The organism is Rhizobium sp. RU36D, assembly GCF_900176345.1.
Classification (GTDB): Bacteria; Pseudomonadota; Alphaproteobacteria; order Rhizobiales; family Rhizobiaceae; genus Allorhizobium.
Genome location: NZ_FWXU01000001.1, coordinates 341,238 through 398,081 on the forward strand (window position 1 = coordinate 341,238; position 56,844 = coordinate 398,081).

Below are 56,844 nucleotides of genomic sequence, written 5' to 3' on the forward strand. Positions count from 1 at the left end.
GCTGCGCTTGGACGGCGGGAAGATAGTGAAGGCTGCGGCAAAGACCGACGGGATCATGCCACCGCCGATAAAGCCCTGGATGGCCCGGTAGATGATCATCTGGTCGATATTGGTGGCGGTCGCCGCCAGCGCGCTGGCAAGCGTAAAGCCGCCGGCACAGACCGAAAACAACACGCGCGTGGAGAGGATGCGCGCGAGAACGCCCGACAGCGGGATCATGATCACTTCGGCGATCAGGTAGGAGGTCTGGACCCAGGCCACCTCTTCGGAGCCTGCTCCAAGCCCGGCCTGAATTTCAGCCAGCGACGCCGACACGATTTGGATGTCGAGGATCGACATGAACATGCCGAAGACCATGGCGAAAAACGCCACGAGACGCCGGGGATCCATGCGCTCATCGGGTGCAGCGGCGGCCATTCCGCCGGCTGCAACGCTTGCGTTTGCCGCCATGACGTGTGCCTCCGGCCTACTTGGACATCGCCAGGGCGGAACCCGAAGGCGCCGTACGGGTATCAACGTCCACGACCACGCTCAGGCCCGCCCGCAGGTGACCCTCGGCCAGCGCCTCGTGCGGCAGAGCGATGCGCACAGGCACGCGCTGCACGACCTTGGTGAAGTTGCCGGTGGCATTTTCAGCCGGCAGCATCGAGAACACCGATCCGGACGCCGGAGCGATCGAGGTCACGGTCCCCTCAAGCGGCTGTTCGCCATAGGCATCGACATGGATCGACACCTTGGACCCCGGCACCAGATGGGCGATCTGGGTCTCCTTGAAGTTCGCCTCGATATAGAGCTGATCGGTCGGCACCAGCGCGGCAAGCCGCTTGCCGCTGGAGACGAGATCGCCCGTCTGGACCGAGAGATTGCCGACCACACCATCATAAGGCGCACGAAGAACTGTGAATTCCAGATCGCGCGCGGCCTTGGCGATGGCCAGATCCTGCACCCGAACCGTGTTCAGGGCTTCCTCGCGCTGTGCCCTCAGGAGGCCTAGATTGGCTTCTGCAGAAGAAACGGCTGCTTGACCGGCCACGAGATTGGCGCGGGCCTGGTCCAGCGCAACGGTTGCGCTATCGAGGTCGGCCGCGGTGCCAACAGATTTGGCAGCCAGGTCGCTCGCGCGCTTTTCCGTGATCTGGGCGCCACGAAGAGCCGCTTCCAGCGCGCCGAGCTGCGCCTTGGCCTGGGAAAGGGCCGCCTCGCCGCCGACGAGTTGCGCATTGATGCGATCGACCGCAAGTTCGGCGCTGCGCTTGCCGGCTGCAGCCTGATCGGCGGCAATCCGATAATCGCCATTGTCGAGCGTGACCAGGGGATCGCCAGCCTTGACCACCTGGTTTTCTTTGACATCAACCGAGGCGACATAACCGGAGACCTTGGGCGAGATGATCGCGATCGATCCCTCGATATAGGCGTCTTCGGTCGAGACCATGAAGCGGCCATCGGTCCACCAGTGATAGCCATACCAGCCACCGATGCCCAGCAGCGCCAGCAGGATCACCGGCAGGACCGGGCTGCGGCGCTTGGCCTTTGTCTTCGCTTGTACAGGCGGTGCCGCAGTTTCCGCAACGGCTTCGGCAACCGCGTCACCGTCACGGGCTGACGTATTTTCAAGGTCGACGGCGCGCACCGCGCCTGTTCTGGGATTGGCTGACATCTCTATACCACGTTCGCTGTAAATTTATCGAACTGAACCGTTCGGTTCGATTTGACATAGAGCGTTTGATACCACATATCAAGTGCCAAGGAGACACCGGCAACATTAGCGTTAAGATTGGGTGAGGTATGAGCGAAGGAGCAGACAAGGACATGGTGATCGAGGTCGCGGAGACCGCACCTCCCTATATGTGCGCCCCGGCAACAGGGCGATTTGCGGCCGGCGCCGACCCGGCCAAACGGGAGCAGATCATCGACGGCGCCAAGCGCGTCTTCATGCGCATGGGCTTTGATGCCGCCAGCATGAATGACGTTACGCGGGAGGCTGGCGTATCGAAGGGTACGATCTACGTCTACTTCCAGAGCAAGGAAGATCTTTTCGCAGCCCTGATAGAGCGCGAAAAGGGACGCTTTGCGGAGGAACTGCGCGACATTCTCGGCCATGCCGAAAATGTTGAGGATGGTCTGTCGCAATTCGCAACCGCCTTTGTCCGGCAAATCCTGTTCACCGACATGATCCCGGCGATGCGAACCGTCATCGGCGTTCTGAACCGCATGCCGAGGCTTTGTCAGCGCTTCCTTGCGACGCCTGGAAATGCCCGTACGGTTCTGCAGGAATACCTGGTCCGACAAGTTGAGGCTGGCACGCTTGCCATCGACGATACGGACCTCGCCGCCCGGCAATTCGTCGATCTCTCGACCGGCTCCTATTTCAAGCAGCGATTGTTTGGCGAACAAGTCGACTCCACCGACGACGTCGAGATCAAACGCACGGTAGCAAGCGCCGTGCGCGTGTTCCTCGCCGCCTATCGCGCGCCCGTGTAAGCTGGCCAAGCGTTCGAACCAATAGCGTTTTTTAATGGGGCTTCCGGCATCGGGCCTTGCCGTTTGACGCGTGTTGCGCCACATGCTGGTGTTACCGACCAACCGCCAAACGGAAGAGCCGTATGCAGGACATCCTCCCCCTCCTACAGGACCCCGCCGCCTGGATCGCACTCGTTACGCTGATCGTCATGGAAGTCGTCCTGGGCATCGACAACCTGATCTTCATTTCGATCCTGACCAACAAGCTTCCGGAGCATCAGCGGCATCGGGCCCGGCGCATCGGCATCGGCCTTGCGCTCGTGATGCGTCTTGCCCTGTTGGGTACGGTGGCATGGATCGTCCAGCTCACCACGCCACTGTTCGAGCTCTTCGGCCACGGCTTTTCCTGGAAGGATCTCATCCTCATCGCCGGCGGTCTCTTCCTGGTGTGGAAGGCCACCAAGGAAATTCACCATACGGTCGACCCTGAAGACAAGCCCGAGGACATGATCTCCTCCGCCGCCAATACCACGATGTCAGCTGCCATCGGCCAGATCCTGCTGCTGGACCTCGTCTTCTCTGTCGACAGCATTATCACCGCCGTCGGCATGACGGAGCATCTACCGATCATGGTTATTGCCGTGCTGGTGGCCGTAACGGTCATGCTGCTGGCAGCCAATCCGCTTGCCAATTTCATCGAGAAGAACCCCACCATCGTCATGTTGGCGCTCGGCTTCCTGCTGATGATCGGCATGACCCTGATCGCCGACGGCATGGGCTTCCACGTTCCCAAGGGTTACATCTACGCTGCAATGGCCTTCTCCGGCCTGGTGGAAGGGCTCAACATGCTGGCACGCCGGCGCAAGAAGGCAGGCGCTGCCAAGACACCGCACTGAAGACACCTTCAGACAAGAATATTTCAGGCTCGCAGCGCGCTGCGGGCCTGAATTTTTTGGGTAGAACACTCAGTGGAACAAAGCCGCTTCGCGCGGCATTGTTGCGCCGGTCCACCCGCCGTGCAACAAACACCTCCCTGACACCCGAACTCCCCGGAGCCCCATGACCACAGAGCAGATCCTTGCGTTTTCGGTCATCGGCGCCATGATGGTCGCCTTCCTGTGGGATCGCGTACGTTATGACGTCGTCGCCTGCGTAACCTTGGTCGCAGCAGTGGTGCTGGGTATCGTGGCCCCGGACCAAGCCTTTTCCGGCTTTTCAAACGATATCGTCATCATCGTCGGATCGGCGTTGGTGGTGAGCGCCGGCGTCGCGCGCTCCGGCATCGTCGATGCGGCCATCAAGCGCTTCTTCCCACGCCTGAGCTCGCTTCGTGGGCAGATGTTTCTGCTGATCCTCACGGTTACAATCCTCTCCGCCTTCATCAAGAATATCGGTGCCTTGGCGATCATGATGCCAGTGGCCTTCCAGTTCGCCCGTCGATCGGGGGTTCCGGTATCCGTGTTTCTGATGCCGATGGCCTTCGGCGCCTTGCTGGGCGGCCTCATGACGCAGATCGGCACGTCGCCCAACGTCGTGGTGTCCGGCCTGCGCCAGGAGATTACCGGCGAGGCCTTCACAATGTTCGACTTCACGCCGGTGGGGGCCACGCTGGCGCTCACAGGCGTCATCTTCCTGATGTTCTTCCACTGGCTAGTGCCCCGGCGGGAAAACCAGAACCCGTCGATCCAGGAGGCGCTGGGAAAATCGACCTACGCGACAGAAGCGACGATGGCCAAGCAGTCGCCGTTCAACGGCAAGGCGCTGAGCGATCTTCTGGCGGTCGCCGCGGGAGAAGTGATTGCGACAGCCATTTTGCGCGGCCATGCCCGTATTTCACCATTTCCGGATGTCGTACTGAGACAGGGTGATACGCTTCTATTGGAAGGCCCGTCGGAATCTCTTGACCAGTTGGTCAGCCAGGCGGCGCTTTCGCTCTCGGGTAAACCCATTGCTGAAGGTGGCGCGAAAAAGGGTGAAATCGGATCGATCGAAGCCATCGTCGGTCCAGATTCCATGCTGATCGACCTCACCGCTCGCGATCTCTCCCTGTTCAACACCTATGGGATCAATCTGCTCGCCGTCAGCCGTCAGGGCAAGCGCATCAGCGAGAGGCTGGGCGAGGTCAGATTGCGCGCCGGCGACCTGATCGTGCTGCAAGGGCCTCGCCAGCAGTTTCCGCGCGTACTTCAGGAACTCGGTTGCCTGCCGCTGGCGGAACGGGAGATTCTGCTGGGAACCAGCCGCAGCGCGCTTGTGCCACTGATTATCCTGACGGCCGCCATGGGCGCAACAGCCCTGGGCATTGCCCCCGTTGCCATCGCCTTCTTCGCCGCCGCCCTTGGCATGGTCGTCTTCCGCGTCATTCCGATCACGGAGGTCTACCGCGCTGTCGATGGGCCGATCCTGGTCATGCTGGCCTGCCTCATCCCCGTTAGCGATACCTTGCGCACGACGGGAGCGAGCGAGAAGATGGCCGAATGGCTTGGGGCAGTTGCCAGCGGTCTGCCCCCCTATGGCGCACTGGCGCTCATCCTCATCACCGCCATGGCTGTGACACCCTTTCTCAACAATGCCGCGACCGTGCTCGTCATGGCGCCCATCGCCGCCAGTTTTGCGGCCAATCTTGGATACAAGCCGGATGCTTTCCTGATGGCGGTGGCGATCGGCGCGGGAAGCGATTTCCTGACGCCCATCGGCCATCAGTGCAACACGCTGGTGATGGGACCGGGTGGCTATCGATTCAGCGACTATCCGCGCCTAGGTCTGCCACTGTCGATTCTCATCATCGTCGTGGCGATCCCGATGCTTCTCATCGTCTGGCCGCTCCAATAGCGCGCGGCACAAAATGAAAGGCCTGCATCGGCGGGATGCAGGCCTTTCACTCGGGGACGTTTTTGGCTGAACCCGGGTCCAGGGGTCGGGGGCGGAGTATCCCGGGTTCGTGCATATAACTGGCGGACAGATCCTTTGTTCCACACATATTCGAAAAAAATCATATTGCCGGTCCGCCGCTGGCGCACACCGGCCATGCGGCAGTTTTCCTTGACGTGCTGCCATGAATATGGCCTAAGGCAGCCCATGCGGAAACTAGCCGTTTTGTCGCCTGCGACGGCGTCTGCCGGCCTTTTCCCGACGATTTCAACCGCATCCTCCTGATCCTGGGTTTCAGCCCGGATCATCCGCACGTAAGCCACGGGCATGAATTCATGAGCACATCAGGCGTCCGCGTACGCATCGCACCCTCCCCGACCGGCGAGCCCCATGTCGGCACCGTCTATATCGCGCTGTTCAACTACCTCTTCGCGAAAAAGATGGGCGGCGAGTTCATCCTGCGCATCGAGGACACCGATGCCACCCGCTCTACACCGGAATTCGAGCAGAAAGTGCTCGACGCGCTGAAATGGACAGGCCTCACCTGGTCGGAAGGCCCTGACGTCGGCGGCCCCTATGGCCCCTATCGCCAGTCCGATCGCAAGGACATGTACCAGCCTTTCGCCCAGGACCTCCTGGACAAGGGCCATGCCTTCCGCTGTTTCTGCACACCCGCGCGCCTTGAGGAAATGCGCGAGGCGCAGCGCGCCGCCGGCAAGCCGCCGAAATATGACGGCCTGTGCCTCCACCTTAAGGCCGAGGAAGTCACCGCACGTGTGGCCGCCGGTGAAGCCTCCGTCGTTCGCATGAAGATCCCAACCGAGGGCTCATGCGATTTCAACGATGGCGTCTATGGCGACGTATCGATCCCGTGGGACTCCGTCGACATGCAGGTTCTGATGAAGGCCGACGGCATGCCGACCTATCACATGGCCAATGTGATCGACGACCACCTGATGAAGATCACCCATGTGGCGCGTGGCGAGGAATGGCTGGCCTCCGTGCCCAAGCACATCCTGCTCTATCGCTATTTCGGTTGGGACCAGCCGAAGTTCATGCATCTGAGCCTGATGCGCAATGCCGACAAGTCCAAGCTATCGAAGCGCAAGAACCCGACATCGATCTCCTACTATTCCGCGCTCGGCTACCTGCCGGAAGCGCTGATGAACTTCCTCGGCCTGTTCTTCATCCAGATCGCCGAAGGCGAGGAGATGCTGGACATGGACCAGCTTGCCGAAAAGTTCGATCCGGACAATCTCTCCAAGGCCGGCGCGATCTTCGACATCCAGAAGCTTGATTGGCTGAACGGCCGCTGGCTGCGCGAAAAGCTGACGCCGGATCAGTTCCTGGCGCGCGTCTTCGACTGGTCGCGCGAAAACGATCGCCTGACCGAAGGCCTGAAGCTCGCCCAGAGCCGCATTTCTAAGCTCGGCGAACTGCCGCAACTCGCCGGCTTCCTATTGGCCAACGATGTCGGCCTGACGCCGGCCTCCTTTGCCGGCCTGAAGACGAGCCCGGCCGAGACGCTAGAAATCCTGACCACCGTCCAGACGGATCTGGAAAAGATCCTGGAATGGAACGTCACGACGATCGACGAGGAACTCCGGGCAATCTCCGAACGCCTGGGCAAGAAGCTGCGCGTGGTCACCCCGCCGCTCTTCGTTGCCATGTCTGGCTCGTCCCGCTCGCTGCCGCTGTTTGACTCGATGGCTCTGCTTGGCCGCTCGGTCGTTCGCCAGCGCCTGAAGGTCGCAGCAACGGTGGTGGCCTCGATGGTGGGTGCCGCAAGCTAAGAGACAAATGCCTTCTATTGAAGGTCGATATTCAGCATACCCCCCTCTGCCTTCTTTCGATTACATCGAAACGGGGCATCTCCCCCTCAAGGGGGAGATAAACCCGAGGCAGCGCTTCCGCCCAAACAAACATCACGCACCTGGCATGCGATGATAGGGAGAGGCGATGAAGCGGCTCCATCCGATCTCCCCCCTTGAGGGGGAGATGTCCGCGTTTCGATGTAATCGAAAGAGGACAGAGGGGGGTACCAGCAACGAACGCAGCCCCAAAAGGCCAAACAAATGACCGAACAGAAGACCGAAACCGCCCTCTCCTCCGATGTGACCGAGGTTCGCGCCCAGAAGCTGAAACTGCTGCGTGAGCAGGTCGGCGACGTCTATCCGGCGCATTTTCACCGCACGATGACCAATGCAGAGCTGGCCGAAAAATATGCCGGCCTGGAACTCGACACCGAGTCTGGCGATATCGTCACCGTGGCGGGCCGCGTCTATTCTTCGCGCAATTCCGGCATGTTCATGGATATTCATGACGCCTCCGGCAAGATCCAGATCTTCAGCCACAAGGACACGACGCCGGAAGGAGCCCGCGCGCTTCTGCCGCTGATCGACCTCGGCGATATCATCGGCGTCACCGGCATGGTTCGCCGCACCAAGCGTGGCGAACTGACGATCAACGCCCACGAAATCACCATGCTCACCAAGGCGCTCTTGCCCATGCCGGAAAAGTGGCATGGCGTGACCGATGTCGAGACCCGCTACCGCAAGCGCCATCTCGACATCATGACCAACGAGGACTCCAAGCTCCGCTTCAAGCAGCGGTCGAAGATCATTTCAGGCATCCGCCGCTTCATGGAAGACGACGGCTTCATGGAAGTCGAAACGCCGATGCTGCAGTCCATCTATGGCGGCGCGACGGCAGAGCCCTTCAAGACCCATCACAACACGCTGAAGCTCGACATGTACCTGCGCATCGCGCCGGAACTGTTCCTGAAGCGCACCCTCGTCTCCGGGCTTACCGACAAGGTGTTCGAGGTCAACCGCAACTTCCGCAACGAAGGCGTGTCCACCCGGCACAATCCCGAATTCACCATGATGGAGTGCTACTGGGCCTATGCCGACTATGAGGACATGATGGACCTCGTGGAACGGCTGTTCGCCTCGCTCGCGGTTTCGATCCATGGTTCGACGGAATTCGCCTTTGGCGAGCAGCAGATCTCGTTCAAGGGTCCGTTCCGCCGCGTGCCCATGCCGGACGCCGTCAAGGAAGCGACGGGCATCGACTTCCTGGCAATCAAGACCGACGAGGAAGCCCGCGCCGCCGCCAAGGCTGCCGGCTTTGCCGTAGAAAAGGACTGGACCTGGGGCGAGTGCCTGGCCTTCATCTTCGAGGAAAAGGTCGAGGGCACGCTGATCCAGCCGGCCCACGTCACCCACTTCCCCAAGGACATCTCCCCCTTCGCCAAGGAAGTGCCGGGCGAGCCGCGCCTCGTCGAACGTTTCGAGACCTATTGCAACGCCTGGGAAATCGGCAACGCCTTCTCCGAGCTGAACGACCCGGAAGAGCAGCGCAAGCGCATGGTCGAGCAGCTGGAGCAGGCCCATGCCCGCGGCGAGAAGGACAAGCAGTTGGACGAGGAATTCCTTGACGCTATCGACCAGGGCATGCCCCCGGCCGGCGGCCTCGGCATCGGCGTCGATCGCCTGATCATGCTACTCACCAACTCGCCCTCAATCCGCGACATCATCCTGTTCCCGGCGCGCCGCAACAAGAACGACTGAGCGGGCAAAGCTTAAGAACCACAGACAAAACCCGGCCTCTTGAGAGCGCCGGGTTTTTTATGTCATGATGTCCGATGATGAGTAAGCACCCGGTGAGCGCCGCGGCTGCATCCGTTGATACAAAACAGCAGCAGGCGCATCACCGATTGCTTATAAACTCATCCCAACTAAATTTTTCGATCGTTTTCAATCCAAACATGGGGAAGCTACGATGTAAAATCTCGACAACCATCGACGCTCGGGTAGTCACTGGAACTTTTGTGCCTACTTCGCGGGTTACATCTTTGGCGCAGATATCATACTGCTTTCGCATTTTTTCAAAGAGCTCGTACGCTTCGGTGATCTCAGTATCCGTGGCCGCCGGATTTGCAATCTTAATCCAGCTTATCAACAAACTCTCCTGTAGGTGGTACGGAGTAGGTTCATGAATGCCCGCATCTCGCGCGTGGCCATTCAAAGTGTATATGTCGCGGTATATTTCGTAGACTGAATCATGCAGTGAAGAAGCAGAGGCACGGTTTAGAATTTTCTCAACTCTAGGAATGGTCCGCAATGCGGACAATGCCTCTAACGACGTCATAGTCTGCCTCCATGTTCACGGACAATCGCAATAGACCTCCGTGTCTATGCCGGCATCTACGCGGACACGGCGACCGCAGTGCCCAGGGCGTGAACACTTCAATCAGATGCCTGGTCATAGAACTACTCTTAGTGTTGCACTAAGACTTCCGACTTTTGCATCAACCCCGCAAGGCGGACCTCACTGGGGGCGTACGTTCATAAATTCAAACACGCAGTTTGAGCCAACGCGGTCAGGCCCCCAGCCTAGTGCTTGGCGCTCGCGTGTTCGTCGCCGGTCTTGGGCTTGGCCTTATCGCTCGCCTTGGGCGGCAGAACGTCGGAATCCTCGGCGGGCACGTCCGAAGCCTGGACGGCTGAACCACCCTGTTTCGCACCATCTGCGTTCAGCGGCTTGGCACGAAGCTTTGCCAGCCAGTCGGCGCCAGCGGCACTTGCCTCCGTCTTGCCGTCGGCAGCCTTTTCCTCGGGCTTTGCAGCGGCCTGTTCTTCCGGCTGTTCCTTCGCGTCGGCCTGGGTCTCTTCCTTCGTCGCCGCAGAGCCATGGGCATCCGCCTCGGAAACAACAGGATTGTCCGCGTGATCGGCGCCCTTGGCCGGGGCCTGAGCATCGTCATGCGCGGCAGGCTCGGGCGTCGCGTGCGCATCGGCAGCAGGCGCCTCGTCACTACCAAGGCCGACCATGCTCTTAACCGAGGCGAACCAGCCCTTGCTTTCCGCTTCTGCCGCGGCCGGCTGCGCTTCAGCAGTCGAAGCGTGATCGGCGGAGGCCGCAGCCTTCTCCTCGCCATGCCCTGCGGCCGATGCGGCGTCATGCGCGGCCGGCTTTGTCGCCTCGCCGTGACCGTCGGCAGCGGCAGTCGCGGCATCGTGTTCGGCGGCGGCAGGAGCCTCGTCGGACCCAAGCCCGACCATGCCCATGATGGATGCCATCCAGCCTTTGCTCTCGCCGCCTTCGCCATGCTCGGCAACGGGCGTCTCTTCGCCATGACCTTCTTTGGGAGCCTCGCCATGGCCATCGGCTGGTGCTGCGCCATGACCATCGGCGGGGGCGGCATCATGGCCCTTGGCCTCGCCATGTCCCTTTTCAGCGCCCTTCGCCTTTTCGGCGCCGTGCCCCTTGTCGGCTCCATGCCCTTCGGGAGCCTCGACAACCGGCTTTATGCAGTCGGTCTTGTCGTCGAGCCGAGCAACGAGTTGCTCGATATCCTCAAGCGGCAGATTGATCTTTTCGCCGTAGAACTGACCGCTCGCATTGGCCAACTTGTCGACGTAACGCGCGGCATAGGGACCATTCTGCGCCTCCTCCGGCACGCGGGCCGGATTGGCGACAAAAACGACATCCGCACCGATGGCCCGACCGCGCAATTCCGTGCGTCCGGTTGGCGCGTTCTTGTCGAGGACGACGACCTGCACGAGGTCGGCATGCTCCGCCTCGTGAACCGCCTTGGCGACACGCAGTGCGGTCTTCACGCGCGTCAGCCCGTCGGTCGGCTCCGTGGTGATATATTTCCTGACCCAGAAACGATCCTTCTTCTTGATCGTGACGGTGTTGACCTCGGTGCATTCGAGGCCATTCAATTGTTCGTAGGAGGGTCCGAGCAGCGTATCGGCGCCAATATAGACAGCCGCAGCTCCAGTCGTGCCGCTCAGCACCACCGCCCCGCCAAGAACGAAGGCAAGCTTCTTGGATAGCCGGATCTTGGGAAGGCCTTTCACGCTACCGACTCCGACATCACACACCACTCCAGACATTCGAGAAATACTCTCTAAAGCTGTGACATAGTCTCGTTGATGAAGGTTTAATCCGGTCTCAACAATGTGAACGACTTTTGCGGAGCATTCAGGCCGCCACGGGGTAATCTTTTTGCGAATGCTTCGCAAAAGCATTGACATCAGCCTAAAACAGCCTAGGTTTTTTAATGCGAATGATTTGCAAAAGCCGTTGGGAGCCAATGATGTTGAAACGTCTCGCCACCATGCTTCTGATCGCGGCCACGCTGATGCCACTTTCGGCAGCTGCGGCCGACAAGCCGAAGGTGATCACCACCTTCACCGTGATCGCCGATATTGCCCGCAATGTCGCGGGCGACGCCGCTGATGTGGATAGCATCACCAAGGCAGGCGCAGAGATTCACAACTACCAGCCTACGCCCCGGGACATCCTGAAGGCGCGCGATGCCGATCTGGTCTTGTGGAACGGCCTCAATCTGGAGCGCTGGTTTGAGAAGTTCCTGACGAACCTCAATGATGTGCCGAGTGCCGTGGTCAGCGACGGTGTGACGCCGATCAGTATTACCGGCGGCGCCTATGACGGCAAGCCCAACCCCCATGCCTGGATGTCGCCGGAAAACGCGCTGATCTATGTCGAGAATATCAGAAAGGCGCTCACCAAGGTCGATGCGGCCAATGCCGAGACCTATGCCGCGAATGCAAAGGCCTATTCGGACAAGATCCGCGCGGAGATCGAACCGATGAAGGCGCAGATCGCCGCGCTGCCGGAGTCGGAACGGTGGCTGGCAACCAGCGAGGGGGCCTTCTCCTATCTGGCGCGCGACCTCGGTCTGAAGGAGCTGTTCCTGTGGCCGATCAATGCTGACAGCCAGGGCTCGCCGCAGCAGGTTCGGGCCATGATCGACGCCATCAGGGCAAACAAGATCGCCGTCGTTTTCAGCGAGAGCACGGTTTCCGACAAGCCGGCGCGGCAGGTGGCCGCCGAAACCGGAGCCCGCTACGGCGGCGTGCTCTATGTCGACTCGCTAAGCGAGAGCGACGGGCCGGTTCCGACCTATCTCGATCTCCTGAAAGTCACGGTGTCGACCATTGTGAAGGGGCTGGAAGGCTGATGAATATGCGCGGCAAGATACGTGCCATGGAGGAAGGCCTCAGCGCCAGCCACGTCACGGTGACCTACAGAAACGGCACCACGGCGCTGCGGGACGCAAGTTTTTCCATCCCCCGAGGCACGATCACCGCGCTGGTCGGCGTCAACGGCGCCGGCAAATCGACGATATTCAAGGCCATCATGGGATTTGTGCCCGTCGCGCAGGGGTCCATCTCCATCCTCGGCATGGATGTGCGCGCCGCGCTGTCGAAGAACCTGGTCGCCTATGTGCCGCAATCGGAAGAAGTTGACTGGAACTTTCCTGTCCTAGTCGAGGATGTGGTCATGATGGGCCGCTATGGCCACATGAACTTCCTGCGCATCCCCAATCGCCGCGACAAGGCGATGGTGGACGAAGCTCTGGCCCGGGTCGGCATGGAAAGCTTCCGCAAGCGGCAGATCGGCGAACTCTCCGGCGGCCAGCGCAAGCGCGTCTTTCTCGCCCGCGCCCTGGCGCAGGAAGGACAGGTCATCCTTCTCGATGAACCCTTCACCGGCGTCGATGTCACAACCGAAGAACAGATCATCGGCCTCATGAAGGATCTTCGGGCCGAGGGCCGGGTCATGCTGGTTTCTACCCACAATCTCGGCAGCGTCCCGGATTTCTGTGATCGGACAGTTTTCGTGAAAGGCACCGTTCTCGCGTCGGGTCCGACGGCGGAAACCTTCACCGAGGAGAACCTGCACAGTGCCTTTGGCGGGGCGCTCCGGCATTTCGTGCTTTCCGGCACGGACCTGCATGACGATGCCGACAGCCGGCAGGTCAAGGTGATTTCGGACGACGAGCGACCCTTCGTCATCTACCGGGAACCGAAGACGGAGAAGGCAGACGATGGCGCTTCTGCTTGAGCCCTTCACCTATGACTATATGCTGAACGCCATCTGGGTCAGCGGCCTCGTCGGTGGCGTGTGCGGGTTCCTGTCTGCCTACCTGATGCTGAAAGGCTGGTCGCTGATCGGCGATGCGCTCTCCCACGCCATCGTGCCGGGCGTTGCCGGCGCCTATATGCTGGGCCTGCCCTTTGCCTTCGGCGCCTTCATTTCCGGCGGGCTTGCGGCGGGCGCCATGCTCTTCCTCAACCAGCGCACTCGGCTGAAGGAAGACGCCATCATCGGCCTCATCTTCACCTCCTTCTTCGGCCTCGGCCTCTTCATGGTGTCGCTGTCGCCAGTTTCGGTGAACATCCAGACCATCATCCAGGGCAATATCCTGGCGATCACGCCGGAGGACACGCTGCAACTGGTGCTCATCGGTGGCGTCAGCCTTCTGGTCCTGGCGCTCAAATGGAAGGACCTTATGGTCACCTTCTTTGATGAAAACCATGCGCGCTCCATCGGCTTGAAGCCGGACCTGCTGAAGGTGATCTTCTTCACCCTGCTTGCCGCCTCGACGGTCGCGGCGCTTCAAACGGTCGGCGCCTTCCTGGTGGTCGCCATGGTCGTGACGCCGGGCGCCACCGCCTATCTGCTGACCGATCGTTTCCAGCGTGTAATCGGGCTCGCCTTCGTCATCGGCGCTGCCACCAGTTCCATCGGCGCCTATCTTAGCTATTTTCTGGACGGTGCAACCGGCGGCATCATCGTGGTCCTGCAGACCCTGATCTTCCTCACCGCCTTCTTCCTCGCCCCCAAGCATGGGATGCTGGCGGCACGACGGAAGGCAAAGCGTGCGCTGGAGGCCCAGCCATGAGCGAATGGATGGAACTTGCAGTGCTGCCATTCCAACTGCCCTTCATGCAGTCGGCCTTCATCGTCACGACCATGATCGCCATACCCATGGCCATGCTGTCCTGCCTGCTGGTCCTGAAAGGCTGGTCGCTGATGGGTGATGCGGTCTCTCATGCGGTGCTGCCTGGTGTGGTCATCGCCTATGTCATCGGCATTCCCTTGGCCATCGGCGCCTTCGTCGCCGGCATGATCTGCGCCCTGCTGACGGGCTTCCTGCAGGAAAATAGCCGGGTGAAGGAAGACACGGTGCTGGGCATCGTTTTTTCCGGCATGTTCGGCCTGGGGCTGGTGCTCTATGTGAAGGTGGAAAGCGACGTGCATCTCGACCATATCCTGTTTGGCGACATGCTGGGCATTGCAGTCTCCGATCTCGTGGAGACCGGCTTGATTGCGCTCTGCGCCACGGCCTTCCTTGCAATCCTGCGCAAAGATCTGCTGGCGCATGCCTTCGATCCGCAGCATGCGCGCGCCATCGGCCTGCCGGTCAGGTTGTTGCATTACGGGCTGCTGGCCGTGCTGTCCCTGACTGTCGTCGGCGCCTTGAAGGCGGTCGGGATCATCCTGTCGGTGGCGATGCTGGTGGCCCCGGGCGCAATCGCTTTCCTGCTGACGCGCCGCTACCAGGCCATGATGACAACGGCGGTCGTCATCGCGGTCACCGCGACGCTGGCGGGCATCTATACCAGCTTCTTCATCGATAGCGCCCCTGCACCAACCATCGTGCTGTTCATGACCGCCATGTTCATCGCTGCCTTCGTGCGGGTCACGATCCAGTCGCGCCGGACGGCAGCCAGCGGCGCCCCGCCTGTCTGATCGAGCCCCAGGCATTCCGCGCAGTCACTGGTCCGCAGCAGCCTTCTCTCGCGCCTGCCGCAAAAGCACATGCTCGCGCCAGACCGTGAACAGGCCGGCGCCGACCACGATCAGAGATCCCAGCACCATATTGAAATGCAGCGTCTCGTTAAAGACGACCACAGCGATGATGGAAACCAGCACCAGCTGGATATAGGTGATCGGCTGCAAGGCCACTGCTGCCAGGTTGTCATAGGCCTTGATCAGCATGAAATGCCCCACAATGCCGGTGCAGCACAATAGCAAAAGCCATTTCCAATCGCTCGGCAGTACCTCGACCCAGAAGAACGGGCCGATCAGCGTCAGTTCCACCGCGCCGACAATGCCGATGTAGAAGAAGCTGGTCACAGGTCCGTCGACACGGCTGACCAGCCGCGTGATGATGCCATAGAAGGCGCCTGTCACCGCCACGATCAACGGCAGGACGACCGCAATATCCATCTCGCCGGTGGCATTCGGCCCCAGGATCAACAGCACGCCGCACAGGCCGACACCGATCGCGGTCCAGCGACGCCAGCCGACCTTCTCTCCGAGAATGGGAACCGAAAGCAGCGCGACGAAGAGCGGGCCGGAGGCAAAGACCGCCTGTGACTGCGCCAGTCCCACAACGGTGAAGGACGTTATGGCAATCGGGATCTGCGATGCCAGCAAGACGCCGCGCAGGATCTGCAGCCAGGGCCGCTCGGTGCGAAACGCGGCGATGAGGCCGTCCCGCGAGCGCATGGCGAAGAAGATCGCAAAGGCGGCAAAGGCCCAATACCGGATCATGCCGACAAAGACGGGCGGATAGGACATGCCGAGATGCTTCGACACCGCATCCTGCACGGAAAAGATGGTGAAGGCCAACAGGGCGAAAACATAGCCAAGCGGATTGGATTTCATGGGTCCGACAGCAAATACGCGGATGGAAGATCTGGACGAACTGGGTGGATCGACGCGCCCAGGGCCAATGACTGCACGTGTATATGAACCTGTTGGTTCAATGCTGCAAGCACATGTTTCACCACACCTGCCTTGCAACATCAGGGATGCTTTGCTGCGAAACCACTCATTGACCATCGCGTGATCCGGTTGTCGCCGGGCGGGTGTTCTTATGGCCTGATTTAGAAATCTCCTCTATCCTTCAATCTGTTCGAACGAGGATCACCTTGATGCGCCACTGCGGCTCTGTGCCATCTCTGCTCGCCGGCCTGTTGCTGATGCTGTCTTCCGTCTCGGCCTTATCTCAGGTGAGCGACCGGGGAATCTATGTCGGTCCTGGGGACGACCTCGTGATCCGTGCGCCAGATGTCGGGCGCAATGCGCCTGATCCGAACTATCGCAGCTATCCGGACGACGATTATGTCTGGCATGTGCAGGGCCTGCGGCCAGGTGATGTTCTGCCCTTGCGCTCCGGTGCCGGTCCCCGCTTTCGTGTCATCGGCCATCTGGAAGAAGGCATGCCGCTCGAAAATCTCGGCTGCATGGACCAGAACGGCGGCTTTTGGTGCCGTGTCGCGACCGTTGGCCGTCCACGCGTCAGTGGCTGGGTGAACGGACGCTATATTTCAGACGAGGCCGGTGGCGAGACGCGCGACCGCATGATGCAGCAGGGCGAGGTCTTTGTTCCCGGCACGCGCTATAACGATATTGGCCCGCTCAGCTGCCGTTTCCGCGGCGATGACCGTGTTGCGGCCTGCAATTATGGCATCGCCAGGAATGGGACATCCGCCCAGATCGATATCACCACGCCCTATGGCGACACCCGCAGCCTGCAATATCGCGCCGGCCGGTTTACCAGCACCGACGGTTCAGAGGTCCGCAGCCGCAAGCAGGGCGGCAATGCCGAGGTGACGATCAACGGCGAGGAAACCTATTACATCCCCGACGATGTGATGCTCGATTTCTGAGCGGTTATTCCGCTCTTTCCCGTAAGGCGGGATACGAAAAGGGGCGCCCGCACGCAGACACCCCAATCCAAAATCACCGATAACAGGTGTCAGGCCGCCAGAGCCTTGGCGATCTGGCCACGCAGCGTGCCGAGATCCTTGGCAAAGCCGCGGATGCCCTCGGCCAGCTTCTCGGTTGCCATGGCGTCTTCGTTCATCGCCCAGCGGAACGCCTTCTCATCAAGCGAAACCAGCGGCTCCGGCTTGATGCTGTCGGGCGACAGGACACGCGGCAGGTTGCCTTCGGCGCTGTTCAACTCATCGAGCAATTGCGGGCTGATCGTCAGGCGGTCGCAACCGGCCAGTGCTTCAATCTCGCCGGCATTGCGGAACGAGGCGCCCATGACGATGGTCTCGATCCCATTGGCCTTGTAGTAATTGTAGATCGACCGAACCGACACCACGCCCGGATCCGTCTCAGACGTGTAGTTTTCACCCGTCGACTTCTTGTACCAGTCGAGGATGCGGCCAACGAAGGGCGAGATCAGGAACACCTTGGCTTCCGCGCAGGCAATAGCCTGGGCCTTGGAAAACAGCAGCGTCAGGTTGCAGTCGATGCCTTCCTTCTGCAGGATTTCGGCCGCGCGAATGCCTTCCCAGGTGGAGGCGAGCTTGATCAGGATCCGGTCCTTCTCGATGCCGCGCTCCTTGTAGCCGGCAATGATGCCATGCGCCTTTTCGACCGACGCCTTGGTATCGAAGGACAGGTCAGCATCGACCTCGGTCGAGACACGGCCCGGCACCAGCGCGGCGAGCGCCGCACCGACCGAGATGGCCAGGCGATCGGCAATGGCGCCGACAACGGCCTCGTCCGCCCCACCCTTGGCCTTCCCCCAGGCGACAGCTTCCTTGAAGGCGTCGGCAAATGCCTCGGTGCCCAGCGCCTTCAGCACGATGGAGGGGTTGGTGGTGCAATCGACCGGCTTCAGCCGGGCAACAGCATCGATATCACCCGTATCGGCGACGACGGTCGTCATGGAGCGAAGCTGTTCAAGTTTGGAGGTCATCCGGATAATCCTTGAGATGCTGAATTGAGCCATGGCAAAGGCTCGCGGGCGTCCGTAACCATCGGGACGTCAGCGCGAGACTGTCACGCTGACTATCGACACTCCCCACTGCGGAAGTCAAGACATTTGTGGATCGTGTTTGACATATGTTTCACATCGACCGATAGTGCGCCGCTAAGACAGCAGGATCATCCCGCCCTTGGCCAAGCTCAGACGCGAAACCCATAGCAGCTATTCCGAAGCAGCCTCGCTGCGGCTCAAGGCTGCCTGGCTCTACTACAACCAGGGCCTGACGCAGAAAGACGTGGCGGATCGGCTCGGCATCAGCCGCTCTACCGTCATCCGCATGCTGGATGAGGCCCTGAAACGGGCTGAGGTGCAGATATGGATCAGTGACGGCATCGGCGATTGCGTGGAACTGGCAACGCGCCTGGAAAAGACCTTGGGCCTCGATGAAGCCGTCGTGGTGCCCTCTCCCAGCGAACATGATGCCACCGCGATCGCCAAGGCCGTCGGCCTGGCACTCGGCCAGTTCCTGACAGAAGTCGTCAGCGACAACATGACGATCGGCGTCGGCTGGGGCCGAACCATGACCGCCTCATTGTCGGGCTTTCGGCCACCGCGGCGGGAAAACTGCAAGGTCGTCTCCTTGCTGGGCGGCATCGTCGCCGTGCACCAGACCAATCCAATCGATTATACTTGGCGCCTTGCGAGCCAGTTAGGCGCGGAATGCTACATGTTCCTCGCTCCGCTTCTGGTCGATTCCGTCGCCACCAAACGGGCCTTGATTGAGAAATGCGGTCTGAAGACCCTCTATGACCTCGCCGAAAATCTCGATCTCGCGATCGTTTCCTGCGGTGACATCGGCCCCCATTCGACCTCGCTTTCGGAGGGCTTCATCAGCCACGCCACGCTGGAGGAACTGATCGCCGCAGGCTGCGTCTGCGATACGATGTTCAACTTTCTCGACGCCGAGGGCCGTCCGGTCCCCCATCCGATCAACGATCGCGTCATGTCGATCGATCTGGACACGCTGAAGAAGGCCAAGCACATCGTCATCTGTTCCGGCGGCGAGCACCGGGCACTCGCCATCCGCGCCACGATGAAGCGCATCGGCTGCAACACGCTGATCACGGACGAAGCGGCGGCGCGGGAGTTGTTGCGGCTGGCAGACGGTCAGCTTTGACCGTAATCCGAGGGAGCATGCTGCTCCAGTTCCATGGCGTCATAAAGCACCCGGCCAATCCCGACGACATTCGTGTCCAAAGCCCGATAGATCATGAAATGCCTGGGGCGCTTCACGATCCCGGTGGAATGTCGGGCACGATCGCGGCTATGGCGGAGATGGTAGCTCCTGACAGTTGCCCCGATTTCGGGCCTTTCCACGCTTCCCACTCGGTAGGGATCAAGAGCGATATCCTGAAGCGCGACGGTCAACAGCAACTCGTATCGCAAGCGCGCAACCGCGCCGAAGTTCTGGTGGGATGAGCGGAGAATATGTTCGATATCAACCAGCGCCGCATCAGAAAATCGAATGACGGCCATTCTCAGCCGCCATCTTCAGGCATGCCAGCGGCTGCTTTCCGCCCAAGACTGGCGACGAGGTCTCCAATTCGCTCGTCAGACGTATCGACAAACCGGCCTTCATCAATATCCGCAAAACCAACATGCGCCGCTTCCCGCAAAGCCGCCAGCTTCGCTGCCTCGCGATTTTCGCGTTGTTCGACGAGCCTCAGTCCATCCCGCAAGACTTCGCTGGCATTCTGGTAGCGGCCGGAGGTCACTAACCGGTCGATGACCTCATCAAGATGTTCGGTCAGCACAACATTACGGGTTGGCATGAATGCCTCCAGCCTCGTTCCCACGACGCCTGGAGACTATCATGGCAGATTATGCCAATCAATCACACCTGCCCCGCCTCCCAGCCCAGCATCGCCCGTTTGCGGGTCAGGCCCCAGTGGTAGCCGGTCAGCGCGCCGCTCTTGCCGAGTGCCCGATGGCACGGCACCACAAAGGAAATGGGGTTGCGGCCAACGGCGGCGCCCACTGCACGGCTGGCGGTGGGCTGGCCGATGTCATTGGCAATGTCGGAATAGGTGACGGCCCGACCCATCGGGATCTTCATCAGGCTCTGCCATACCCTGATCTGGAAGTCCGAGCCGATCATGACCACCCGCAGGGGCTGTTCGCACGACCACTGCGACGGATTGAAGATGCGATCGGCATAGGGCTCCGTAGACGAGCGATCTTCGACGAAATTGGCGGCCGGCCACCGCCTTGCCATATCCTCAAAACAGGCCTTTTCCTCGCCCGCATCGGCAAAAGCGAGGCCAGCGAGCCCACGATCGGTGATCATGACCAGGGCTTGGCCGAAGGGAGAGGCATGATAGCCATAGCGGATCGTCAGGCCCGCGCCCTTCGCCTTCCACTCGCCCGGACTCATGGCCTCGTGGGTTACGAACAGGTCATGAAGGCGACCTGGGCCCGAAAGGCCGAGCTCCAGCGAGGTTTCCAGCAGCGGCAGTTCTTCGCGGCCCAGCAGCCGCTTGGCATGGTCAAGCGTCACGGCCTGGAGAAAGGCCTTTGGCGACAGCCCCGCCCAGCGCGTAAATGTCTTTTGCAACTGCGTGGGAGAAAGGTCGAGCCGGGCCGCCAGTTGCTCCAGGGAGGGCTGATCCTGGTATTCAAGCGTCAGCGTCTCGATGACGCTACGCACAGTCTCATAATCGCCGTCGGAGGGAGTTACATCGGCGGCGTTGGAAAAATCTATCTGTCTGGCGAGCGTCATGGCAAAATCCTCATCGTCATCAGGATTTCACCACGAGAGGCCGTCATAAGCCACCCGATTCTTGCCGCCATCAGATCCGCATTTTCGCGGTGGCGAGCGCTCCGCGAAACGCCTTGGCAAAGCTCTCGCGGTCATCGGGATTGAGAAACGAGCCTATGTCGGTGCGGCGCCCTTCCCCCGAGACATGCATGGAAACGATTCCGATTTCCTGATGCCGGCGGACAAAAAACCGCGCCCAGAAGGTGTTGAAGCGATGCTCCGTCATACGGCCTGATGGCGTGAACTTGCGGATCTGCAGATCGGTGCGCGACACGACGACTTCCTCGCGGGCTCGTGCGGCGCGGTAATTGAACCAAAAGGCACCGTAGAGCAGCAGGAAATCGACGCCGAAAAACAGGCCAATCGGCCAGGCGCCGGTTGCCGTGAAAAAAATGCCATGGATGGCACACACCGCGCCGGTCAGAAGCAGCAGGATCTTGAAGCCTTGGCGCCCCAAAGATCGGTAAGGGATAAGTTCCGCCGCGAAGATCGGCTTGTCCGTAGCGCTGTTCAGATTGATTTCGCTCATGCTGCCCGACTATAGATTGCTCATGACGCCAAAGACGAAATCCAGCACCCAAAACTTGAAAAAGTCAATTCCGACAGGCGCGACCAAACCGCGCTGGCGATGTCCCTATAGCCAGGCCGAGCTTAGCGAGATCTTCCGCCGCTTCTCGGTTCAGCGGCCCGAGCCGAAGGGCGAACTGGAGCATGTGAACCCCTTTACGCTTCTGGTGGCCGTGGCGCTCTCGGCGCAGGCCACCGATGCAGGCGTCAACAAGGCGACGCGGGCGCTGTTCAAGGTCGCCGACACCCCGCAGAAAATGCTCGATCTCGGTGAGGAGCAGTTGCGCGACTACATCAAGACGATCGGCCTCTATCGAAACAAGGCGAAGAACGTCATCGCTATGTCGCAGCAACTGGTGGATCGGTTCGGCGGCGAAGTGCCGCCTGTGCATGCCGACCTTGTGACCCTGCCGGGCGTTGGCCGCAAGACCGCGAATGTGGTCATGTCGATGGCCTTCGGCGTGCCGACCATGGCGGTGGACACCCATGTGTTCCGCATCGGCAATCGCATCCGGCTCGCGCCGGGCAAGACCCCTGACGAGGTCGAGGACAAGCTGATGCGCGTGATCCCGAAGCCCTATCTCTTCCACGCCCATCACTGGCTGATCCTGCACGGACGCTATTGCTGCAAGGCGCGAAAGCCGGAATGCGAGCGCTGCGTCATTGCGGACCTGTGCAAGTCACCGGAAAAGACATGCGACGTACCGGCGCCGCTGGTCGAACTGCCGCCGCAGCTTATCGGCGCAGCGGACTAGCCGCAGCAAGGCCTGCAGCAAACTGAGCATCGCGCTTTGAGATCAGCTTATGCAGATGCACCATCATGCCGGCTGCAAAGAGCGGGGTGAGCAGGTTGAGGAGTGGGACAGCCAGAAACGCGGCGATCAACAGGCCCGCCATGAACACGGTTCCTGCATGTTTAGAGCGAAACAGCCTCGCCTCCTCGGCGGTGCGGAACCGCATAGCGGCAAACTCGAAGAATTCCCGTCCCAAGAGATAACCGTTCACCAGAAAGAAGGCGATGATATTGACGCCGGGGATGAAGAGCAGGAACAGGGCGAAGATATTGCCGATGAGCACCACGCCAAAGAACTTCAAGGAGTTGATGATCGCTTCGCCCAAAGGCATGGCCCGGCCCGGCGCATCTGTCGGGTAATCGCGCTTCTCGACGACCTCGGCGACGTCGTCGAGAAACAGGCCGGCGATCATGGCGGTCACCGTGGAAAGCAGCAGCGCCAGCATGAGTGCCAGGCCAATGCTGGCAAGGATACCGAAGACGAAAGCCAGCCAGCCGGCCCAGTCAGGCAGATCGGGCATGAAACCCTGGATCCAGGGCATGGCATAGGCGACAAATGTTTCGCGAATGGTGAACCAGAGGGCTATCAGCACCAGGACCGTCAGGCCTATGACCTTCCAGAACACGGACCGGGTTTCGGCGGCAAACAGGTTGACGAGCGACAGCCGGGCGGCTTCAAAAATCATGCGGATCTCCTCTGTCGGCCGCTGGAACACTCGCTCCATGTAGGTTCGCTTGGCCCAGGCGGCAAGGCTGTCAGGTCCGCAGACAGGGAATCTAAAGACTCACGGCCATGCGGCGGCGAGCAGCAGCATGGCAGCCTTGACCATGGCAAACACCACGCCGCTGACGACGACCATGGCAACCACGGAGATCACGCCGCCGATCAGGATGCAGACCCCATCCCGCTCCAGAATGCCGAAGGAAAAGAAGCAGATCGCCAAAGCCGGCAGGATGTTTCCAAGCGGTACGGGAAGGGTCAGCACGATGGCCAGGATCAGGCAGATCAAGCCCGTGAGATATTCGACCGGCGGATAGACCAGGAACTTGAGGCGTGGCCTAAGCATGCGCTCGCCCCGCGCCAGCCAGGGCGAAATGCGGGTGACGATGGAGGCGAAATCCTCGCGTGTCATCGATCTGTTGGCGATGATCTTCGGCAGCCAGGGAGACTGGCCCAGCATCAGTTGCGCCGCGAGGAAAACCAGCGGAGCCCCTGTCACGGCCGACGTGCCGGGCGGTGTCGGAAAGACATTCGGGATGGCGAAAATCAGGATGAGCGCACCAAAGGCCCGATCGCCCATGGCGCTGAAGATGTCGGCCACCGAAACCCGCTCCCGCGCCGTGTCGAGCGCGATGGAATCCAGGATCTCGGACAGGCGTCCGCCATGCTTGACCGGCGCCTCCTCCGGCTCCGCCTCTTGCCGCTTCGTCTCAGGTTCCGTCATCCGGGCTTCCTGGCCTTGTTCGCGCCGCGAAGAACCGCGCTCCGTCATTCCGACATTCTTGCTGGCTACTCCGACATTCTTGCTGGCTGCCATGTGGCTTTCCTCCCGAGTGCGGCAGGATACCGCCACTTGGTGAGTAAACTACGAAAACATCAAATAGATTACGGTGCACTTGGCAGGCTTGCAGCTTTTTTTCGGGATAATCGCTGGCGTCGGCGCGGGGCCGACGCAGCATCAGACCTGAACCAGATGCCCCTCCGAAATCTGGCGATAGCTGCGCGCTGGCGGCTTGTAACCGACCGGTCGCACCGGGCTCTTGATCTCGTCGGTGGAAATGTTCCGCTTGATCGACCTGCGCGCGGGATCAGGCACCGGCACCGCTGCCATCAGCTTGCGCGTATATGGATGCTGCGGATTCTCGAACACCGCCTGGCGCGGGCCGATTTCCACGATCTCACCCAGATACATCACTGCGACACGGTGGCTGACACGCTCCACCACGGCCATGTCATGCGAGATGAACAGATAGGCGAGGTTAAAGCTCTTCTGCAGGTCCAACAGCAGATTGCAGACCTGTGCCTTGATCGACACGTCGAGCGCAGACACGGCCTCGTCGGCAACGATCACCTTGGGGTCGAGCATCAGAGAACGGGCGATCGCCACACGCTGGCGCTGGCCACCTGAAAATTCATGCGGATAGCGGCTCATCATGTCGGCGCTGAGCCCGACGCGCTCTAGCAGGTCCGCCGCCTTTTCCCGAGCTTGCGCCTTGGTGCCCAGGCCGTGCTCGATAAACGGCTCCATCACGGCGGTGCCGACACTCTGGCGCGGATCGAGGCTGGCGAAGGGATCCTGGAACACCATCTGGATGCTGCGGCGCATCTTGCGGATGCCGCTGCGATCAAGCCGCATGACGTCGAATCCATCAAGCGCGATCTGACCACCGGTCGGCTCCACCAGTCGCGTGATCGAGCGGCCGGTCGTGGACTTGCCACAGCCCGATTCGCCCACCAGCGAAAGCGTTTCACCGGCATGCAGGTTAAAGGACACATCCTCGACGGCGTGCACCGCACCGGATTTGCGTCCGAGCAGGCCGGACTGGATGTCGAAGCGGGTGGTGAGGTTGCGAACCTCCAGGAGCGGACGCCCTTGGTGGCTTGCACCCTGCATCTCGATTTCAGGCGATGTGGTCTGCCCGGTCGCGATATCGATGACCGGGAAACGCATCGGCTGCGCGCGGCCGCTCATGGAACCGAGCTTGGGCACGGCCGATAGCAGAGCGCGGGTATAGGGATGCTTGCCGCGATTGAATATGTCGTCGGTGGTGCCTGTCTCCACCGCCTCGCCACGGAACATGACGATGGTCCGGTCGGAAATCTCCGCCACCACGCCCATGTCGTGGGTGATGAAGAGCACCGCCATGCCCTCCTCGTCCTGCAACACCTTGATCAGGTCGAGGATTTGGCCCTGGATCGTCACGTCGAGCGCCGTGGTCGGCTCATCCGCGATCAGCAGCTTGGGCTTGGAGGCCAGCGCCATGGCGATCATCACGCGCTGGCGCATGCCGCCCGAAAACTGGTGTGGATAGTCGGAAAAGCGCCCCTTGGCATTGGGGATGCGCACCTTCTCCAAAAGCCGGATGGTCTCCGCCTTGGCTTCGGCCTGAGAGATGTCCTTGTGGCAGGTCAGGGCTTCGCTAATCTGCTTGCCGATCGGAAAGATCGGGTTGAGCGACGTCATCGGCTCCTGGAAGATCATCGAGATATCGTTGCCGCGGACACGGCGCATCTGCTCATCGTCGAGCGTCAGCAGTTCACGACCCAGCAGCTTGATGCTGCCCTCGATCCGAGAAGTGTTCTTCTGCAACAGCCGCATGATGGAGAGCGACGTGACGCTCTTTCCGGACCCTGATTCGCCGACAATGGCCACCGTTTCGCGCGGTGCGATGTCAAAGCTGACATTGCGCACGACGGAGCGCCAGTCGTTGCCGATCCGGAACGAGGTCGTGAGGTTATCCACAGTCAAGACCGGCTGCCGCAATGCGGCGCCGTTTTGCGGATTGGTGTTGGTTTGCGACATAGCCTGCCCTCGACTCGTAAATCCCGCGGCTCAGGCCGCCAATGCCGTTTCTGCCAGCGTCACCCAGTAGCTAATGCCATAGGGGATCGCCTCGTCATTGAAGTCGTATGCGGAGTTATGCAGGTTGGCGGTGTCGCCATTGCCGACGAAAACGAAAGCGCCGGGGCGGGCTTCCAGCATGTACGAGAAATCTTCGGCGCCCATGGCTGGCGGGAATTCGTCGCTCACCGCCTTCTCGCCGGCCACCTTGCGCATGATGTCGAGCGCAAACTCGGTTTCGTCGGCGTGATTGAAGGTCACCGGATAGCCGCGATGGTAGTTGACCTCCGCCCGCGCGCCCATGGCCATGGAGATGCCCGAGGCGATCTCGCGAATACGGGTCTCCGTGGTGTCGCGCAGTTCCGGCAGCAGCGTGCGCACGGTGCCGGAGAGCTTCACGCCGTCGGGAATGACGTTATAGGCGTCACCCCCGTGAATCTTGGTGACGGTCACCACGACGGATTTCAACGGGTCGGTTTCGCGAGCCGCGATCGACTGCAGGGCAACGACCACCTGCGCCGCAGCCAGCACGGGATCGATGCTCTTGTGCGGCTGCGCGGCATGACCGCTGCGGCCATAAATCTGGATGTCGAACTGATCGGCGGCCGCCATGACGGATCCCTTGCGGGTCGCAAACTGGCCGACCGCCATGCCCGGATGGTTGTGCATGCCATAGACCTGGGAGATGCCGAACTTCTCCATCAAGCCGTCCTTGATCATGGCCAGCGCCCCGCCACCGCCTTCTTCGGCGGGCTGGAAGATCACGGCGATCGATCCGCGGAAATTGCGGGTTTCGGCCAGATGCTTGGCCGCCCCAAGGAGCATCGATGTATGGCCGTCATGGCCGCAGGCATGCATCTTGCCGTGCGTCTTGGAGGCCCAGGCAACACCGCTCGCCTCTTCGATCGGAAGTGCATCCATGTCGGCACGGAAACCGACGACCGGCCCTTCGCCCTTGTTGCCCTTGATGATGCCGACCACGCCGGTACGCCCAATGCCGGTTTCCACGACGTCGCAGCCAAACGATTTCAGTTTCTCGGCCACGAATGCCGAAGTCTGGAAAACATCGTAGAGCAGCTCGGGATTCTGGTGGAGATGACGGCGCCAGCCGGCGACTTCTTCTTGCATTTCGCTGGCGCGGTTAAGAACTGGCATTGACGAAACCTCTTTTGTTTTTTCCGTTCCCACTCGGTTGTCGGGCATACTGCGCTGCCTCAAAGCGCTTTTGCAAGCTGCAAATTTCGCGCTTGAACGGAAAAAAGCCCTATGCTTAGATAGCCTAAATTTTGATCAACCCTTTCGGCGAACACGATTGTCGCCTCATAAGCGACTGACTTCAATGAATGCGGAAAATTCAAAATAACCTAATAAAATCAAGGAGAAACCTGAACACTTGATTTTATATTCCGGCTCGGTCCCAACGAATGGCCGACCCGTTGGAAAGCAAACTCCAAAACAACATATGGGGAACAACAATATGAGAAACCTGAAGATCGTGCTGGCGAGCACTGCGGCCATCTTGGCATTCACCGCATCTGCCGCCAACGCCGAGCGCGGCACGGACGGCGACCTAAAGATCCTTTTCTGGCAGGCAGTGTCGACGCTCAACCCGTATTTGTCGGGCGGCACGAAGGAGGTTTATGGCGCCTCGATGGTGATCGAGCCGCTGGCGCGTTATGACGAGACAGGTGCGCTGGTACCCATGCTGGCAGTCGATATCCCGACTGTGGAAAACGGCGGTGTTGCTGCCGACCTGAAGAGCATCACCTGGAAGCTCAAGCCCGACCTGAAGTGGTCTGACGGTACGCCGGTCACGGCCGATGACGCCATCTTCACCTGGAAATACTGCACGGCGCCTGATGGCGGTTGCGCCCAGGCGGCCTATTATGAAGGCGTGACCAATGTTGAGGCCGTCGATGCCTCGACCATCAAGGTTTCCTTCTCTGAAGCCAAGCCCTATCCCTACAGCGCCTTTGTCGGTGCCCAGTCGCCGATCATCCAGGCCGCGCAGTTCAAGGATTGCATGGGCGCCAAGGCTCCGGAATGCACCTCGGCAAACTTCGGCCCGATCGGCACCGGTCCGTTCGTCGTCAAGGAATTCAAGCCGAACGACGTCATCACCTTCACCGCAAACCCGAATTACCGCGACCCGGCCAAGCCGGCCTTCGCATCGGCGACCCTGAAGGGCGGCGGTGATGCGGCTTCTGCTGCCCGCGCCGTTCTTGAAACCGGCGAATATGACTACGGCTGGAACATGCAGGTCGAGCCGGAAATCCTGGCCCAGATGGTCGCCGCTGGCAAAGGCAAGCTCGTAACCGCCTTCGGCACGCAGGTCGAGCGTATCGACCTGAACCCCTATGGCGTCGCTTCTTCGCTCGGCGACAAGCGCTCGACCAAGGAAGCCGGCCCGCATCCGGCCTTGTCCGACCCGGCCGTTCGCAAGGCCCTGTCGATCGCCATCGACCGCGAGATCATCGATGAAGCCGGCTACGGCGAAGCCGGTCAGCCGACCTGCAACATTCTGCCGGCGCCGGATATCTATGTCTCCACCAATGTCGACTGGTGCCTGAAATACGATCCCGATGCCGCCAACAAGATGCTGGAAGATGCCGGCTGGAAGATGGGCAGCGACGGCATTCGCGAAAAGAACGGCGTGAAGCTCTCCTTCCTCTACCAGACCTCCACCAACTCGGTCCGTCAGGGCACCCAGGCTCTGGTGAAGGACATGTGGAAGCAGATTGGCGTTGATGCCGAATTGCGCAACGTCTCGGCATCCGTCTTCTTCGGCGGCGACCCGGCTTCTCCGGACACCTTCCAGAAGTTCTATGCCGACGTGCAGATGTACACCAACAACTTCGACGGCACCGATCCCGAGAAGTACATGGCCGGCTGGATGTGCGACAAGATCCCGAGCCCGGCCACCGGCTGGCAGGGTGAAAACATCGTCCGCTACTGCAACCCGGAATATGATGCCCTCGTCAAGAAACTCGGCAGCACATCCAAGCTCGAAGAGCGTGCCGAGATTTCCAAGCAGCTGAACGACATGCTCTCCAACGACGGCGCGCAGATCCCGCTGATCCATCGTGGCCAGGTATCCTCCCATTCGGTGACGCTCGAAGGCGTCAAGATGAACGCCTGGGATAGCGAGCTGTGGAACGTCGCTGACTGGTCGCGCAAGAAGTAATGCCATGTCGCCGGGCGAGCCCCAGGGCTTGCCCGGCGAACCGCATATCCTTCGCGACAGTCTGGAGACTATCCGATGTTTACCTACACTATTCGGCGATTGCTTTTCGCAATCCCGACGCTGCTCGTTATTAGCTTCATCATCTTCGCGCTGCTCGACCTTGCGCCGAGCGATCCGCTGGCCGACCTGCCGCTGACCATTCCTCCCGAGGTCCGTGAGCAAATCCGTGCGGCCATGGGCATGGACCAGCCGTTCTTCATTCGCTACCTGCTGTGGCTGCAGCAGTTTTTCATCAACGAACCGCTCAACATCTTCGAACAGATCACCGGCATCACCGTCGGTTCGGGCGAGCGGCTGCGCGTTCTCTCCTGGGCAACCAGAAGCCCCGTCGTCGATCTGATCGTGCAGCGCATGCCGCAGACGCTGTGGGTGGTGGGCCTTTCCTATCTCTTCGGGGTGTTGCTCGCGATCCCGATCGGCGTCATCTCGGCCTACAAGCAGTATTCGATCTTCGACCAGATCGGCACGTTTGTGTCGATGGTCGGCTACTCCGTACCAACCTTCTTCACCGGCATCCTGCTGATCGTTATCTTCAGCTCGCACCTGCAGTGGTTTCCGTCGGTTTACGACACCAACCTCCAGGTCACGGATTGGGACAGCTTCATCCAGCAGGTCAAGCAGATGGCGCTTCCGGTCACGGTTCTGGCGCTTTACAACACCTCACAGATCAGCCGTTTCGTCCGCGCCTCCATGCTCGACAACCTGCACCAGGACTATGTCCGAACCGCCCGGGCCAAGGGCGTGAAGGAAAAGGTGGTGCTGCTGGTGCATGTGCTGCGCAACAGCCTGATCCCGGTGGTCACGGTTATTGCGCTCGGCGTTCCCACCATCTTTTCCGGTGCCATCATCACCGAGCAGATCTTCCGGGTGAACGGTCTTGGGCAGCTGCTGATCACCGCCATCCAGGGCGCCGACATCCCGCTGGTGCAAACGCTGACGTTCATCTTCGCGTTCCTCATCGTCTTCTTCAACCTGATTGCCGACGTCCTCTACGGCATTCTCGACCCGAGGATCCGCTATGACTGATGCAGTCGCAAACTCGGCGGCGGTCACGCCGCGCACATCCTATATCGGGAAAATCTGGCAGCAGTTCCGGGCGCATACCGGCGGCGTGATCGGCCTGGTGGTCTTCGTCTTCATCCTGCTGGTGGTTTATGTCGGCCCCTTCATCCACACCATCGATCCCAACAAGATCGATATCAGGGCGAAGAACCAGGGCCCGTCCTGGGCGCATCCGTTCGGCACGGACAATCTGGGCCATGACATGCTGGCCCAGGTCATGGCCGGCGGACAGATTTCGCTCGCGGTCGGCATTACGGCGATGCTGCTGTCTTTGTTCGTCGGGACACTGGTCGGCGTGGTTGCCGGCTATGTCCGGTCGCTCGATGGCATCCTGATGCGGATCACCGACCTTTTCCTGGCGCTTCCGCTCCTGCCGCTGCTGCTCGTGATCATCATGCTGTTTCGCGACACGCTTCGTTCGGCATTTGGCCCGGAGACAGGGATCTTCATCCTGATCGTCTTCGTGATCGGGGCGACCAGCTGGATGCACACGGCCCGCATCGTCCGCGGCGACGTGCTGGCGATCAAGGGACAGGAATTCGTGCTGGCCGCCAAGTCGAGCGGCATGTGGGAATACCGCATCATCTTGAAGCACATCCTGCCGAACGTGATGAGTTCGATCATGGTGTCGGCAACGCTCGGCATTGCCTCGGCCATCATCACGGAATCGGCCCTGTCCTTCCTCGGACTGGGTTTCCCCTCGGATTTCCCAACCTGGGGCCGCCTCCTCTATGACGGCGCCAACTTCCTGCAGATCACGCCGTCGCGCGTGCTGTGGCCGGGCCTGGCAATCTCGCTGACGGTTCTCTCTGTGAACTATATCGGCGATGCCATCCGCGATGCACTCGATCCACGCATGCTGAAGCGATAATCGGCAGCACGGAACGCTTTAAAAGGCATCCCGAAACGGATGCCTTTTTCTTTGCTTTCAAGTCGGGTCAGGGCACTGCTCGATCACGGCAGGCGCACTGCTTTGAGCGCCGATTTGAACGCAATCGTCTCCATAGCAAAGCGTCCAGGGGGACACCGTCGCACCTGAGGCGGCGAGTGTCAGGCGCGGCTGCGGCGCAAGTCCTGGCGTCCAAATCCACCAGCCATCCATCAGGCGGGCGCCCTCACCCGGCTCCATTCCCGCCCCTGAACCCTTTACCGATGCACGCTCCAGCAAGAGGCCTTCGGGCGTTGCTCGCCACGTCTCTTTCCACTCGACCTTCTCCACCGAATGGGTCCAGGAAAGCGTAAACGACATGGTCGCCAGCGCGAGTGTCTTTCCGCCAGCGAAAAGGCAAATGCCCATCAAGCGGCACTGGGGTTGGCGGATCGGCTGCGCCACCAATGGAAGCCCAGCACCGCGGCACCCAGGGCGAAGCCGATCTGATCGGTCCATGGCAGGGCCAGCACCACGCTGAAGCCCGCGATCAGGGCCAAGGCCCGCTCAACCATGGACAATGGCGCAAACAGGAAGCCGACAACGGCGATACCCCACAGCCCGATGCCAAAGCAGGCCTTGGCAAACACATAGGCCACCTCGATCGGATAACCCCACACGGCCGCGATCGGCCCGGCGTCCTGGAGCATCAAAGCTGGAGTATAGACCGCCATGAACGGCACGACGAAGCCAGCGGTCGCAAGCTTGGTCGCCTGCAACGAGATCTTCAGGCCCGATGTCTTTGCCATCGGCGCGGCGGCAAAACAGGCCAGCGCCACCGGCGGGGTCAGGTCCGCCATGATGCCGAAATAGAAGACAAACATATGGCTCACCAGCAGCGGCACGCCGAGTTCCAAGAGCGCCGAACCGGCAAGCGAGGAGGTGATGATGTAGTTCGGGATCGTCGGGATACCCATGCCGAGGATCAGGCAGGTAATCATGGTCAGCACCAGCGACAAGAACAGGTTGTCCTTGCCGATATCGATGATCGCACCGATGAAGGTGGAGGCAATGCCAGTGAGCGTCAACGTGCCGATGACGATGCCGACGATGGCGCAGGCGATGCCGACCGGCAGCGCATTCTTGGCCCCTTCCGCCAGGCTATCCCGGCAGATCGCCAGCGTCTGCCGCCCACCGTTGAACAGCGCGCACGCGACGACAAGCGCGCCGATGACAAGCAGCAGGATATTGACCCCGAACCGCAGGAAGGCCGCGGCGGCAAGGCCTAATGCGAGCCAGAACACCACGCGGAAGGCAAAGGGTCCGATCAGGGCGGCCAGCGGTGTGCCAAGGATCAGCACCACGACAAGCGCCAGGCCCATGGTGCCGGCAAAGATCGGGGTGAACCCGGCAAACAGCAGATAGACGAGGGCCGCCAGCGGCAGGACCAGCGGCCAATGCTGCTTCACCGCCGCCCAGGGGTTTGGCAGTTCGGCCTTGTCCATGCCTTGTAACCCGGCCTTTCCGGCCTCCAGGTAGACCATCCAAAAGCATACACCGAAATACAGGATGGCCGGGATCAGCGCCGCCTTGACGATATCGGCATAGGGAACATTGAGCGTCTCGGCCATGATGAAGGCCACCGCCCCCATGACGGGCGGCATGATCTGCCCGCCCATGGATGACGTCGCTTCCACGCCGCCGGCAAAGGCCGAGCGAAACCCGAACCGCTTCATCAGGGGAATGGTGAACTGGCCGGAAGCCACGACATTGGCCACACCCGACCCGGAGATCGTGCCCATGAGGGCAGACGACAAAACGCAGACCTGCGCCGGCCCGCCCTTCCAGGTGCCGACAAGGCCCAAGGCGAAATCGTTGAACAGGTTGAGCATGCCGGCCTTTTCGAGAAAGGCCGCAAAGACGACGAAGATGAAGATATAGGCAGCCGAAACGTAAACAGGCGTGCCATAGATGCCCTCGGTGCCGAAGGCAAAATGCTCTGCGATCAGCTCGAAATCATAGCCCCGATGGATGAAGGGCGACGGCAGGTATTGCCCGAGGAAACAGTAAGCCAGGAAAATGCCGGCGATGATCGTCAACGGCAGGCCCATCAGACGGCGCGCGCATTCGAACACCAGGAGAACCATGAGCGTGCCCATGGCAAGATCGACCTCGTTGAGGAAGCCCGACCGCTCGATCAGCGGCTGATAGAACACCCACTGATAAAGCCCTGTTGCAAAGCCGAGAATGCCGAGCGCCCAGAACCACACGCGGCCCGCCACCGTCTTGGCGACGAGATTGCCGAACAGCGAAAAGCCTAGAAGCAGCAGGAAGCCGACATGCATGGCCCGCACAACCTGGCTCGGCAGGGTGCCATAGGCTGCCGTCCAAAGCTGGAACAGCGAAAACGCAACGGCAATCCAGAATGCGGCCCGACCGGCCATGCCAGTCCCGAAGCCTGACGGCAGGCCTTCGATCGCCTCTTCGGCGGATGGAGCGGCGGTTTGGCTGGATGTCGCGGTATTCGTCATCATTCCTCCTGACATGCTTTGCCGCAATTGGCGGAGAGCCCCATCTCCTCGAGGGCCGAGCTGTCGCATATGCTGACCAAACCCTCTCTGGCCTGCCGGCCATCTCCCCCACAAGGGGGGAGAAGACTCGCGGAAACCACTCGCTTTTTGCCGCGTCGCTGTCCGAACATCTTAACCGTTATAGAGGCGAGCGGTCCGCCCCAGGTTTTCTCCCCCCTTGTGGGGGAGATGGCCGGCAGGCCAGAGAGGGCCTTTCTTTAAACGCGGCAAACAGCGGTCTGGGCCTCAACACCGCTTACTTCAGCACGCCCACTTCCTTGTAATACCGCTCTGCACCGGGATGCAGCGGCACCGGCATCGCATCGATCGCCTTCTTCACATCGATCGCCTTGGCAGCGGCATGGGCGGCCGTCAGGGCGGGCAGGTTCTCGAACAGGAGCTTCGTCATCTGATAGGCCGTCTCCTCGGAGACACCTTCATGGGTGATGAGGAAGTTGCCGACAGCGGCCGTCTCGACATCGGCGGTCTGACCTTCATAAGTACCGGCCGGAATGACGGCGGGCACATAGGGAGCGCCGATCTTTTCGACTTCGGCTTTCGGCACGGCCACGACATTGATCTTCACGGAGGTCGCGAGATCCCTGATCGAGGCGACGCCCATGCCGGCCGACTGCAGCGTTGCGTCCAACTGCCTGTTCTTGATCAGTTCGACGGATTCGGCAAAGGGCAGATATTCCGTCTTGCCCATGTCGTCATAGCTCATGCCGGCGGCCTTGAGGATCGCACGCGCATTGAGTTCGGTACCGGACTTCGGCGCACCGACGGAGAGGCTCTTGCCCTTGAGATCCGCGAGCGTCTTCACGCCGGATTCCTGGCTTGCAACGATCTGGATATAGTTCGGATAGATGGCGGCGATGCCGCGCAGCTTGTCCAGCTTGCCGGGAAAGCCTGCTTCCTTGTTGCCTTCCCAACCCATCTGGACGGAATCGCCAAGCGAGAAACCGATCTCGCCGCGTCCCGCCTGCAAGAGATTGAGGTTCTCAACCGATGCCTTGGTGGCCTGCACCTGGGTGCGAGCGCCGGCGATGTTGTCGCCGTAGATCTTGCCGAGCGCAACGCCGAGCGGATAATACACGCCTGATGTGCCGCCCGTCAGGACATTGATGAACTCCTCCGCCTTGGCGACAGCCGGAGCAAATGCGATGCCGATAGCGCTAACAGCTGCAAAGGCCGTGCGGCCAAAAAATCGGGTCATGGTGTTACCTCCTCCTCGATGGTGCTCGCGGCCCGCTCCTCAACAGCCCGCGTCTCCTCAGACCTTGTCAGTAGACCTCATATGGAAAGGCATTGAAAGGAGGTTTTGCTTAGCCGAAAGTATTAGGCCATTCCCAATCCGGTCCAGAAACCATCATGCACAACGGCGGATTCCTCATCCAGCAATGGCCCGACCACCTCGACGCAGCGCTGCCCGGCGGCAAAGATCGTCCGGCAAGGCAGATCCATAGTGAGGTTTTCCGGGTCCGGGCCGATCAGGTTTTTTAGCGCCAGTTCGCTCATGCCATGAACGACGCGGCCGACGCCGGTCCAATAGACCGATCCCGCGCACATCGCGCAGGGCTCGGCGCTGGTATACATCGTGCAGGTCCGCAGGAAATCGACATCATATTTCAGGGACGCCGCCGTCATGAGGTTGCGTTCGGCATGTCCGGTGCGGTCGCCCAGCGTGCCACAAGTGTTCATGGCCTCCAGCAGGATCTCACCATCAGGCCCAACCAGGATAGCACCGAAAGGATGATCGCCCCGCTCGCGCGATCGCCGCGCAACATCGATCGCCACCCGCAGAAGCGCGATATCATCAGGTTTTTCGGTCGTCATATCGCGCTCCTCATAATGCGGCTGCTGGCAATACCGCAAACTTACGTCGATTTTCGCCAGGCCCGCAAGCCGAAACAGCCCATATCATAGGCAATTTCTTCTTTGCTTTATTTTTAAGCACGTCGACGACTTGTTGTAAGAAAAATAACCATAGCTTTGCTGCGCCCCGCCGGGATCGAACGCGAACCCATTGGATTATCGCGCTTTCCTGAAGTGGCACGGATTGTGCAGCGTGATGCTCGAGTAGAAGCGGTCAGGGTCATTCGCCCGGGACATTGCTCGTTAAACCCGCAACCGTGTCCGCCATGAATGCTGCTCGATCCATCCACGCCAACACTGAAATCGATGTCGAAGCGGCGACTTGCGCGGGCCACGGGGTGAAAACAATCGCAGTCTAACAGGAGAAACAGAGATCATGCCCTTCGCCCGCATTACCAAGCGTTTCTGTGCCGCAACCGCGCTTCTCGCAGCTCTCGCCGGCAGCGCCTCCGCCGCTGACAAGGTTGTCTTCCAGTTGGACTGGCTGCCGGGCGGTGACAAGGCGCCGATCTATGTCTGCATCGACAAGGGTTTTTGCGCGGAAGAAGGTCTGGAGATTGCAATCGAGCCGGGCCGCGGCTCCACCGAGGCGATCACGCGCCTTGCTGCCGGCACCTCTGACGTCGGCTCCGCCGATATCGGCGCCCTGATGGCCGCCAAGGTGCAGGAAAATGTCGGCATCACCGCCATCATGTCGATCTTCAACAAGGGCCCGCATGCCTTCTTCGCCATCAAGGGCTCTGGCATTGCCAAGATCGAGGACGTGAAAGGCAAGAAGGTCGCCACCTCGCCCTTCACCTCCTCCAACGTCTTCCTGCCGCTGGTTCTTACCGACAAGGGTATGAACGAAGCCGACATCACGCTGACCAAGGCGGATCCCGGCGCGCTGTCTCCGATGCTGATGACCGGCGCGACAGACGTCATCATCGCCTGGATGACCAATGTCAGCGTCTTTACCAAGCAGGCGACCGCCGCCGGCAAGGAACTGGAAATCATGCCGTGGTACGCCGCCGGTCTTGACCTCTATTCCGCGTCGCTGCTTGCCTCCGACAAGTTCATCACCGAACGTCCCGATGTCGCCAAGCGCTTCGTCAAAGCGTTCAAGAAGTCCCTGGAATATGTGAAGTCGAATCCGGACGACGCGGCGCAGTCGGTCCACAAGATCGTTCCGGAACTCACGGTCGACGACGTCAAGGGCGCCATTCTCGACACCGCCGTTCTGGAATTCAACGAGGTGACGGAGAAGGACGGCCTCGGCGTCTTCGAGAAGGAGCGTCTGGCGGAAACCTGGAAGCGCGTGGCAGCAGCCCAGAAACTCGACGTCACCAAGATGGACGCGGAAGCCTTCGTCAACCGCAGCTTCCTGGCTGAATAAGCGATGACGGCAAGCCTCTCGCCTCCCGCAATCTCGTTCCGCGACATGGGGCAGGTCTACAAGACCTCTTCCGGCCCCCTGGAGGCCCTGCGCGGCGTCACCTTCGACGTGGCGCGCCACCAGTTCGTCGCGGTTCTCGGGCCTTCCGGCTGCGGCAAGTCGACCCTGTTGCGCTCGATCGCTGGCCTGCAGACGCAGACCTCGGGCCATGTCGAGGTATTCGGGCATCCGGTGACGGAACCCCGGGATGACATCGGCATCGTGTTCCAGAAGCCGACCTTGCTGCCATGGGCGGATATCGAGGCCAATGTCGTCTTCCCGGTGCGTCACAAGACCGACCGGGTCAGCGCCGAGGATCGCGAGCGGGCGCGAGAACTGCTTGCCAAGGTCGGCTTGTCCGGCTTCGAAAAACGCCTGCCGTCGGAGCTTTCCGGCGGCATGCAACAGCGTGTCGGCATCGCCCGTGCACTGCATCTCAACCCGGATATCCTGCTGATGGACGAACCGTTCTCGGCTCTTGATGCCCTTACCCGCGAGGAAATGGGCTTCGAACTGCTGCGGATATGGGAAGCCCAGCCGAAAACGGTACTGTTCATTACTCATTCGATCAGCGAGGCGGTTCTTCTGGCAGACCGCGTGCTGGTGATGAGCGGCCGGCCCGGCCACGTGATCGAAGATCTCGAAATCACCATACCCCGCCCGCGCGGTGTGGAAACATCCAGCTCCAAGGTGATGCATGACTTCACAGGACATCTCCGCGACCTCCTCCTCAAGCGCGCCGCCTGAGATGGGGAAATCCCTAGCGCAGATGTGGCGCCAGGCCATCGAGGCACCCGGCCTTCTGCCGGTCGGCACCTTCGTGTCCGTCATCCTGCTTTGGGAACTCGCCACCATCGCCTTTCAGATTCCAACCTACATGCTGCCGGCGCCGAGCCGCATCATCCTCTCCGGCTTCAATGAAATCGATGCCTGGCGATGGCTGGAACACGTCTGGGCAACACTGAGGGTGGCACTGATCGGCTATTTTCTGTCGATCGCCATCTCGCTGCCCATCGCCATCATCCTGACCAAGTCGAAGACCCTGTCGCGCGCCTTCTATCCGATCCTGGTGGTGATCCAGTCCACGCCGATTGTGGCTGTGGCTCCGATCATCATCGTCGTGCTTGGGTCCGGCGATGCGCCGCGCATCGTCATCACCTGCCTCATCACCTTCTTTCCGCTGGTGGTCTCCACCGCGACCGGACTGATGGCCACGCCGCCGGAACTGATCGAGCTGTCGAGAAGCCTGCGGGCGCCGGTGTGGCGGGAAATCACACAGATCCGCCTGCCCTATGCCGTGCCCTACATCTTCTCGGCGCTGAAGATTTCGATCACGCTGGCGGTCATCGGAGCAGTGGTCGCCGAATTCGTCGCCGCCGAAAAGGGCATCGGCTATTTCATCCAGTTCGCCACCTCCTTCTTCAAGCTGCCGCAGGCCTGGGCCGGGCTGGCGCTTCTGGTGCTGATGTCGCTGATCCTGTTCCAGTTGGTGGCATTGGTGCAGCGGGTCTTCTTTCGCTGGAGCCTGCCAGAGAGCAGATAGCAAGTTCTTGCCACGGGGAACGTCGTGGCCATGCATGCGGGCCAAGCCCGCCAAACCATCGATGCCCGGACAAGCGGCATCGGTTCAGGAGTAGAAGCAGTCACGCGTCACCGCCAGGTGCCGCCGGGTCATTGCTCCCAAGGGAAGGTGCCGGAGGGTCCGGCATCCCACACTGACAGGAGACTGAAATGAGTGCTCAAAGCTATGCATTGAACGAGTTGAACAAGGAGACCACGATCGGCGGTCTTGGCGAGGAATCCGACCGCAAGATCCTGCAGATCGATCTTGCGGATTTCGAAAACCGCAAGGCCGAGATCGCAGAGGCCCTATGGGAGGCCTCGACCACGGTCGGCTTTTTCCAGCTCGTCAACCACGGCATACCCCAGGCGCAGATCGATGAGGCCTTCGAGCTTGAAGAGAAATTCTTCGCCCTGAGCGCGGAGGAGAAATCCGCGTTTCCGCTGCGTCCCGGCACCAATGCCGGCTGGGAATACAAGGCGCAGGTGCGCCCCTCGACCGGCACCGCCGACCAGAAGGAAAGCTACCAGATCACGCTGCCGCGCATGAGCGACCTGTGGCCGAGCGAAGACCAGGTGCCCGGCTTCAAGGCGAAGATGATGGCCTTCGAACGGGCCAACTGGGAACTGGGCATGAAGGTCCTTTCCTGCTTTGCCCTGAAACTGGGCTTCGAGGAAGGCTTCTTCACCACCCTTCACGACCCCGCATCGGCGGAATACCAGAGCACGCTGCGGCTTCTGCACTATCTGGCCCTGGTGAACCCGAAGCCGGAGGACTACACCTATTGGCGCGCCGGCGCCCATACGGACTACGATTGCCTGACGCTGCTGCATCAGCGCCCCGGCCAGGGCGGCCTTCAGGTCTGCCCCGGCCAGGAATATGAAAGCCAGGCCTGGACCTCGATCCCGCCGCTTCCCGGCGTCGTCACCTGCAATATCGGCGACATGCTGATGCGCTGGAGCGACGACAAGCTGAAGTCCACCCTTCATCGTGTGCGGATGCCGAAGCCAGACGAGTCTCACGGCCCACGCTACTCCATGGCCTTCTTCTGCCAGGCCAACAAGGACGCTATGATACAGGGCCCTGAGAAGAAATACGAGCCGATGACGGCGCACGACTACCTGCAGATGCGCATCGCCGCCAATTTCGGCGGCACCAAGGCTGTGCGCTAAAGGCAAGATCGTCCGGGGCGGTTATGGCGACCGTCCCGGGCAATTCCTTCGGCTTGACGGAAGGCCCGGCTTGCGACGCAACCACAGTGGATGCATGGTGAGCGGGCGCGCAGTCTGACCGGAATCCTCTCGATGCCCCCTCTACTAAACCTTCTCACAGATATAAACGGTGTCTCTGTCGGCCACGCCACCGATATGTCGTTGGGGTCGGGCGTCACCGCGATCGTTTTTGCGGAGCCTGCGACCGCTTCCGGCAGCGTGCTGGGCGGCGCGCCGGGCGGGCGGGATACGACGCTTCTCGATCCCGCAATGACGGTCGAGACGGTCGATGCCTTCGTGCTGTCGGGCGGCTCGGCCTTCGGGCTTGATGCTGCCGGCGGTGTGCAGGCGGGGTTGCGTGCCATCGGCCGCGGATTCCAGGTGGGCAATGTCCGCGTTCCGATTGTGCCGCAGGCGATCTTGATGGACCTGTTGAACGGGGGCAACAAGAACTGGGGTCTGCAGTCACCCTATCGCGACATGGGCTATGCCGCCTTCGAGGCAGCAGCGACCGGTCCCTTTTCCCTGGGCACGGTAGGAGCCGGCACCGGGGCCACCACGGCGACCCTGAAAGGTGGGTTGGGATCAGCCAGTGCAGTGTCATCAGGCGGCTTCAAGATTGCGGCCATCGCTGCCGTCAATGCCATGGGCTCTGCCACGGTCGGATCATCAGGACGTTTTTGGGCCGCCCCCTTCGAGCAACAGGGGGAATTTGGCGGCCGGGGCTATCCCCCTCAATTCTCGCCTGCCGATACGGGCTTGCGGATCAAGGGCATCGACCTGACGGCAACGACGATCGGCGCTGTCGTGACCGATGCCGTGCTGACCAAGGCGCAGGCGCACCGGTTGTCAATCATGGCCCATGACGGCCTGGCCCGGGCCGTATTGCCGGCGCACTTACCCTCCGATGGCGATACGATCTTTGCCGCCGCCACCAATGCCAAGGCGCTCAATGGCCCTGCCGACTTCATGGAACTCTGCCATCTCGCAACCGTGGTCATGGCGCGCGCCATCGCACGCGGCGTCTATGAGGCAAGCGCCTTGCCGTGCCCCGGCGCACAACCCGCCTGGCGCGACCGCTTTGGCTGACCTTTCGAAACGTGCCCCGCAGACACACATTTGTCACAGGCTGCCGCTATGCAGCCGCAACGGCAAGCCTTCGCAAGAATCGCCGATCTGTGATTTCAATTCCTTCATCTGCCCGCGACTACCCTGACAGCCGCGACATTTCGCGAGAGGCTCCCGCTCCATGGATCACATCGACATGACCGCCACATTGCCCCGCGCGGATCGCCTCATCATCGAGAATGCCAAAATCGTCTTGTCCGATGAGGTGGTAACGGGATCGGTCACCATCGAGAGAGGCTTGATCACGGCTGTCGACGCATCGGGAGCAAGCGGCCAGCGCATCGATTTCGGCGGCGACTATCTGCTGCCGGGGCTTGTCGACATCCACACGGATCATTTCGAAAAACACGTCTATCCCCGCGCCCATGTGCGCTGGGATTACATGCGTGCAGCGCTCGCCCATGATGCCCAGATCATCGGCGGCGGTGTGACGACGGTGTTCGACAGCCTCTGTGTGGGCGCCACCACGGACAATCCGGAACGCGCGCAGATCCTGACCCCGATGATTGATGCGCTGGAAAAGGCACAGGCCGCTGGGATGTTGCGCGCCGAGCACCTCGTGCACTTGCGTTGCGAGGTGACGGACGAACAGACGCCTGCCCTGACCGAGGCCAATATCGACCGCGAGATCGTGCGGGTGATTTCCGTCATGGAGCACCTGCCCGGCATCCGCCAGAGTCGTGACCTTGAGGCCTATGTCTCGCGCGCCTCCAAATCGACGGGCGAAAGCGCCCATATCGTCCAGGAAAAGATCCGCCAGCTTGTGGCCGAGAAAAGCCATATCGGCGCTGATGTACGCCCCCTGGTGGTCGCCCTGGCAAAATCGCGTGGCCTGCCGCTGCTCAGCCACGACGACACAGATATCGAACACGTAGACCTTGCCGCCGATGAGGGCGTGGCGATCTCCGAATTCCCCTGCACGCTGGAGGCAGCCCGCGAGGCCCGCCTTCGCGGCATGCTGACAGTCGCCGGTGCGCCCAACATCCTGCGCGGCGGTTCGCAATCTGGCAATGTCGCCGTGCGTGAGTTGTTGCAGGAAGACTTGGTCGACATCCTGGCTTCCGACTATGTTCCGCGCTCCCTGCTCGATGCCGCCTTCATGATCGCGGCCGATCCGGAGCTGAGTTTCACCTTGCCCCAGGCCGTTGCCATGGTGGCATCGAAACCTGCCCAAGCCGCCGGTCTCACCGACCGCGGAACCATTGCTATCGGGATGCGCGCCGACCTTCTGCGCGTCGGGCTGCATGACGGCCATCCCTTCCTGAAGAAGGTGTGGCGTCAGGGAGTGCGGGTATCTTGACCGCGTCGTCGGACGCGAACCCCAGGATCGTTCTGCGCGCCGCGACATCGAGCGACATATCCGCCATCAGCCGGATCTTTACGGCCGCTCGATCGACGCTCGATTTCTTGCCGCCACTGCATACGCCTGAGGAAGACCGGGCCTTCATCGCAGGCGTGATGCTGGGCTCAAAAACCATCTTGCTGGCGTCACTTGCCGGGGAACCCGCGGGCTTCGTTGTCACGGGCGATAACTGGATTGAACATCTCTACGTCGCCCCGGACCATGCGCGCCGAGGCATCGGCGCGGAACTGCTGAAGGCGGCCATGGCCGAGACAACCGAACTGCGGCTGTGGAGCTTCCAGAAGAACCAGCCCGCCCGGAATTTTTACGAGCGCCACGGCTTCCGGTCGCTGCTGTTCACGGATGGCCATGACAACGAGGAGCGTGAACCGGACATCCTCTATGTCTGGAACAGGCCGGTCGCCGCGATCTGATCACACCGGCGCCGGGGCTCTCCGGAACCCCTTGCTCGCCACCATCAACTGCTTCGTATAATCGGTCGCAAACCGCCCGGCCCTGAGATCGGCCGTCTCCAGCGTCTCCACAACCCCACCGGATTTCATCACCGCCATGCGATCGCACATATGGCTGATGACGGCGAGGTCATGGCTGACCATGACGAAGGTCAGGCCCCTCTCCTTGCGCGCCTGTTCGAGAAGATTGAGGATTTCGGCCTGAATGGAGGCGTCCAGCGCCGAGGTCGGCTCGTCCAGCAGCAGGATCTTGGGCTCCAGGATGAGCGCCCGGGCAATGGCGATGCGCTGCCGTTGACCGCCCGACAATTGATGGGAAAAACGGAAGCGGAAGCCCGATCCCAATCCCACTTCGTCCAGGGCGCGGGCGATGCGCGTCTCGGTGTCCGCAAACCCATGGATAACAAGCGGCTCCAGCAGCAGGCGGTCCACCGTCTGCCGCGGATGGAGCGAGCCATAGGGATCCTGGAACACCATCTGCACGGTGCGATAAAACGCCTTGTCCCGGCGGTGATCGCTGTAGCGCGTTCCGCCGACGTCGAGCGTCCCGCTTTCGAAACGGTTGAGCCCGGCCACGGCCCGCAAAAGCGTCGATTTGCCCGATCCGCTCTCGCCGACGATGCCGAAGGAGGAACCCTCTTCTATCTGAAGGCTGACATGGTCGAGCGCACGATACTCATCGAAGCTGACGACCATGTCGCGGATGAAAAGCGCTGCCGTCATGCCGACCACTCCGGCTTGCGCTCCAGCACCGGCAGCGGATGCCGGTCCGCCTCGATCTGCGGCAGGCAGTTCAGCAGCCCGCGCGTATAAGGATGCGTCGCCTCAGACAGGCGTGATGCTTCAATTTCCTCGACCACCCGACCGGCATACATGACGAGCACCCGATCGCAGAAGGACGAGACGAGCCGGAGATCATGGGAAATGAAGATCAGCCCCATGCCGCGCTCTTCCACGAGATGGTCGAGAATGTCGAGCACTTCGAGCTGCACGGTGACATCGAGCGCCGATGTAGGCTCGTCTGCAATCATGAGTTCCGGCCCGCAGACCAGCATCATCGCGATCATCGCCCGCTGTCCCATGCCACCGGATACTTCGTGCGGATAGAGATCGAAAACGCGAAGCGGATCCCGAATTTGCACAGCTTCAAGCATGTCCAGCGTCCGCTGGCGCGCATCGGAGCCTGAGATGTGCTCATGCGTTCTGAGCGTCTCCATGATTTGACGACCGATGGTCATGACCGGATTGAGGGAATATTTCGGGTCCTGCAGCACCATGGCCATTCGCTTGCCACGCAACGCCCGGCGCTTGGCTGGCGAAAGGGTCAGCAGATCGTTTCCGTCAAAGGCCAGCCGCTTTGCGCTGATCTTTGCCGCCGTAGGCGTCAGGCCCATGATGGCACGCCCGGTCTGGGACTTGCCCGAGCCGCTTTCGCCCACGATGCCAAGCCGTTCCCGCCCGAGTGTGAAACTGACGCCGCGCACCGCCTCTACCAGGCCATTGCGGGTCGGAAAAGACACCCTGAGATCCTCAACCTCCAGAAGCCGCGTCATTGCCCGGCCTCCTTCGGGTCAAGCGCATCGCGCAACCCATCACCCAGCAGATTGAAGCCCAGGCTGACGATCAGGATCGCAAAGCCCGGCATGGCCGCCACCCACCACTGGTCAAGGATGAAGCGGCGCCCGGATGCGATCATCGCACCCCATTCCGGCAGCGGCGGCTGGGCACCCAACCCCAGGAAGCCGAGACCGGCGGCCGTCAGGATGATGCCGGCCATATCGAGGGTGACGCGGACGATCAGCGAGGACATGCAAAGCGGCATTATGTGAAAGACCACGATGCGCAAGGGCGAAGCGCCCATCAACCGAACCGCTGCGATATAGTCCGAGTTGCGGAAGGTCATGGTCTCGGCGCGCGCGATGCGGGCATAGGGCGGCCAGGACGTCACGGCGATCGCCAGCACGGCATTTTCGATGCCCGGCCCCAGCGCCGCCACCAGCGCCAAAGCCAACACGAGCTTGGGAAAGGCCAAGAAAATATCCGTGATGCGCATCAGAACCGCATCGACGATGCCGCCCGCATAGCCTGCAACAGTGCCGACGATCAGGCCGATCGGCGCTGCGATCACCGCCACCAGCACGATGACAAACAGGGTCAGTCGGGAGCCGTATAGCAGCCGCGACAGGATATCCCTGCCCTGGTCGTCGGTGCCGAGCAGGAAGCCCTCCGAGCCCGGAGGCAAGAGCCGCGCATTGCGCAGGTCGCCCTGGACGGGGGAATGGGGCGCCAACACATCGGCAAAGGCGGCCACGAACAGCAGCGCCAGCAAGATCGCCAGTCCGGCCAGCGCAAGACGGTTCTCGGAAAACCGCTGCCAGATGACATAAAGTCGGCCGAGCCTCGCCTGCCGGCGCGAGGTCGGACGGTCAGACAACAGCCATTGGCGCAGGGTCAGGGTCGGCTCGCTCATCGGCTGCGCGTCCTTGGATCAAGCGTCCGGTAGAGCAGGTCGGACAGGATATTGATGCCGATGAACACCGATCCGATGACGATCGTGCCGCCCAGCACTGCGTTCAGGTCGGCATTCTGCAGCGAATTGGTGATGTAGAGGCCAAGGCCCGGCCAGGCAAAGATCGTTTCCGTCAGCACCGAGCCTTCCAGAAGCCCGGCATAGGAAAGCGCAATCACCGTCACCAGGGGCACGGCGGCATTGCGCAGGGCGTGAAACCAGATGATCCGCGCCTCAGACAACCCCTTGGCCCGTGCCGCCACGATGTACTCCTGGCTGAGTTCGTTCAGCATGAAAGAACGTGTCATGCGGCTGATATAGGCCAGCGAAAAATAGCCGAGCAGCGAACCGGGCAGGATGATGTGCCGGAACAGATCCCACAGCACATCCCATTGCCGCTGCATCGCCGCATCCAGCAGGAAGAAGCCGGTGACGGGCGTGAAGCTGTATTCGAAGACGATATCGACGCGGCCGGGATAGGCAACCCACCGCAACTGCGCATAAAACAGCAGCAGCGCCAGCAGCCCGAGCCAGAAGATCGGCACGGAATAGCCGATCAGTCCGATGACCCGGACGATCTGGTCGGCAAGCGAACCGCGCTTCACAGCGGCCAGCACGCCGAGCGGCACGCCAAGCACGGCGCCGATGATGGTGCCGACGGTGGCAAGCTCGATGGTCGCCGGAAACACCCTGGCGATATCGGTCATGACAGGATTGGTGGTCAACACCGAGACGCCAAAATCCCCCTGGAGTGCCTGGCGGACATAGATCACGAATTGCTGGTAAAGCGGCAGGTTGAGGCCCAGCTCTTCCCTAACACGCTCCACGACATGGGCCGGCGCCCGGTCTCCGACGATCGCCAGAGCCGGGTCGATCGGCACCACACGGCCGATGAAGAAAGTCACGGCCAACAGTCCGAGATAGGTCGTCGCAACCGTCAGCAGGAACTTTGCCGCCGATATGGCAAATGCCGAGGCGCGGGCGCCGGTGCGCCGCGCCTCGGTGCTGTTACCGAGGTTCGAGGCCAAGGACGTCAGTCCTTGGTGACGGCGGAAACGAAGTTCGTGTCGAAGCTAGGACCGAGCTTGTAGTTCTTGAGTTTCGAAGAGTAGCCCGCTACTTCGGTCTGCTGGAAAATCATCACGAACGGTCCCGTCGCCAGAACCTGCTTCTGCAGGTCCTGATAGATCGCGGCGCGCTTGTCGGCATCCTTTTCGAGCAGTGCGGCCTGGGTCTTGGCCGAAAGATCCGTCGGATCCCAGGCATTGCGCCAGGCGAGCGTCTTGGTCTTGCCCTCATCGGAATTGTCAGGATTGTAGGTGAAGGTCTCGGCATTCGAGTTCGGGTCGAAATAGTCCGAACCCCACTGGCCGATATAGATGTCGTGCTGGCGCGCGCGGAACTTGGTCAGCGTCTGCTTGCCATCGCCGGGAATGATCTCGAGCTTGATGCCGGCCTGGGCCAGCGTCTGCTGCACGTTTTCGGCAATGCCCGTCACCGGCTGGGTGTTGCGCACGTCCATGGTCACGCTGAAGCCATCCGGCAGCCCGGCCTTTGCCAGCAGTTCCTTGGCCTTGGCGACATCGAGCTTGTAGGGCTTGTCATTGAGCGCGCCCAGCTGGCCATCCGGCAGGAAGGTCTGGTGGATCGTGCCGATGCCCTTGATCAGCGTTTCGCCGATGGCATCGTAGTCAACCAGATATTTCATCGCTTCCACGACCTCGGGCTTTGCGAGGTTCGGGTTCTTCTGGTTCAGGCTGAAGTAATAGACGGTGCCCTTCGGCGCGGAGGTGATGGCGATGCCGTCCTTCTTGGAAACGGCTTCGATGTCACCGGGCTCCAGGTTGCGGGCCACATCCACGTCGCCATTTTCAAGCGCCAGGCGCTGGCCGGCACTTTCCTTCATGTAGCGATAGATCACTCGGTTCAGCGTGGGCTTCTCGCCATAATAATTGTCGTTGCGCTCCATGACGACGACTTCATTGGCGCGCCATTCGCGGATCTTGAACGGGCCGGAGCCGGCATAGCCCGTCTTCAGGAACTCATTGCCGAAATCGGTGTCGTATTTGTACTCCGCGGTCGGCGTAACGGCCTTGGCCTTTTCCATCACAAGCGCCTTGTCAACCACGGATGCGACCGTGGACGTCAGAACGTTCAGCACGAAGCTCGGCGCATAGGCCTTGTCGACGACGAGCACAAAAGTCGTGTCATCCGCGGCCTTGGCCTTCTCCGTCACGTTGTCGCCGGTGAGACCGAACTGTGTCAGCAGGAAGGCGGGCGACTTGTCGAGCTTGACGGCCCGTTCGAAGGAGAACGCGACGTCAGCCGCCGTGATCGGATTGCCCGATGCAAACTTCAGCCCGGACTTGAGCTTGAACGTGTAGGTCATGCCGTCGTCGGAAACGGTCCAGCTCTCGGCGAGATCGCCGACGACCTTGGACGTGTCGGCAATGTCGAGTTCCACCAGCTTGCTATAGGTGTTTGCCGTCATCTCAGCGGCGGAAATCTCGAACGCCTCGCCGGGGTCCAGCGTGATGATGTCGTCGATGGCCCAGGCCTGCACCAGCGTGTCGGCCGGTGTTGCCGCGAGCGCGGCGGGTGCTGCGGCAAGAAGCAGGGCCATGGCGGCACCGGTGGCGAGCACGCGCATGCGCCTGTTCAAAAGATTGGTCATCATATCGTTCCCCTTGTTTTTATGGTTCGACGTTAGCGAATGCATGGTCCTATTCGTGCCAAGCCTGGCCAAGGACACGCAGCCAGTTTTCCCGGCAAATCTTCTTCAGATCGTCATCAGCGTATCCGGCAGACCGGAGTGCCGCAACCAGTTTCTGGTTGCCGGCCGCATCGCCGATCGCGGCAGGAATGGTGGCTCCATCGAAATCGGAGCCGAGCGCCACGCAGTCGATGCCCATGCGATCCACGAGGTAATCGACATGCCGCACCATGTCGGATAGCGGCGTATGGCTGTCGTCTCGGGAGTCTTCCCGCAGCATCGTCACGGCATAATTCAGCCCGACGAGACCCTTGCGTTCGCGGATCGCATCGAGTTGCCGATCCGTCAGATTGCGGGCCACGGGCGTCAGGGCATGCGCGTTCGAATGGCTGGCGATCAGCGGCTGGTCGCTCGTATCGGCCACATCCCAGAACCCCTTCTCGGTGATATGCGCGAGATCGATCAGGATACCGAGCCGGTTGCAGGCGCGCACCAGTTCGAACCCGGCCTCGGTCAGCCCCGGCCCCGTATCGGGCGACATCGGAAAGGCAAACGGCACGCCGTGGCCAAAGATGTTGTGCCGGCTCCAGACCGGTCCGAGCGAGCGAAGACCGGCAGCATGAAAAACATCAAGGGCAGCCAGATCGGCGTCGATCGGCTCGCAGCCTTCCATATGCAGCACCGCGGCGAAGACGCCGTCATCTAACGCCGAACGGATGTCCGCGGTTGAACGACACAGTCTCCATCCGCCCGCCTGATCCAGTTGAAGCGCGATCGCAGCCATCTGCAAGCCGATATCCAGCGAAATCGGGCGCTCCAGGGGCGCTTCGAGCGGGGTCACGTAATGCCCGTTTGCATCGGGCTCCTTCAGCGTGAAATCGCGAAGCGACGGGATGTAGATGGCACAGAGACCACCCGCCAGCCCGCCCGCCTTGGCCCGGGGGGCATCGATATGCCCCTCGCGGCAGCCGCCGATGAATTCCCTGATCGGGTCAAGCCCCGCCGCACGCGACCTCCAAAGCCTGAGGAGGACATCGTTATGGCCGTCGAATACCAGTTCCATGCGAATAGACCTTGCTCGAGATGCGAGCGGGAGGGAAGAGCGCCGGACGCGGAGGAGGCCCGCGCCGGCATGCGAAGCACGGCGCATCGGCCGCGTCGCCGATGGTAGGACCAAAAGGTCAGCATCTTCAAGCGCTAAAACCGCACTCTGCAAAGCCCGCAATCACATGGACGCGACATAGGCGCGCCAACCGCCGAAGCTGGTAATGTCCTTGCCGCCTTCCACCGCGATGGCCTCGACCAGGAAGCCCTTGGCCGATGTTCCATCCGCAAGCTGCAGCGTTCCGATCCCCAGCGGGCCCGGAATTGCAGCGACAAAACGGCCGAAACCTTCGGCCGGCAGCTTCCACACCTCGACATCGATTGCCCCGCCCTGCCCCTCAGCCACCCGCAGCAGGCCGGGCTTTGGCGGCACCGTGTTCGGCAGGGCAAAGAGGCGATAATCCGCCGTCGTGGTGGTCTTGCGCAGGAAAGTGCCCTGCAAGGCCAGCAGTTCACGGTTCAGCGGCATGCCCAAGAGATGCGCACCGACCACGACGATCTCGATGCCTTCAGCCTCGGGGGCGGCGATGACAGGCGATCCCTGACCTTGATGCGACAGGGCGGACGCCACGGACGCCACGAGGCGGTCCTGTCCGCCACGCGCGAGCAGCGTCACACTTGCCGGACGGCCATCCGCACGGGCGCCCAGGGGAAACGCCATGCCGCACATATCCAGCAGGTTGACGAAATTGGTATAGGTGCCAAAGCGGGAATTCGGCCCGATCGGGTCGGCCTCAAGATCCGCCACCGTATAGAAGGTCGGGATGGTCGGCACGCAGAGCATGTCGACGCCGGATAGCAGGTCTTCGGCCTCCCGCTTCAGTGCCTCCAGCTTGTAGAGGCCTTTGAAGGCATCGACCGCCGTCAGCGCCTTCGCCCCGCCGATGATCTTGCGGGTGACGGGATGAAGAGAGGCCTCATGCGCACCCATGAAGTCGGATATCGCTGCCAGCCGCTCCGCAACCCAGGCGCCCTCGTAAAGCATGTCCGCTACGGCATAAAGCGGATCGAAATCCACCTCCACGACCTTGTATCCCGCACCTTCCAAAAGGGCACGCTGGCCAGCAAAGGCCGCCGACTGCACCTGATCGCCAAAAAACTTGATCGAGGATGGCGAGGGAATGCCGATGACGGGTGAACCGCCGATCGCCACACCCTTGATGGCGTCGCGCTTGCGCGAATAGGGATCTGCTGCGTCATAGGCCGCCGCCACCTGGAAAACCCGCCAGGAATCCTCGACCGTTCGGGCGAAGATCGAGACGCAATCCAGAGTCCGGCAGGCCGGCACCACACCCCGTGTCGACAGGGCTCCGAGCGACGGCTTCAGGCCGACGATATTGTTGAGAGCGGCCGGAACGCGGCCGGAACCGGCCGTGTCGGTTCCCAGGGCGAAGGCGACGATGCCGCGGGCGGTCGCCACGGCCGAACCGGAACTGGACCCGCCCGGCACGATCTCAGGATCGATGGAATTTCGCGGCACCGGATAAGGCGTTCGCACGCCGACAAGGCCGGTGGCGAACTGGTCGAGATTGGTCTTGCCGACATAAAGCGCCCCGGCCGCCTTCAGCCGGGCCACGACGGTTGCATCGGCCGCCGGCAGATAGGCAAAATCCGGGCAGGCCGCCGTCGTCGGTCGTCCCGCGACATCGATATTGTCCTTCACCGCAAACGGTATGCCCCACAAGGGCTTTGCGATTGGATCGAACGGGCCAAGCGCGGAGGCAGATGCCAGCAGCGTGTCGCGATCATCGATATCGATGAAAATTCCGGGATCATTGGCGTCCTCAAGTCGTGCCAGCAGCACATCGATGACGGCCTCGACCGTGGTTCCCGAAGCATAGGCCGCATGAAGATGTTCGATAGTGAAGGGAATGTTCTGCACGGTGCCTCGCTCTGCCTCTGAATGTCAGTCGAGAAATTGTATGCAATTTCGAGGCCAGACGCCATCCAGCAGAAAATCTTTGTTTTACGGGTATTTCGTAATCAAAATTCTGCAGGGAAACGGACTAGACGCGAGTCACAAGAAACAGAAATGACCAATAAATAGGCAAATCTCAAAAATTCACGATGCCTGCGAGACGCCGCCGGCATAACGATAGTAGGATTGCTCGACCAAGCCGATATGGCCGCGCATGGCCGCGTCAGCACCGGCCCGGTCGCCGCGCAGGATCGCCTCGACAATGGCGCTATGCTCCGCATGGGAGGCCGAGAGGCGCCCAAGCGTGCCAAACTGCGCCCGGCGAAATGGCTGCAAGCGCTGCCGGGTGGTGCGCGCCACCTCTGCCAGATAGGCATTGTGCGAGCCGTCATAGATCAGCGTATGGAAGGTCTCGTTCGCCAGAACATAGCTTTCGCCGTCCCCGGCATAGACAAGTTCTCGCATGCGCGCATGCAGCAACTGCATTTCGGCGCGCTCGGTGCTGTTCATGTTGGTCGCTGACAGGCCGGCACACAGGGCCTCGAGATAGGCCATGACCTCGAAAATGCCTTCCAGCATCTCCGCATCGGGCTGGGTCACCACGGACTTGCGATGCGCCCGCTGCTCGATCAACCCGCTGGACGCCAATTGCTTCAGGGCCTCGCGGACAGGCGTGCGCGATACTGCGAAATCGGCAGCAATCTGGGTTTCGTCAAGCGGCATACCCGGAAGCAATTCGCCGGTGACGATCTTCTTGGCAAGCGCCAGACGAATGCGCTCGGCTGAGGTTACTGACTTTGCGGGCAAGCTGGAATGCAATCCAATACGGGAATCAACCGGTTTCATCGATGATACTGACATGCGCGGCCACCACGCGCCAGCCTTCCGCCATCTTGACCCATGTCTGCATCTGCCGGCCGACCTTGCCCGGCTGGCCCGCGCGGTAGAATAGTGTCGACGCGGTCGCCATCTCCCGGCCGAAGGTGGTGATGACAGTGCGCTTCAAGTCACGCTGAAGCCCGGTCGAAGGCCGGCCCTTGCGAAAGGCCAGGATCTCCGCAGCGCCGTGAAGGTTCTCGCCGCCACCATAGCGGATCACCCGCTCGTCCTGCCAGAACAGTTCGTCCAGCACGGCCACGTCATTGCCGACGAGAGCCGCCTCGTAGCGAGCGAAAACGGCCTCCATCTCGGCAAGCACCTCAGGATTGTTGATCTCCACGCTTTCTCCTCTCAGCCCTTGCGGCTCGTCATGCGGTGTTTCAGCGCAGAGAGAAACGGGATGGTCTCGAACTGATCGGCCTGCACCCGCTCCCACACCACACCAGGCGGCCGGTGGTCGCGGTTATCGGTCACGATAAGCTCCGCCTCGGTGGCGATGAAATCGAGAGGGCTGTCATGGGCCTCGATGACGACGTGACTGTCATCCACTAGCTGGCAGGAATGCACAGTCGTGGCGATCGGCGTATCGGCCCGGATGGTGCCCAGTTCGCGAAAGATCGCCGTCTCCAGATCGGCAAAACCCGCGCCCTTGCCGGTTCGCCCGCCGAGACGACCAACGGCAACGCTGCCGACCACGCAGAAATCCAGCGGCGCGACATCCTCGAACTCGACCCGCTCGCCATAGCGCTGATAGCCCTCTGACGTCGCAGCCAGTTCGAAGGACACGCCCTTCTTTTTCAGCGTCACCGGATCGATCTTGAGGTAGGGGAACCCTTCCGTCAGATAGGGAACCGGAGCATAAAGCAGCTTGCCGTCATAGAGCGCCCTGAGCCGTACCGGGATCTGCGGCGGATCGGGATTGCATTTGACGGTGGCCGCATTCTTCCACTGGTCCGTCTGCGCCAGCCGCCAGGCTGCGACATCGGCACCGACGAAGTTCGGAATATGGCTGAAGGCCGGGCCAATGGCATAGCCCTCCTCCTCCAGCCGCCGCCAGATGGCATTGCGGATCGCATCCTTGCCGGTATTTCGCCCTGCCCATCGACCCTGCTCGCTCATATCACGCTCCTATGCGCTCGGCTCTGGGGCCACAGGTGACCGAGCAATGCCAGACTGCTCCAGCTCACGCGCTACCCGAAGCGCCAGGTCCTCGCGCCATGGCGGCGCAATCACCTGCACGCCAACCGGCATGCCCTCGGCCGCATCTGGCCACAGCGGCACCGCCACGACCGGCAGACCGATGAAGGAGATCGGCTGGGTGTAAAGCCCCATATTGGCTCGCAGCAGCACCTGCTTGCCGTTGAGATCCAGCATCTTCTGGCCGATTTTCGGTGCCCGGCACGGGGTACAAGGCGCCAGTATGATGTCGACCGCTTCAAACAACTTGAGCATGCGCGCGCGAAATACCCTGCGGACCTTCTGCGCCTTCACGGCCCAGGCCCCGGGGATCATCGCGCCGGCCAGCAGCCGGTCGCGGACATCAGGGTCATAATCCGCATGCCGCGCCTTCAACCGGTCAAGATGGAGCGCCGCACCCTCGGTCATGGTGATCAGATAGGCGGCCGCCCTCGCCGCCGCCGCCTCGGGAATATCGAGCGTCCGGGAGACGCCGAACGCGGTCCTGATAATGCCCATCGCTTCCACGACCTCGGGATGCAGCCCCTCGGCGAAGTAGCCCCCAGCCACCGCGATCCTGAGGTCGCCGATACCCTTGCCGATCTCCGGCAGGGTCATTTCGGGAACGCGCTCCGTCATGGCGGGATCAACAGGGTCATGGCCCTGCATGAGATCGTAGGAGAGCGCCAGATCAGCAACCGATCGGGTGAAGGGACCGAGATGGTCCAGGCTCGCCACGAAGGGAAAGCTGTGGCCACGCGACAGCCGCCCATAGGTCGGCTTCAGCCCGAACAGGCCGCAATGGGATGACGGCACCCGGATGGAGCCATTGGTATCCGACCCCAGCGCCAGCGGCACCATGCCGGCCGCGATGGCCGTGCCGGAACCGCCGGATGAGCCGCCGGTCATCCGCGAGGGATCATGCGGATTGCGCGAAGGCCCGTCATGGGCATTCTCGCCGGTGAAGTCATAGGCATATTCGCCCATGTTGAGCCCGCCGGTCAGAACGGCACCCGCGGCCTCCAGCTTCGTGATCAGCGTGGCATCCTGGGTGGCGGGCGGTCGGTCGCGGTTGATCTTGGAACCGGCCCGCGTCGGCAGCCCCTTGATGTCGAACAGGTTCTTGACGGCGAAGGGCACGCCCGCGAGCGGCCCCGGATCGGCACCGGCAGCGATCTTCGCGTCCACGGCATCGGCTGACGCCAGGGCACGGTCGCGGGTGATATCGGTATAGCCATTCAGGATGGGGTTCAGCCGTTCGATCCTGGCAAGGGCCGCCTCGGCGACCTTGCGCGCGGTCGTCTCGCCTGACTTCACCTTGGCGGCAATCTCTGTTGCGGTCAGCACTTCGGTCATGGCGCATAAACCGGCGCCGGCTCGGCATCGTCCTCAAGCTCGAAGGCCAGCACATGCTCTGCTATGCCGCGCGCGGCTACCAGATGCATCTTGATGCCGGCTCGACAGGCCTCCTCGACTGGCAGGTCGAGATAGGCGGCCGCGGCCTCCATCAGCCTTTCGGCATCAGCATTCACATCTGTCATGCCAATAGATCCCTCATGCAAATGCCTCCTCCAGATTGGCAAGCGGCGTCGACCAGCCGACGATCGCTCCCTGGGCGGTGATCATGTCGATCGCCGCCTTCTTGAATTCGGCAAAATAGCTTTCCGTCGCGTCTTCCACCAGCAGGCACTCATAGCCACGATCATTGGCCTCGCGCATGGAGGTCTGAACGCAAACCTCGGTGGTGACGCCGGCAAAGACAAGGTGCGTAATTCCCATACCCTGCAGCTTTTCATGCAGGCCAGTGGCATAGAACATGCCCTTGCCCGGCTTGTCCAAGACGATCTCTCCGTCGATGGGCGCCAGCGCCGGAACGATCTGGCTGCCCGGCTCGCCTGTCACCAGCAGCCGACCCATCGCCCCCTCCTCGCCGATCCGCAATGACGGCGTACCGCGATTGCGCTTGGCCGGCGGGCAGTCCGACAGGTCAGGCTTGTGCGCCTCGCGCGTGTGGATGATCGGCCAGCCCTGCTTGCGGAAAAAGCCGATCAGCCCCGCAACGGTCGGGATGATCGCTGCGAGCCGCGCCACGTCATTTCCGAGCGAATCGCCGAAGCCGCCCGGCTCGATGAAATCGCGCTGCATGTCGATGACGACGAGAGCGGTGTGGTCGGGGTCCAGCGGATAGGGAAAAGGTCTTGCCTTGATGTCGATCATTTCAATGCCCCGCCATGTATCGGCCGATGGTGTTCCGGTCGGCCTCGGCCACCGGCACCGTGTAGGTAATCTTGCCCTCCGACATCACGACGACGCGGTCCGCCAGCTCAAGGATTTCATCGAGATCCTCCGACACCAGCAACACGGCCGCGCCGCGGTTTCGCTGGTCGAGGATCTGGGCGCGGATTTCGGCCACGGAGGCGAAGTCGAGGCCAAAGCATGGATTGGCGACCACAAGCACGTTGACCTGCTCGGACAATTCCCGCGCCAGCACCGCGCGCTGGACATTGCCGCCCGAGAGGTTTTCGATCGGCGCATCGGCCGATGGGGTCTTCACCCGGTAGCGACCGATCAAGTCATTGGCCCGGTCGCGCATGACCGCCGGCCGAAGCCACCAGCCGAACTTCGCCGCCGGCGGCTTGTCGAAGGAGCGGAAGGCGAGGTTTTCCGCCACCGACATACGCGGTACCGTCGCATTCTTCAACGGCTCCTCCGGCAGGCCATAGACGCGGAAACGATCATAGTCGCGCCGCACGGGCTCAAACGGCTCGCCATTGATGAAGACACGCCCGTCGCGGATCGGCCGCTGGCCGGCCAAAGCCTCCACCAGTTCGGACTGGCCATTGCCCGATACGCCGGCCACGCCGACGATCTCGCCACCCCTAATCTTGAGGTTGAAGCCTTCGACCGCAGGCAGTTCCTCATTGTCATCGACAAACAGGCCGGCGACCTCAAGATGGGTGTCACTCGCCACATCCTTCACCCGCTCGGCGCTCTTGCGGATCTCGGTATCGCCCAGCATCATGCGCGACATCTCGTCGATCGACAGGTCGTTTGCCCCGCCGGTTCCGGCAAAGCGGCCACGCCGCAGCACGGTCACCTGGTCGCAGAAGGTCTTCACCTCGCGGAACTTGTGGGTGATCATCAGCACGGTGATATCGCCGGCCTTGGCCATGTCGCCCAGGAGCCCCAGCATTTCATCGGCTTCACCTGGGGTCAGCACCGAGGTGGGCTCATCAAGAATGAGAAACCGCTGGTCGAGATAGAGCTGCTTGAGGATTTCCAGCTTCTGCTTTTCGCCGGCAGACAGGCTGGAGACCGGGGCCCCGAGCGGCACCTTGAACGGCATGCGCTCCAGGAAGGCTTCCAGTTCATCCCGCTCCTTGCGCCAGTCGATGACTGTGGGCACGTCAGCCCGCGAGATCACCATGTTTTCCGCCGCCGTCAGGCAGGGTACCAGGGTAAAATGCTGGTAGACCATGCCAATGCCGGCGGCCTTGGCATCGCGGGGATTGCGGATCTGCGTGGGGCGTCCGTCGATCAACACCTCGCCGCGTGTCGGCTGGTAGAAACCCATGATGCATTTGACCAGGGTCGATTTACCGGCGCCATTTTCCCCTAGCAGCGCGTGGAATTGGCCTGGCTTCACATCCAGCGACACACCCTCCAGCGCCACCAGCGAGCCGAAGATCTTGGTCATGTCGGATGTCTGCAGGCCAAAACCGCGGGCCGGCTTCAACTCGGTATCGGAAAGGGGCAAAGCGCTCATGACAGCCTCCCGATCGCCGAAAGGACAGCATCGCTTGTCGTCGTGGCGCCAAACACCCCGCCCTGCATCTTCACCATGTCGATAGCCGCCAGATGGTTTTCATACTTGGTCGCCCCGCAGCAATCCTCGACCAGCAGGCACTCATAGCCGCGGTCATTGGCCTCGCGCATGGTCGTATGCACGCAGACATCCGTCGTGATGCCGGTGAGCACGATATTTCGGATGCCCCGCATCCTGAGCAGCAGATCAAGATCGGTGGCGCAGAAGGAGCCTTTGCCAGGCTTGTCGATGATGGGCTCGCCTTCCAGCGGCGCGAGTTCAGGAATGATCTCCCAGCCCGGCTCGCCGCGAACCAGGATGCGGCCGCAGGGACCGGGATCGCCGATGCCCGCGCCGATCC

55 protein-coding genes (2 of these 55 running past the window's edge) are annotated in these 56,844 nt (G+C 61.3%); 22 read left to right on the plus strand and 33 right to left on the minus strand.

The window, feature by feature from the left end; genetic code table 11:
- Positions 1-450, minus strand: partial view of a DHA2 family efflux MFS transporter permease subunit gene (locus tag B9A97_RS01685; RefSeq protein ID WP_084363233.1) — the 5' end (the start) only. The gene continues 1,140 nt to the left of window position 1, outside the view; 450 of the gene's 1,590 nt are visible here — the first part of the coding sequence; the start codon lies at positions 448-450; its stop codon lies beyond the left edge, outside the window.
- Positions 451-466: 16 nt separating this feature from the next.
- On the minus strand, positions 467-1,657 hold the full coding sequence (locus tag B9A97_RS01690; protein ID WP_084363234.1) for an HlyD family secretion protein: 1,191 nt from the start codon (positions 1,655-1,657) through the stop codon (positions 467-469).
- 128 nt (positions 1,658-1,785) lie between these two features.
- Here B9A97_RS01690 and B9A97_RS01695 point away from each other — a divergent pair, with 128 nt between their 5' ends.
- The 5 genes from B9A97_RS01695 (at position 1,786) to lysS (ending at position 8,903) form a co-directional block, all read left to right on the plus strand.
- A complete protein-coding gene (locus B9A97_RS01695) occupies positions 1,786-2,481 on the plus strand; it encodes a TetR/AcrR family transcriptional regulator (RefSeq protein ID WP_348532384.1) in 696 nt (231 codons plus the stop codon).
- Between the two features lie 122 nt (positions 2,482-2,603).
- Positions 2,604-3,356 carry a TerC family protein gene (locus tag B9A97_RS01700; protein ID WP_084363235.1) on the plus strand — a complete coding sequence of 251 codons (753 nt, stop codon included), beginning with the start codon at positions 2,604-2,606 and terminating at the stop codon, positions 3,354-3,356.
- Between the two features lie 163 nt (positions 3,357-3,519).
- The gene (locus B9A97_RS01705) at positions 3,520-5,292 is read left to right on the plus strand and encodes an SLC13 family permease (protein ID WP_084363236.1); all 1,773 of its coding nucleotides are present in this window, start codon (positions 3,520-3,522) and stop codon (positions 5,290-5,292) included.
- Positions 5,293-5,666: 374 nt separating this feature from the next.
- Positions 5,667-7,124, plus strand: coding sequence for a glutamate--tRNA ligase (gene gltX / locus B9A97_RS01710; protein ID WP_084363237.1), 1,458 nt, complete (start codon positions 5,667-5,669; stop codon positions 7,122-7,124).
- 282 nt (positions 7,125-7,406) lie between these two features.
- Complete coding sequence (lysS, locus tag B9A97_RS01715; protein WP_084363238.1) at positions 7,407-8,903, plus strand: lysine--tRNA ligase; 1,497 nt, start codon at positions 7,407-7,409, stop codon at positions 8,901-8,903.
- 139 nt (positions 8,904-9,042) lie between these two features.
- On the opposite strand, the gene B9A97_RS01720 is transcribed toward lysS, so the two are convergent.
- Together B9A97_RS01720 and B9A97_RS29690 are read right to left on the minus strand one after the other, a co-directional pair.
- Positions 9,043-9,483 carry a hypothetical protein gene (locus B9A97_RS01720; protein WP_084363239.1) on the minus strand — a complete coding sequence of 147 codons (441 nt, stop codon included), beginning with the start codon at positions 9,481-9,483 and terminating at the stop codon, positions 9,043-9,045.
- 245 nt (positions 9,484-9,728) lie between these two features.
- Positions 9,729-11,201 (minus strand): putative sodium/potassium/calcium exchanger, encoded by a 1,473-nt coding sequence (locus B9A97_RS29690; protein WP_179145191.1) that lies wholly within the window; start codon positions 11,199-11,201, stop codon positions 9,729-9,731.
- A 260-nt stretch (positions 11,202-11,461) separates the two neighbouring features.
- Here B9A97_RS29690 and B9A97_RS01730 point away from each other — a divergent pair, with 260 nt between their 5' ends.
- Genes B9A97_RS01730 through B9A97_RS01745 form a run of 4 tightly spaced genes read left to right on the plus strand, consistent with a single transcriptional unit; the run spans position 11,462 to position 14,907 of the window.
- Positions 11,462-12,328: a metal ABC transporter substrate-binding protein gene (locus tag B9A97_RS01730; protein WP_244564101.1), complete on the plus strand. Its 867-nt coding sequence runs from the start codon at positions 11,462-11,464 to the stop codon at positions 12,326-12,328.
- A gap of 5 nt (positions 12,329-12,333) precedes the next feature.
- The gene (locus tag B9A97_RS01735) at positions 12,334-13,215 is read left to right on the plus strand and encodes a manganese/iron ABC transporter ATP-binding protein (RefSeq protein ID WP_084363483.1); all 882 of its coding nucleotides are present in this window, start codon (positions 12,334-12,336) and stop codon (positions 13,213-13,215) included.
- Entirely contained in the window at positions 13,199-14,056 is an 858-nt protein-coding gene (locus B9A97_RS01740; RefSeq protein WP_084363241.1) for a metal ABC transporter permease, read from the plus strand. Before B9A97_RS01735 ends, B9A97_RS01740 begins: the two co-directional genes overlap by 17 nt.
- Positions 14,053-14,907 (plus strand): metal ABC transporter permease, encoded by an 855-nt coding sequence (locus B9A97_RS01745; protein ID WP_084363242.1) that lies wholly within the window; start codon positions 14,053-14,055, stop codon positions 14,905-14,907. The genes B9A97_RS01740 and B9A97_RS01745 overlap by 4 nt, the downstream gene beginning before the upstream one ends.
- 24 nt (positions 14,908-14,931) lie before the next feature.
- On the opposite strand, the gene B9A97_RS01750 is transcribed toward B9A97_RS01745, so the two are convergent.
- Positions 14,932-15,828: a DMT family transporter gene (locus B9A97_RS01750; RefSeq protein WP_084363243.1), complete on the minus strand. Its 897-nt coding sequence runs from the start codon at positions 15,826-15,828 to the stop codon at positions 14,932-14,934.
- A gap of 269 nt (positions 15,829-16,097) precedes the next feature.
- Between B9A97_RS01750 and B9A97_RS01755 the strand changes: the two genes are divergently transcribed.
- Complete coding sequence (locus B9A97_RS01755) at positions 16,098-16,835, plus strand: SH3 domain-containing protein (protein WP_084363244.1); 738 nt, start codon at positions 16,098-16,100, stop codon at positions 16,833-16,835.
- An 89-nt stretch (positions 16,836-16,924) separates the two neighbouring features.
- Here the strand turns inward: B9A97_RS01755 and tal are convergent, their stop codons facing one another.
- Entirely contained in the window at positions 16,925-17,881 is a 957-nt protein-coding gene (tal, locus tag B9A97_RS01760; protein ID WP_084363245.1) for a transaldolase, read from the minus strand.
- Between the two features lie 199 nt (positions 17,882-18,080).
- Between tal and B9A97_RS01765 the strand changes: the two genes are divergently transcribed.
- On the plus strand, positions 18,081-19,067 hold the full coding sequence (locus B9A97_RS01765; protein ID WP_084363246.1) for a sugar-binding transcriptional regulator: 987 nt from the start codon (positions 18,081-18,083) through the stop codon (positions 19,065-19,067).
- Here the strand turns inward: B9A97_RS01765 and B9A97_RS01770 are convergent.
- The 4 genes from B9A97_RS01770 to B9A97_RS01785 all read right to left on the minus strand — a co-directional run bounded on the left by B9A97_RS01770 (position 19,058) and on the right by B9A97_RS01785 (position 21,237).
- Complete coding sequence (locus B9A97_RS01770; protein ID WP_084363247.1) at positions 19,058-19,426, minus strand: type II toxin-antitoxin system RelE/ParE family toxin; 369 nt, start codon at positions 19,424-19,426, stop codon at positions 19,058-19,060. The genes B9A97_RS01765 and B9A97_RS01770 overlap by 10 nt on opposite strands.
- A gap of 2 nt (positions 19,427-19,428) precedes the next feature.
- Positions 19,429-19,722 carry a type II toxin-antitoxin system ParD family antitoxin gene (locus B9A97_RS01775; RefSeq protein ID WP_084363248.1) on the minus strand — a complete coding sequence of 98 codons (294 nt, stop codon included), beginning with the start codon at positions 19,720-19,722 and terminating at the stop codon, positions 19,429-19,431.
- A 62-nt stretch (positions 19,723-19,784) separates the two neighbouring features.
- Positions 19,785-20,669 (minus strand): methylated-DNA--[protein]-cysteine S-methyltransferase, encoded by an 885-nt coding sequence (locus B9A97_RS01780; RefSeq protein ID WP_084363249.1) that lies wholly within the window; start codon positions 20,667-20,669, stop codon positions 19,785-19,787.
- Positions 20,670-20,739: 70 nt separating this feature from the next.
- The gene (locus tag B9A97_RS01785; RefSeq protein ID WP_084363250.1) at positions 20,740-21,237 is read right to left on the minus strand and encodes a DUF2244 domain-containing protein; all 498 of its coding nucleotides are present in this window, start codon (positions 21,235-21,237) and stop codon (positions 20,740-20,742) included.
- Here B9A97_RS01785 and nth point away from each other — a divergent pair.
- Positions 21,236-22,030, plus strand: coding sequence for an endonuclease III (nth, locus tag B9A97_RS01790; protein ID WP_143530287.1), 795 nt, complete (start codon positions 21,236-21,238; stop codon positions 22,028-22,030). The genes B9A97_RS01785 and nth overlap by 2 nt on opposite strands.
- Here nth and B9A97_RS01795 read toward each other — a convergent pair.
- The 4 genes from B9A97_RS01795 to B9A97_RS01810 form a co-directional block, all read right to left on the minus strand.
- Positions 22,011-22,754, minus strand: coding sequence for a sulfate transporter family protein (locus B9A97_RS01795; protein WP_084363251.1), 744 nt, complete (start codon positions 22,752-22,754; stop codon positions 22,011-22,013). The genes nth and B9A97_RS01795 overlap by 20 nt on opposite strands.
- Positions 22,755-22,853: 99 nt before the next feature.
- Positions 22,854-23,606 (minus strand): exopolysaccharide biosynthesis protein, encoded by a 753-nt coding sequence (locus tag B9A97_RS01800; protein ID WP_244564084.1) that lies wholly within the window; start codon positions 23,604-23,606, stop codon positions 22,854-22,856.
- Between the two features lie 141 nt (positions 23,607-23,747).
- Positions 23,748-25,592 (minus strand): ABC transporter ATP-binding protein, encoded by a 1,845-nt coding sequence (locus tag B9A97_RS01805; protein WP_084363252.1) that lies wholly within the window; start codon positions 25,590-25,592, stop codon positions 23,748-23,750.
- Positions 25,593-25,622: 30 nt separating this feature from the next.
- Positions 25,623-26,786, minus strand: a complete 1,164-nt coding sequence (locus B9A97_RS01810; RefSeq protein WP_084363253.1) for a M20 aminoacylase family protein — start codon at positions 26,784-26,786, stop codon at positions 25,623-25,625.
- A gap of 322 nt (positions 26,787-27,108) precedes the next feature.
- On the opposite strand from B9A97_RS01810, the gene B9A97_RS01815 reads away from it, so the two are divergent.
- The 3 genes from B9A97_RS01815 (at position 27,109) to B9A97_RS01825 (ending at position 30,808) form a co-directional block, all read left to right on the plus strand.
- A complete protein-coding gene (locus tag B9A97_RS01815) occupies positions 27,109-28,815 on the plus strand; it encodes a peptide ABC transporter substrate-binding protein (protein WP_084363486.1) in 1,707 nt (568 codons plus the stop codon).
- A gap of 75 nt (positions 28,816-28,890) precedes the next feature.
- On the plus strand, positions 28,891-29,901 hold the full coding sequence (locus B9A97_RS01820; protein WP_084363254.1) for an ABC transporter permease: 1,011 nt from the start codon (positions 28,891-28,893) through the stop codon (positions 29,899-29,901).
- Positions 29,894-30,808, plus strand: coding sequence for an ABC transporter permease (locus tag B9A97_RS01825; protein WP_084363255.1), 915 nt, complete (start codon positions 29,894-29,896; stop codon positions 30,806-30,808). Before B9A97_RS01820 ends, B9A97_RS01825 begins: the two co-directional genes overlap by 8 nt.
- 57 nt (positions 30,809-30,865) lie before the next feature.
- On the opposite strand, the gene B9A97_RS01830 is transcribed toward B9A97_RS01825, so the two are convergent.
- The 4 genes from B9A97_RS01830 to B9A97_RS01845 form a co-directional block, all read right to left on the minus strand.
- Positions 30,866-31,234 (minus strand): DUF1850 domain-containing protein, encoded by a 369-nt coding sequence (locus tag B9A97_RS01830; RefSeq protein WP_084363256.1) that lies wholly within the window; start codon positions 31,232-31,234, stop codon positions 30,866-30,868.
- Positions 31,234-33,336, minus strand: a complete 2,103-nt coding sequence (locus tag B9A97_RS01835) for a TRAP transporter permease (RefSeq protein WP_084363257.1) — start codon at positions 33,334-33,336, stop codon at positions 31,234-31,236. Before B9A97_RS01835 ends, B9A97_RS01830 begins: the two co-directional genes overlap by 1 nt.
- Positions 33,337-33,631: 295 nt before the next feature.
- The gene (locus B9A97_RS01840) at positions 33,632-34,591 is read right to left on the minus strand and encodes a TAXI family TRAP transporter solute-binding subunit (protein ID WP_084363258.1); all 960 of its coding nucleotides are present in this window, start codon (positions 34,589-34,591) and stop codon (positions 33,632-33,634) included.
- A 122-nt stretch (positions 34,592-34,713) separates the two neighbouring features.
- Entirely contained in the window at positions 34,714-35,211 is a 498-nt protein-coding gene (locus tag B9A97_RS01845) for a nucleoside deaminase (protein WP_084363259.1), read from the minus strand.
- A gap of 415 nt (positions 35,212-35,626) precedes the next feature.
- On the opposite strand from B9A97_RS01845, the gene B9A97_RS01850 reads away from it, so the two are divergent.
- From B9A97_RS01850 to B9A97_RS01880, 7 genes are all read left to right on the plus strand, one after another.
- Positions 35,627-36,625 carry an ABC transporter substrate-binding protein gene (locus B9A97_RS01850; protein ID WP_084363260.1) on the plus strand — a complete coding sequence of 333 codons (999 nt, stop codon included), beginning with the start codon at positions 35,627-35,629 and terminating at the stop codon, positions 36,623-36,625.
- Positions 36,626-36,628: 3 nt separating this feature from the next.
- Entirely contained in the window at positions 36,629-37,411 is a 783-nt protein-coding gene (locus B9A97_RS01855) for an ABC transporter ATP-binding protein (RefSeq protein WP_084363261.1), read from the plus strand.
- Positions 37,412-37,433: 22 nt separating this feature from the next.
- Positions 37,434-38,207 carry an ABC transporter permease gene (locus B9A97_RS01860; RefSeq protein WP_244564102.1) on the plus strand — a complete coding sequence of 258 codons (774 nt, stop codon included), beginning with the start codon at positions 37,434-37,436 and terminating at the stop codon, positions 38,205-38,207.
- Between the two features lie 188 nt (positions 38,208-38,395).
- Positions 38,396-39,397: an isopenicillin N synthase family dioxygenase gene (locus B9A97_RS01865; RefSeq protein WP_084363263.1), complete on the plus strand. Its 1,002-nt coding sequence runs from the start codon at positions 38,396-38,398 to the stop codon at positions 39,395-39,397.
- Positions 39,398-39,529: 132 nt separating this feature from the next.
- A complete protein-coding gene (locus B9A97_RS01870; protein WP_084363487.1) occupies positions 39,530-40,525 on the plus strand; it encodes a P1 family peptidase in 996 nt (331 codons plus the stop codon).
- Between the two features lie 175 nt (positions 40,526-40,700).
- Positions 40,701-41,864 (plus strand): alpha-D-ribose 1-methylphosphonate 5-triphosphate diphosphatase, encoded by a 1,164-nt coding sequence (locus B9A97_RS01875; RefSeq protein WP_244564085.1) that lies wholly within the window; start codon positions 40,701-40,703, stop codon positions 41,862-41,864.
- The gene (locus tag B9A97_RS01880; protein WP_179145192.1) at positions 41,861-42,340 is read left to right on the plus strand and encodes a GNAT family N-acetyltransferase; all 480 of its coding nucleotides are present in this window, start codon (positions 41,861-41,863) and stop codon (positions 42,338-42,340) included. The genes B9A97_RS01875 and B9A97_RS01880 overlap by 4 nt, the downstream gene beginning before the upstream one ends.
- Here B9A97_RS01880 and B9A97_RS01885 read toward each other — a convergent pair whose 3' ends face one another.
- The 15 genes from B9A97_RS01885 to B9A97_RS01955 form a co-directional block, all read right to left on the minus strand.
- On the minus strand, positions 42,341-43,102 hold the full coding sequence (locus B9A97_RS01885) for an ABC transporter ATP-binding protein (protein WP_084363488.1): 762 nt from the start codon (positions 43,100-43,102) through the stop codon (positions 42,341-42,343).
- Positions 43,099-43,932 carry an ABC transporter ATP-binding protein gene (locus B9A97_RS01890; RefSeq protein WP_084363266.1) on the minus strand — a complete coding sequence of 278 codons (834 nt, stop codon included), beginning with the start codon at positions 43,930-43,932 and terminating at the stop codon, positions 43,099-43,101. The genes B9A97_RS01885 and B9A97_RS01890 overlap by 4 nt, the downstream gene beginning before the upstream one ends.
- Positions 43,929-44,849, minus strand: coding sequence for an ABC transporter permease (locus B9A97_RS01895; protein WP_084363267.1), 921 nt, complete (start codon positions 44,847-44,849; stop codon positions 43,929-43,931). Before B9A97_RS01895 ends, B9A97_RS01890 begins: the two co-directional genes overlap by 4 nt.
- The gene (locus B9A97_RS01900; RefSeq protein WP_244564103.1) at positions 44,846-45,850 is read right to left on the minus strand and encodes an ABC transporter permease; all 1,005 of its coding nucleotides are present in this window, start codon (positions 45,848-45,850) and stop codon (positions 44,846-44,848) included. Before B9A97_RS01900 ends, B9A97_RS01895 begins: the two co-directional genes overlap by 4 nt.
- A 71-nt stretch (positions 45,851-45,921) precedes the next feature.
- Positions 45,922-47,562, minus strand: a complete 1,641-nt coding sequence (locus B9A97_RS01905) for an ABC transporter substrate-binding protein (RefSeq protein ID WP_084363269.1) — start codon at positions 47,560-47,562, stop codon at positions 45,922-45,924.
- A 49-nt stretch (positions 47,563-47,611) separates the two neighbouring features.
- Positions 47,612-48,664: a dipeptidase gene (locus tag B9A97_RS01910; RefSeq protein ID WP_084363270.1), complete on the minus strand. Its 1,053-nt coding sequence runs from the start codon at positions 48,662-48,664 to the stop codon at positions 47,612-47,614.
- 162 nt (positions 48,665-48,826) lie between these two features.
- On the minus strand, positions 48,827-50,587 hold the full coding sequence (gene atzF / locus B9A97_RS01915) for an allophanate hydrolase (RefSeq protein WP_084363271.1): 1,761 nt from the start codon (positions 50,585-50,587) through the stop codon (positions 48,827-48,829).
- Between the two features lie 180 nt (positions 50,588-50,767).
- Positions 50,768-51,430 carry a GntR family transcriptional regulator gene (locus tag B9A97_RS01920; RefSeq protein WP_244564086.1) on the minus strand — a complete coding sequence of 221 codons (663 nt, stop codon included), beginning with the start codon at positions 51,428-51,430 and terminating at the stop codon, positions 50,768-50,770.
- Positions 51,431-51,455: 25 nt separating this feature from the next.
- Positions 51,456-51,842 carry an oxalurate catabolism protein HpxZ gene (gene hpxZ, locus B9A97_RS01925; RefSeq protein WP_084363273.1) on the minus strand — a complete coding sequence of 129 codons (387 nt, stop codon included), beginning with the start codon at positions 51,840-51,842 and terminating at the stop codon, positions 51,456-51,458.
- An 11-nt stretch (positions 51,843-51,853) separates the two neighbouring features.
- Positions 51,854-52,621: a 5-formyltetrahydrofolate cyclo-ligase gene (locus B9A97_RS01930; protein WP_084363274.1), complete on the minus strand. Its 768-nt coding sequence runs from the start codon at positions 52,619-52,621 to the stop codon at positions 51,854-51,856.
- Positions 52,622-52,630: 9 nt separating this feature from the next.
- Positions 52,631-54,034: an AtzE family amidohydrolase gene (locus B9A97_RS01935; RefSeq protein WP_179145193.1), complete on the minus strand. Its 1,404-nt coding sequence runs from the start codon at positions 54,032-54,034 to the stop codon at positions 52,631-52,633.
- Positions 54,031-54,219 carry a DUF4089 domain-containing protein gene (locus B9A97_RS01940; protein ID WP_084363275.1) on the minus strand — a complete coding sequence of 63 codons (189 nt, stop codon included), beginning with the start codon at positions 54,217-54,219 and terminating at the stop codon, positions 54,031-54,033. The genes B9A97_RS01935 and B9A97_RS01940 overlap by 4 nt, the downstream gene beginning before the upstream one ends.
- A gap of 13 nt (positions 54,220-54,232) precedes the next feature.
- Positions 54,233-54,895: a cysteine hydrolase family protein gene (locus B9A97_RS01945; RefSeq protein WP_084363276.1), complete on the minus strand. Its 663-nt coding sequence runs from the start codon at positions 54,893-54,895 to the stop codon at positions 54,233-54,235.
- A 1-nt stretch (position 54,896) separates the two neighbouring features.
- Positions 54,897-56,444: an ABC transporter ATP-binding protein gene (locus B9A97_RS01950; protein ID WP_210189670.1), complete on the minus strand. Its 1,548-nt coding sequence runs from the start codon at positions 56,442-56,444 to the stop codon at positions 54,897-54,899.
- On the minus strand, positions 56,441-56,844 hold the 3' portion of the coding sequence (locus B9A97_RS01955; RefSeq protein WP_084363277.1) for a biuret amidohydrolase. Its footprint extends 316 nt past the window's final position; only the last 404 of its 720 coding nucleotides appear in the window; the start codon falls outside the window, past its right edge — the gene reads right to left on this strand; it ends in the stop codon at positions 56,441-56,443. The genes B9A97_RS01950 and B9A97_RS01955 overlap by 4 nt, the downstream gene beginning before the upstream one ends.

Bases quoted from the DNA above. Each gene is read 5' to 3' on its own strand.
- B9A97_RS01885 (WP_084363488.1), bottom strand. From the start codon at position 43,102: ATGACGGCAGCGCTTTTCATCCGCGACATGGTCGTCAGCTTCGATGAG.
- B9A97_RS01865 (WP_084363263.1), top strand. From the start codon at position 38,396: ATGAGTGCTCAAAGCTATGCATTGAACGAGTTGAACAAGGAGACCACG.
- nth (WP_143530287.1), top strand. From the start codon at position 21,236: ATGCTGCCCGACTATAGATTGCTCATGACGCCAAAGACGAAATCCAGC.
- gltX (WP_084363237.1), top strand. From the start codon at position 5,667: ATGAGCACATCAGGCGTCCGCGTACGCATCGCACCCTCCCCGACCGGC.
- B9A97_RS01745 (WP_084363242.1), top strand. From the start codon at position 14,053: ATGAGCGAATGGATGGAACTTGCAGTGCTGCCATTCCAACTGCCCTTC.
- B9A97_RS01870 (WP_084363487.1), top strand. From the start codon at position 39,530: ATGCCCCCTCTACTAAACCTTCTCACAGATATAAACGGTGTCTCTGTC.
- B9A97_RS01810 (WP_084363253.1), bottom strand. From the start codon at position 26,786: ATGCCAGTTCTTAACCGCGCCAGCGAAATGCAAGAAGAAGTCGCCGGC.
- B9A97_RS01785 (WP_084363250.1), bottom strand. From the start codon at position 21,237: ATGAGCGAAATCAATCTGAACAGCGCTACGGACAAGCCGATCTTCGCG.
- B9A97_RS01740 (WP_084363241.1), top strand. From the start codon at position 13,199: ATGGCGCTTCTGCTTGAGCCCTTCACCTATGACTATATGCTGAACGCC.
- B9A97_RS01705 (WP_084363236.1), top strand. From the start codon at position 3,520: ATGACCACAGAGCAGATCCTTGCGTTTTCGGTCATCGGCGCCATGATG.
- B9A97_RS01840 (WP_084363258.1), bottom strand. From the start codon at position 34,591: ATGACCCGATTTTTTGGCCGCACGGCCTTTGCAGCTGTTAGCGCTATC.
- B9A97_RS01750 (WP_084363243.1), bottom strand. From the start codon at position 15,828: ATGAAATCCAATCCGCTTGGCTATGTTTTCGCCCTGTTGGCCTTCACC.
- B9A97_RS01815 (WP_084363486.1), top strand. From the start codon at position 27,109: ATGAGAAACCTGAAGATCGTGCTGGCGAGCACTGCGGCCATCTTGGCA.
- B9A97_RS01910 (WP_084363270.1), bottom strand. From the start codon at position 48,664: ATGGAACTGGTATTCGACGGCCATAACGATGTCCTCCTCAGGCTTTGG.
- B9A97_RS01905 (WP_084363269.1), bottom strand. From the start codon at position 47,562: ATGACCAATCTTTTGAACAGGCGCATGCGCGTGCTCGCCACCGGTGCC.
- B9A97_RS01775 (WP_084363248.1), bottom strand. From the start codon at position 19,722: ATGCCAACCCGTAATGTTGTGCTGACCGAACATCTTGATGAGGTCATC.
- B9A97_RS01690 (WP_084363234.1), bottom strand. From the start codon at position 1,657: ATGTCAGCCAATCCCAGAACAGGCGCGGTGCGCGCCGTCGACCTTGAA.
- tal (WP_084363245.1), bottom strand. From the start codon at position 17,881: ATGACCTCCAAACTTGAACAGCTTCGCTCCATGACGACCGTCGTCGCC.
- B9A97_RS01800 (WP_244564084.1), bottom strand. From the start codon at position 23,606: ATGGCAGCCAGCAAGAATGTCGGAGTAGCCAGCAAGAATGTCGGAATG.
- B9A97_RS01895 (WP_084363267.1), bottom strand. From the start codon at position 44,849: ATGAGCGAGCCGACCCTGACCCTGCGCCAATGGCTGTTGTCTGACCGT.
- B9A97_RS01780 (WP_084363249.1), bottom strand. From the start codon at position 20,669: ATGACGCTCGCCAGACAGATAGATTTTTCCAACGCCGCCGATGTAACT.
- B9A97_RS01935 (WP_179145193.1), bottom strand. From the start codon at position 54,034: ATGACCGAAGTGCTGACCGCAACAGAGATTGCCGCCAAGGTGAAGTCA.
- lysS (WP_084363238.1), top strand. From the start codon at position 7,407: ATGACCGAACAGAAGACCGAAACCGCCCTCTCCTCCGATGTGACCGAG.
- B9A97_RS01755 (WP_084363244.1), top strand. From the start codon at position 16,098: ATGCGCCACTGCGGCTCTGTGCCATCTCTGCTCGCCGGCCTGTTGCTG.
- B9A97_RS01770 (WP_084363247.1), bottom strand. From the start codon at position 19,426: ATGGCCGTCATTCGATTTTCTGATGCGGCGCTGGTTGATATCGAACAT.
- B9A97_RS01845 (WP_084363259.1), bottom strand. From the start codon at position 35,211: ATGACGACCGAAAAACCTGATGATATCGCGCTTCTGCGGGTGGCGATC.
- B9A97_RS01720 (WP_084363239.1), bottom strand. From the start codon at position 9,483: ATGACGTCGTTAGAGGCATTGTCCGCATTGCGGACCATTCCTAGAGTT.
- B9A97_RS01930 (WP_084363274.1), bottom strand. From the start codon at position 52,621: ATGAGCGAGCAGGGTCGATGGGCAGGGCGAAATACCGGCAAGGATGCG.
- B9A97_RS01830 (WP_084363256.1), bottom strand. From the start codon at position 31,234: ATGGGCATTTGCCTTTTCGCTGGCGGAAAGACACTCGCGCTGGCGACC.
- B9A97_RS01855 (WP_084363261.1), top strand. From the start codon at position 36,629: ATGACGGCAAGCCTCTCGCCTCCCGCAATCTCGTTCCGCGACATGGGG.
- B9A97_RS01850 (WP_084363260.1), top strand. From the start codon at position 35,627: ATGCCCTTCGCCCGCATTACCAAGCGTTTCTGTGCCGCAACCGCGCTT.
- B9A97_RS01860 (WP_244564102.1), top strand. From the start codon at position 37,434: ATGTGGCGCCAGGCCATCGAGGCACCCGGCCTTCTGCCGGTCGGCACC.
- B9A97_RS01825 (WP_084363255.1), top strand. From the start codon at position 29,894: ATGACTGATGCAGTCGCAAACTCGGCGGCGGTCACGCCGCGCACATCC.
- B9A97_RS01805 (WP_084363252.1), bottom strand. From the start codon at position 25,592: ATGTCGCAAACCAACACCAATCCGCAAAACGGCGCCGCATTGCGGCAG.
- B9A97_RS01695 (WP_348532384.1), top strand. From the start codon at position 1,786: ATGAGCGAAGGAGCAGACAAGGACATGGTGATCGAGGTCGCGGAGACC.
- B9A97_RS01950 (WP_210189670.1), bottom strand. From the start codon at position 56,444: ATGAGCGCTTTGCCCCTTTCCGATACCGAGTTGAAGCCGGCCCGCGGT.
- B9A97_RS01875 (WP_244564085.1), top strand. From the start codon at position 40,701: ATGACCGCCACATTGCCCCGCGCGGATCGCCTCATCATCGAGAATGCC.
- B9A97_RS01835 (WP_084363257.1), bottom strand. From the start codon at position 33,336: ATGACGAATACCGCGACATCCAGCCAAACCGCCGCTCCATCCGCCGAA.
- B9A97_RS01940 (WP_084363275.1), bottom strand. From the start codon at position 54,219: ATGACAGATGTGAATGCTGATGCCGAAAGGCTGATGGAGGCCGCGGCC.
- B9A97_RS01735 (WP_084363483.1), top strand. From the start codon at position 12,334: ATGCGCGGCAAGATACGTGCCATGGAGGAAGGCCTCAGCGCCAGCCAC.
- B9A97_RS01730 (WP_244564101.1), top strand. From the start codon at position 11,462: ATGCTTCTGATCGCGGCCACGCTGATGCCACTTTCGGCAGCTGCGGCC.
- B9A97_RS01700 (WP_084363235.1), top strand. From the start codon at position 2,604: ATGCAGGACATCCTCCCCCTCCTACAGGACCCCGCCGCCTGGATCGCA.
- B9A97_RS01945 (WP_084363276.1), bottom strand. From the start codon at position 54,895: ATGATCGACATCAAGGCAAGACCTTTTCCCTATCCGCTGGACCCCGAC.
- B9A97_RS01820 (WP_084363254.1), top strand. From the start codon at position 28,891: ATGTTTACCTACACTATTCGGCGATTGCTTTTCGCAATCCCGACGCTG.
- B9A97_RS01795 (WP_084363251.1), bottom strand. From the start codon at position 22,754: ATGATTTTTGAAGCCGCCCGGCTGTCGCTCGTCAACCTGTTTGCCGCC.
- B9A97_RS01890 (WP_084363266.1), bottom strand. From the start codon at position 43,932: ATGACGCGGCTTCTGGAGGTTGAGGATCTCAGGGTGTCTTTTCCGACC.